The sequence below is a fragment of the Thioalkalivibrio sp. XN279 genome (assembly GCF_011089885.1).
Classification (GTDB): domain Bacteria; phylum Pseudomonadota; class Gammaproteobacteria; order Steroidobacterales; family XN24; genus XN24.
In genome coordinates this window covers 56,500-110,890 of record NZ_JAANBD010000027.1, presented here as the reverse complement: position 1 = coordinate 110,890, position 54,391 = coordinate 56,500, and the positions used below count along the sequence as shown (strand labels likewise).

Genomic DNA, 54,391 nt, shown 5'->3' with positions numbered 1-54,391 from the left:
CTGGCCATCGGGGCTGGGGTCGCCAGCGACCACGTTGCGGATGTCCGCGGCCGCCGGCTCCGCCAGGTCGCGGCCCCAGTTGACGCCTGCCAGGTGGGTGTCGGCCTCGTTGGCGCCGCAGGTGAAATCGGCCGCGGCGAGCGCGGCGTGGTCGGCGTAGACCTGCAGCGCAAGACCGACCGGCCCGACGAAGCCCGGCTCGCATCCGGCAGCTGCGCGGACCTCCTCGGGGGTGGCCATGCGCAGCGGCGACGCCACGCCGGGCAGCTTTTCCGCCTTCACGGCATTCAGTTCGTGGTCGCCGCGAATGACCAGTGCCACCGCGCCGCCGTCCTCGCCCTGGACGATCAGCGTCTTCAGGCACTGTTCGGGGCCGATGCCGAGGAAGGCGGTCAGCTCGGCAATCGTGCGCACGCCCGGTGTGGCGATCCGCTCCATTTCCCGCGTCGCGACGGCGCGCGGCGCGGCCGGCGGCAGCGCGGGTGCAAGCTCGACATTGGCGGCATAAGCGGAGGTGTTGGAAAACGCGATCGCATCCTCGCCCGACTCCGCCAGCACGTGGAACTCGTGCGACAGGTTGCCGCCGATGCTGCCGGTGTCCGCTTCCACCGCGCGGTAGGCGAGGCCCAGCCGGTCGCAGACACGACCGTAGGCTGCGTACATTTTTTCGTAGGTTCGCCCGAGACAGGCCTCGTCGAGGTGGAAGGAGTACGCGTCCTTCATGATGAACTCGCGCGAGCGCATGACGCCGAAGCGCGGGCGGATCTCGTCACGGAACTTGGACTGGATCTGGTACCAGTTGATGGGCAGCTGCTTGTAGCTTTTCAGCTCGCGCCGGGCCAGGTCGGTGATCACCTCTTCATGGGTCGGGCCGAGGCAGAAGTCGCGCTGGTGACGGTCCTTGAGCCGCAGCAGCTCGGGACCAAAGTGGTCCCAGCGGCCCGATTCGCACCACAGCTCGGCCGGCTGCACCATGGGCATGAGCATTTCCTGGGCGCCGGCGCGGTTCATCTCCGCGCGCACGATGGCCTCGACCTTGCGCAGCACCCGCACGCCGAGCGGCAGCCAGGTGTAGAGGCCCGAGGCGAGCTGGCGGATCAGCCCCGCGCGCAGCATCAGCTGGTGGCTGACGATTTCCGCGCCGGCGGGGACTTCCTTTAGAGTGTTGAGCGGGAACTCGGAGAGGCGCATCAGGATGCCTTTGCTGTTACGTACGGATCGGCGGCCGGCAGCCCGGCCACGAAGGCTGCATTCTAAAGGCCGGCCCGGCTGCCGGTACAGTTCGGCGCAGGGCGGCCGGTGAGCATGGCGCCGCTGTCGCCTGACAGGCTCGACCCGGCGGCGTTGGACGGGCGCCGCGTCGCGGTGCTCGGTTTCGGCGCCCAGGGCCGGGCCCAGGCGCTGAACCTGCGTGATTCCGGGATCGATGTCGTGGTGGGTTTGCGGGACGCCTCGCCGCACCGCGCCGAGTGCGCCCGCGAGGGGCTGGAAGTACTGGACCCCGCCGCCGCGGCGCGCGCCTGCGATGTGTGCGCCATGCTGGTTCCCGACGAGGTCCAGCCGCGCCTGTACGCGGAAACGCTGGCGCCCGCGCTCAGGCCGGGCAGCGCGTTGCTGTTCGCGCACGGTTACAACATCCACTACCGCAAGCTGCTGCCGCGCGCCGATCTCGACGTGGTCATGGTGGCGCCGCTGGGCATCGGCGAGCAGGTGCGCCGCCAGTACGAACTCGGGCGCGGCGTGCCGGCATTGCTGGCGGTGCACCAGGACGCCAGCGGGCAGGCCGCGGCCGTGGCGGGCGCCTATGCCACGGCCGACGGGCATGCCCGCGCGGCGGTGTTCCAGACCACGTTCAGCGCCGAGACGGAGACCGATCTCTTCGCCGAGCAGGCCGTGCTGTGCGGCGGGCTCGGCCAGCTCATCACCGCCGCCTTCGAAACCCTCACTGAGGCCGGCTATCCGGAGGAACTGGCTTATTTCTGCTGCCTGCACGAGGTGCAGCTCATCGCCGGCCTGGTGCAGAGCCGCGGCATCGCCGGCATGCGGCGCTCCATCTCCAGTACCGCCGCCTACGGCGACGCCAGCCGCGGTCCGCGCGTGATCGGCGCGCAGAGTCGCCAGGCGATGCGCGAAATGCTGGCGGAGATTCGCGACGGGCGCTTTGCCGCCGAGCTCGGCGCCGAGATGGCGCGTGGCGCACCGACCCTGGCTGCATGGCGCAAAGCGGCCGAGGAACACCCGATCGAGGCGGTCGGGGCGCGCCTGCGCGCGCTCATGCCCTGGCTGGAGCAGGGCTGAGCGCTGGAAATCCGGGGCTCGAAATGAGTAAATGTCGGGTCCATACAGCCCGCGACATCCCATGGACGACTCCCGCCCGCCACGCAAGGGCATCTACATCCTGCCCAACCTGATCACCACCGGCGCCCTGTTCGCCGGCTTCGCCGCCGTGGTCACGGCCATGGACGGCAATTTCGTCACCGCCGCGATCGCCATCTACATCGCCGGCGCGCTGGACGGTATGGACGGGCGGGTAGCGCGCATGACCAGCACCGAGAGCGAGTTCGGCAAGCAGTACGACAGCCTCGCCGACATGGTGTCCTTCGGCCTGGCGCCGGCCCTGGTGTTCTATTCCTGGGGCGCGCGGCAGCTGCAGGAACTCGGCTGGCTGTGGGGCAAGCTGGGCTGGCTGGTGGCTTTCTTCTTTGCCGTGGCGGCAGCGATGCGCCTGGCGCGCTTCAACTCCCGCTCCGGCAGCGCAGACAAGCGCTATTTCGAAGGTCTGCCGAGCCCGTCCGCGGCGGCGCTGGTGGCCGGCCTGGTATGGCTGAGCACCGTGCTGGAAGCCTCGGGTGCCTTCACGATGATCGTCGCGCTGGTGATTACGGCCGGGGCCGGCGGGCTGATGGTGAGCCGTTTCGCCTTCTACAGCGGCAAGGACTTCAACCTCGGCGGACGCATCCCCTTCGGCTACGCCCTGCTCATACCGGCCATTTTCATTCTCATCAGCCTCAATCCGCCCACGGTGCTGTTCCTGCTCTTCCTCGGCTACGCCCTGTCGGCGCCCGCGCTCGCCGCATGGCGCTGGAGCCGGCGCCGGCGCCGCCGGCTGGCGCGGCAGGAGGCGAGTGATGCCGAGGGGCCGGAGTCGGACTGAGGTGGACCCGCGCCGCATCGCCTGCCTGCATGCCATGGGGTTCCCGGCCTGGGCACGGCGGCCGGGCAGCGTCCTGCCGGGTGCGCCCCCGGAACTGCGGGACACGACGCCCGCGACACGGGCGCCGGCGGCCGAGGACGCCGGGTCCGATGCTGAGGTCGGGAGCCTGGAGTGGGACGCGCTCGAAGCCCGGGTCAGCGCCTGCGTCCTGTGCCCGCTGCATGCCGGGCGCAGCCGGACGGTATTCGGTGTCGGCAACCGCAAGGCCGAGTGGCTGGTGATCGGCGAGGCCCCCGGCGCCGAAGAGGATCGCCGCGGCGAGCCTTTTGTCGGCCGGGCGGGCAAGCTGCTGGACGCCATGCTGGCCGCCGCGGGACATGCGCGCAGCCAGGTCTATATCGCCAACGTGGTGAAGTGCCGACCGCCGGAAAACCGTGATCCGCAGCCCGAGGAGGCTGCGTGCTGCGCGCCCTACCTTGACCGGCAGATCGCCTTGCTGCGACCGAAAATCATCCTGGCCGTGGGTCGTGTCGCCGCACAGCGGCTGCTGCAAACCGATGCGCCGGTCGGACGCTTGCGCGGCAAGATCCATCGTCACGAGCCCTCCGGCACGCCGCTGGTGGTGACCTGGCACCCCGCCTACCTGCTGCGCCGCCCCGAGGCGAAGGCAGAGGCCTGGCGGGACCTGGTGCTGGCCATGGCGGCGGCGGAGGGGGCATGAGCGCGGCCGTCGAGCCGGCGGTGCCGCGCATGCGCCGGATGACCGAGGCCGACCTCGAGGCGGTCTGGGACATCGAGCAGCGGGCCTACGTCTATCCTTGGTCGCGCGGGATTTTCATCGATTGCCTGCGGGTGCCCTACGAGTGCGACGTGGTGGAGCAGGACGGCCGCGTGCTCGGCTACACCATCGTGTCCATGGCCGCCGACGAGGCGCATCTCCTCAACCTGTGTCTCGATCCGCAGGCCCAGGGGCAGGGCCTGGGACGCTTCATGCTGGAGCACGTGCTGGAAACGGCGCAGGCGCAGAAGGCACGCGTGATTTACCTCGAGGTCCGCCCCTCCAACAAGCGGGCCATAGAGCTGTACCTGCGCAACGGGTTCCGGCGTATCGGCGTGCGCCCGCGCTATTACCGCAGCGGTGACGGGCGCGAGGATGCGCTGGTGCTGGCGCGCACGCCCTGAGGGCGCTTCCTGCTAGAATGCCGCGCCCTGTCAACCCCGGCGGCCGGACGGCCGCAACTGTCACATGAGCTCACTACCCCCCGAAGTCGCGCGGCGACGCACCTTCGCCATCATTTCGCATCCGGACGCGGGCAAGACCACGCTGACGGAAAAGCTCTTGCTGTTCGGCGGCGCGATCCAGATGGCCGGTTCCGTCAAGGGTCGCAAGGCCGAGCGCCACGCCACCTCCGACTGGATGGCGCTGGAGCAGCAGCGCGGAATCTCGGTGACCTCGTCAGTGATGCAGTTTCCCTACCGGGAGCGGGTCATCAACCTGCTCGACACGCCGGGCCACGCCGACTTCTCCGAGGACACCTACCGCACCCTCACCGCGGTGGACTCCGCGCTGATGGTGATCGACGCCGCCAAGGGCGTGGAGGAGCGCACCATCAAGCTGATGGAGGTGTGCCGGCTGCGCACCACGCCGATCATCAGCTTCATCAACAAGCTCGACCGCGACGGGCGCGAGCCGCTGGAACTGCTGGACGAGATCGAGCGCGTGCTGAAGATCCGCTGTACGCCGGTGACCTGGCCGATCGGCATGGGACGCGACTTCCGCGGCGTCTACCATTTCCTGCAGGACCGCATTTACGTCTATCGCGAGGCCGCGAAGGGCGCGGCGGGTCATACCGACGTCATCGAGGGGCTGGACTCCCCGGCCGCCGAGGCCCTGCTGGGGAGTAGCGCGGACGGTTTCCGCGAGGAGGTCGAGCTGGTGCGCGAGGCCTGCGACGACTTCGATCTCGACGCCTATCTCGGCGGCCTGCAGACACCGGTGTTCTTCGGTTCGGCCATCAGCAACTTCGGCGTGCGCGAACTGCTGGACGGGTTCATCGAGTGGGCGCCGCCGCCCATGCACCGGCCCACCACCACGCGGGAGGTCGACGCGGGCGAGCCTGCGCTCACCGGCTTCGTGTTCAAGATCCAGGCGAACATGGATCCGGCCCATCGCGACCGCATCGCGTTCTTCCGCATCTGTTCCGGGCACTACACGCGGGGCATGAAGCTGCGCCACGTGCGCCTCGGCCGCGACGTGCGTATCGCCGACGCGCTGACCTTCATGGCCTCGGACCGCGAGCGTGCGGAAGAGGCCTGGGCGGGGGACATCCTCGGCCTGCACAACCACGGCACCATCAACATCGGCGACACCTTCACCGAGGGCGAGGAGCTCACCTTCACCGGTATCCCGAACTTCGCCCCGGAATTGTTCCGGCGCGCCGTGCTCGGCGACCCGCTGCGCGCCAAGGCGCTGCACAAGGGGCTCGACCAGCTGTGCGAAGAGGGTGCCACCCAGCTGTTCCGGCCGATGCGCAACAACGACGTCATTCTCGGCGCCGTCGGCCCGCTGCAGTTCGACGTCGTGGCCTGGCGCCTGAAGGAGGAATACGGCGTCGAGTGCCGCTTCGAGAACATCAACGTGGCCACGGCGCGCTGGGTGTACGCCGACGACGCCAGGCGGCTGGAAGAGTTTCGCAACAAGGCGGCGGAGCACCTCGCGGTGGACCACGCCGGGGCGCTGGTCTATGTCGCGCCGTCGCGCGTCAACCTGCAGCTGACCCAGGAGCGCTGGCCGGAAATCCGCTTCATGCCGACGCGGGAGCACTTCGCCGCCTGACGGGGGCCGTCACCCGCGCCGTCCCTGGCCTCAGGTGCGCAGGCGCCGCAGCTCCAGCCGCAACAACGACAGCAGCGCCTCGTCGCCGCCGCGCGGCTCGTAACGCAAGGCCAGGTAGAGGCGCGTGATGCGCTCTGCGGCCGGCGCCAGCGCGGGGCGCTGGGCGGCGATGCGCGCGGCGAAGTCTTGCGGGCCTTCCTGCGGCCGGCGCTCCAGGCTCGCCTTCGCCATGCGGCGGCAGAACTCGCGGTAGAGACGCACCACCTCGGGTTCCGGCGGCGGTCGCAGCCGCCAGGCCAGCCACAGCGTCAGGCTGCCCATGATGAGGGCGACCAGCACCACCAGGCCGACCACCAGGGCACGCCAGTCCGCGTTGGGCAGGCCGAGCCGCGCCAGCAGCGCGAGCTGCCGCTCCGGGCCGTAGCCCAGCACCCAGTCAGTCCACATGCTGTTCAGCGCGTCCCAGCCCTGGCTCAAAGTCCGCACGCCGTACAGCTCGCGCAAGGCAGCGCCTGGGACCCGTTCGCCCGCCGGCAGGGCTTCGCCCAGCCCCTGCTCGACGCGCTCCGGGGCGATGGCGCCGGTTGGGTCGACGCGCACCCAGCCGCGGCCCTCCAGCCAGACCTCGGACCAGGCGTGGGCATCCGACTGGCGCACCACCAGGCGCCCGCCGATAGGGTTGATCTCGCCCCCCTGGTAGCCGGTCACGACGCGGGCCGGAATGCCTGCGGCGCGGGCCATCATGGTGAACGCCGAGGCGTAGTGTTCGCAGAAGCCCCGCCGGGTGCGAAACAGGAACTCGTCCACCGGGTGCGTCGAGGTGAGCGCAGGCGGCTGCAAGGTGTAGACGAAGGGCTCGTTGCGGAAATGCGCCAGCACCGCGTCCACGAATGCCTGGTCCGATCCTGCCGACGCCCGCAGCGACTGCGCCATTTCCGCTGTGCGTGGATTTCGGTCCTGCGGCAATTGCAGGCCGCGGAAGCGGGCCAGCGGCTTGAGCTCAGGTTCCACCAGGGCGTCCGGCCAGGATTCGACGTCGATGGCCTTCACGCTGTCCACCGGCCGCCGCGACACCAGCTGGAACTCGTGCGTGAGGAATGCGTCGCTGTCCGCCCAGTCACCCGGGAAGTCCATGCCCAGCAGCCAGGCCCGGCCGTGCGGCTCGAGCGTGATGCGGTAGCGGTACGAGGCGCCACGCAGTTCCACCTGCTGGCTGAGGCGTGGCAGCCGCTCCAGGTCCGACCAGGTCCAGCCGTCGAAACGCTCCAACACCGGGCCGCGCCAGTAACGCTGGGACGGTGGTGGCAGCGGCCCGTCGAAGCTGGCCCGGAACGCGACTTCGTCCGACTGGATCAGGTTCGAGATCGTGCCAGGCGACATCTCGTCGGACAGGCCAGAAACCCCCGCATCGCCGCGCGAGGGCAGCGCCCAGAACGGCCCGGGGACGCGCGGGAACAGCAGGAACAGCACCAGCGCCACCGGGACCGCGAAGGCCAGCATGCGCAGCACCATGGCGCTCGCGGTGCGCCAGGGCAGCGGCGCGCCCACGCGCACGCCCTGCAACAACGCCAGCGTGATGACCGCGACGCCGAGCGCCAGCCACGGCAGGCTCCAGATGGGCTGGTCGTAGAGCAGCTGCATCATGACGATGAAATAGCCGATGAAGGCGAGCACCTGGATGTCGCGGCGACTGCGGGTCTCGAGCAGCTTCATCGCGCCCATCACGACCAGCAGCGCGCCGCCCGCCTCGAGCCCGTTCAGGGTGCGATAGGTGAACAGCACGCCGACGACGCAGGCGCCGGCGAGGGCGAGGCGCAGCCACGACGGCGGCAGGCGCCAGCCATGCCGCTGCATCGCCAGGCGCCACGCCGCGGCAGCGACGAACACCAGCGTGATCCATGGCGGCAGCCGGGGTACCGCGGGCGCCAGCGCCAGCGCCAGCGCAGCGAGCATCCAGCCGAGACGCAGCGCCGTGGGATCAGCCATCCGCCGGGCCCGCGCCGCCGGGGTAGAGTGCCAGCGCGGCGAGACAGCGATGGCGATGGGCCGGCCCGATCGCCGGCGCGATGACCGTGCCCGGGAGGCGCAGCCCGAAAGCCCCGCCGCCCGCATGCGCATCCAGCACCCAGCGGCACAGCACCGACAGCCGCTCCTCGTCGCTCAGCGGCGGCAGGCTGTGCCAGTCCAGCCACGCGCTGCCGCGGGCGCTGCCGGCAAATTGCTTCACCGGCAGTTCACCGCCCCGTGCAGCCGCCTTCCAGGCGATGCGGCGCGGCGAGTCGCCGCTGCGGAACGCGCGCAGCCCGGCAAAGTCGTCCTCGCCCTGGTGTTCGTTCCAGCGGCCCTCGGCGTCTTCCGGACCACCGCTGGGAGGCGCTGGCGCATGGCGGGCCGGTACCGGATAAACCACGGTCTGGCACTCGGGATGAATCCACGCCCAGGCGCGGAACAGGCCGAAGGGGAATGCGGTGCTGACCCGGATGCGCTCGACCCGCAGCCGCCCGCGCCGCGTGGTGGGCAGCTCGATGTGCACCTCGCCAGTGCGCAGGGGCGCCAGGTCGAGCGCGGCCGAACGCGCCCCTGCACATTCACTCTCGAGATCGTGGCGGGGCCCGGAGCCGGTATTTTCCAGCGTCATTTCGAGGCGGGCGGGGCTGCCGGCGAAGGCCGGGCGCAGATGCAGGCCGCGCGCCACCAGGCCGCTGAGATTCTGGTGGCACCAGTGCATGGTCACCAGGCCGAGCCCGGCGAGCAGGAACGTCAGCATGAAGCCCATGCTGTTGTTGTAGTTCATCGACGCCAGCAACATGCCGAACAGGCTGAGGCCATAGCCTGCGCCCAGCGCCGTGGGCAGGATGTAGATGCGCTGGCGATGCAGGCTTACCGGGTCGGGGTCGGGACCCTGCCGCCGCCGCGCCCAGTTCGCCGCCAGGCGCGCGAGGCGGTTGCGCACGCGGCTGCCGGCGGCGCGGGCCGCCGGTGCCGCTGTCTCAGGGGATGGGGACGGCTGCGACAAGGCGTTCCCCGGGATCGTCGCCCGTCGATTCGCCCTCGGTGCGCAAGCGATGGCCGACCACGGCCGGGGTGACGGCCTGGACGTCTTCCGGGATGACGGCGTGGCGGCCGTCGAGCAGCGCCCAGGCGCGGGCGGCGCGCAACAGGGCGATGGCGGCGCGCGGCGAGAGCCCGGCGCCGTAGCCCGGATGCTCGCGACTCCACGCCACCAGCGCCTGCACGTAGTCGAGCAGCGCTTCCGAGGCGTGCACGCGCGACACTTCTTCGCGCAGCCGCAGCAGCGCCGCCGGCGCTGCCGCGGCCGGCAGGCGGCGCAGCAAGGCACGACGGTCTTCGCCGCGAAGCAACTCCCTTTCCAGCGCCCGCTCGGGATAGCCAAGGCGAATGCGCATGAGGAAACGATCCAGCTGCGACTCCGGCAAGGGAAAGGTGCCCACCTGTTCCGCGGGGTTCTGCGTGGCGACGACGAAGAAGGGTTCCGGCAGGGGGTGGCTGACGCCGTCCACCGTGACCTGGCGTTCCTCCATGGCTTCGAGCAGTGCGCTCTGTGCCTTCGGCGTGGCGCGGTTGACCTCGTCGGCCAGCACCAGTTGTGCGAACACCGGGCCCGGATGGAAGCTGAAACGGCCGCTGTCGCGCTGGTAGACGGAGACGCCGACGATGTCCGCGGGGAGCAGGTCGCTGGTGAACTGGATGCGGTGACAGGACAGGCCCAGGGCATGCGCCAGGCCGTGCGCGAGGGTGGTCTTGCCTACGCCGGGCACGTCCTCGATCAAAAGGTGGCCCCCCGCCAGCAGGCAGGAGATGCACAGCCGCAACTGGTTTTCCTTGCCCAGGATGACACCTTCGAGCAGTTGCAGTGCCTGGCGCAGTTGCTCGAGGTCCGCGGCGGCCTGCTCGCCGGGCATGGCACGTGACTCAGGCGAGCGCACGGACGCGCTCCAGCTGCTGCTCGATCTTGCTGATGGCGCTGCCCAGCTCCTCGGCCCGCTGGCGCTCCTTTTCCACCACCGCCGCCGGGGCGTTGTCGACGAAGGACGGCTTGTCGAGCTTGGCGCGGGTCTTGGCGAGGTCGCTGTCGAGCCTGGCGCGCTGTTTTTCCAGCCGCGCGATCTCGGCCGCGGCATCGATCAGCCCGGCCATGGGCACCAGCAGCCGCATCTCGCCCAGCAGCACCGCGGCGGCCGGGGGCGGCGGCTCGTCGTCCCCGAGCGGTCGCACGGACTCCAGCCGCGCCAGGCCGGTGAGCAGGCTGCGATGGGCGGCGAGCCAGGCCAGGTCGCGTGGGCTCGCGTCCTGCAGCAGGACCGGCAGCGGCTTGCCCGGGGCGATGTTCATCTCGCCGCGCACCTGGCGCAGGCCGAGCACGAAGCCCTGCAGCCATGCCATCTCCGCCTCGGCGGACTCGTCGCGCGGGTAGTCCGCGGCGTCGGGATAGGGCTGCAGCATGATGGTGTCGCCGGTGACACCGGCCAGCGGCGCGGCGCGCTGCCACAGTTCCTCAGTGATGAAGGGCATGAGCGGGTGCAGCAAGCGCAGCAACGCCTCCAGCACCTCGACCAGCGTGCGCCGCGTGCCGCGCTTGCGGGCCGGGTCGGCCGCATCGTCGTTGAGCACCGGCTTCACCAGCTCCAAGTACCAGTCGCAGAACTCGTGCCAGGTGAAGTCGTAGATCGCCTGCGCGGCAAGGTCCAGGCGGTAGCCGTCGAAGGCCTCGAGCGCGGCATGCGCCGCTGCGCCGAGGCGGGAGCGGATCCAGCGATCGGCGATGCCCAGCTCGATGTCGCCGTCCGTGCCGCAGTCCTGGCCCTCGGTGTTCATGAGCACGAAACGCGAGGCGTTCCAGAGCTTGTTGCAGAAGTTGCGATAGCCCTCGACCCGTCCCAGGTCGAGGCGCACGTCACGGCCGGTGGTCGCGAGCGAGGCGAAGGTGAAGCGCAGCGCGTCGGTGCCGAAGGCGGGGATGCCGTCGGGGAATTCCTTGCGCGTGGCTTTTTCGATGCGGGCCTGGAGCTGCGGCTGCATCATGCCGGTTGTGCGCTTCGCCACCAGCGTCTCCAGGTCGACGCCATCGATGAGGTCCAGCGGGTCCAGCACGTTGCCCTTGGACTTCGACATCTTCTGGCCTTCGCCGTCGCGTACCAGGCCGTGGATGTAGACCTCGCGGAAGGGCACGTCGCCCATGAACTTCAGGCCCATCATGATCATCCGGGCGACCCAGAAGAAGATGATGTCGAAGCCGGTCACGAGCACTGAGCCCGGGTACCAGGTCGCCAGGGCCGGCGTCTTGTCGGGCCAGCCGAGCGTGCTGAATGGCCACAGCGCGGAGGAGAACCAGGTGTCGAGGACGTCCTCGTCCTGCGCCAGCGGTACGTCTGCGCCCAGGCCGCTGCGGTGCCGCGCGTCGGCCTCGTCCAGGCCCACGTGCACGCCGCCGTCCGGGTCGTACCACGCCGGGATGCGATGTCCCCACCACAGCTGGCGGCTGATGCACCAGTCCTGGATGTTGCGCATCCACTCGAAGTAGGTCTTGGACCAGTTTTCCGGCACGAAGCGCACGCGGCCGTCTTCCACCGCCTCGATGGCAGGCTCGGCCAGGGGCGCGATCTTCACGTACCACTGGTCCGTCAGGTAGGGCTCCAGCACCGCGCCGCTGCGGTCGCCGCGCGGCACGAACATGCGATGGTCCTGCGTGCGCTCCAGCAGGCCCAGGGCGTCGAGGTCGGCGACGATGCGCTCGCGCGCGGCAAAGCGGTCGAGCCCGCGATAGGCCGCCGGCACGCTGTCGTTGAGCGAGGCGTCGTCGTCGAGCACGTTGATCGTCGCGAGCCCGTGGCGGCGCCCGATCTCGTAGTCGTTGAAGTCATGCGCCGGCGTGATCTTGACGCAGCCGCTGCCGAACTCGGGATCGACATAGTCGTCGGCGATGATCGGGATGCGGCGGCCGGTCAGGGGGAGCTCGATCTCGCGTCCCACCAGCGCCGCGTAACGTTCGTCGTCCGGGTGCACGGCGACGGCGGTGTCGCCCAGCATGGTCTCAGGGCGCGTGGTCGCCACCACGAGGTGGCCGCTGCCGTCGGCCAGCGGATAGCGGAAATGCCACAGCTTGCCCTGTTCGTCTTCACTCACCACCTCGAGGTCGGACAACGCCGTGTGCAGCACCGGGTCCCAGTTGACCAGCCGCTTGCCGCGGTAGATCAGGCCCTCCTCGTACAGGCTGACGAACTCGTGCGTGACCGCCCGGGACAGCTCCGCATCCATGGTGAACTTGTGCCGGCTCCAGTCTACGGAGGCGCCGAGCCGCTTGAGCTGGCGCTCGATGGTGTCGCCGGACTCCTGCTTCCATTGCCACACCCGCGCCACGAAGCGCTCGCGGCCCAGTTCGCGCCGGTGCAGGCCCTCGGCATTCAGCTGCCGTTCCACCACCATCTGCGTGGCGATGCCGGCGTGGTCGGTGCCCGGCTGCCACAGGGTGTTGCGCCCGCGCATGCGCTGCAGGCGGGTGAGCGCATCCATGATGGTGTCCTGGAAGGCATGACCCATGTGCAGCGTGCCGGTGACATTCGGCGGCGGCAGCATGATGCAGTACGGCTCGCCCTCGCCGGAGGGTGCAAAACAGCCGCGCCGCTCCCAGTCGGCGTAGATGCGGGCCTCGATGTCCTCGGGGTTATAGGTCTTCTGCATGAGGAGTTGAATCCGGGTTCAGGAACGCAGGTGATTGCGCAGGGCGCGCTCGACGATGTCGGGCAGTTCGTCGCGCAGCCGCGAGGACACCTGCTCGAACAGGGCGGCCTCGACCTCGCGCACCGCCGAGTGCAGCAGGTCTACCACCACTTCCCAGGCCACCGCCACGAGTTCTGCCTTTAGCGCCGCGAGCTCGTGGTCCGACAACTGCCCGGGCGCCGGCACCGCCACGGCGCGCAGCACCGGGGGCGCGGAAGCAGCTTCGGCCGCCGCCTTTTGGCGCAGCACGGGGCGTGGGTCGGAAGGCTTGTCTTCGCTCATGTGCGCGGTACGCCGATCTGGTGATATTCCAGGGTGTAGCCCCGGTCACGGTAGAAGCGGAAGCGCTCGCGTGCCGCCGCCTTGTCGTCCTCGCCCGCGACGATCTCGGCCACGCGCTCGAAGCGGCTGAAGAACAGCGGCACCTCGCGGTCCAGGTTGACCAGCAGGTCGGCATCGAAGCCCGGCTCCGCGCCCGACCCGATGCGCACCGGTGTGGCTGCCGCCAGGGTGTCGTCGAGCGCGCCGGACTCCAGCGCATGCGGCACGAAGCTGCCGTCGCGGAACGTCCACAACAGCTGGTCGACGCGCTGCGCCTCCTGCGCAGAGGCCGCATGCAGGTAGATCTTGTGCTTCAGGCGCCAGGCTTTCTCGACCAGCCGGCAGGCGAAACGCTCCCGTGCCTGGTCGGCCGTATCCTCGAGGACGTAGAAGTCGACGCGCGTCATCCCGCTCGGGTGCGCGGCCGTCAGGCCACGCCCGCCCGGCTCATCAGGAACTGCGACAGCAGCGGCACCGGGCGGCCGGTGGCGCCCTTGGCCTGGCCGGTCTTCCATGCGGTGCCGGCGATGTCCAGGTGGGCCCAGCTGAGATCGCGGGTGAAGCGGTTGAGGAAGCACGCCGCCGTGACCGCGCCGGCGTCGCGCCCGGCGACGTTGGCAAAGTCGGCGAAGTTGCTCTTCAGCTGCTCGTCGTAATCCGGGCCGATGGGCAGGTGCCAGGCACGGTCCTCGGCATCGATCCCGGCGCGAAGCAACTCGTTGGCGAGCATGTCGTCGCTGCTCATGAGGCCGCTGAGGTGGTGGCCGAGCGCGATCACGCAGGCGCCGGTAAGGGTGGCGATGTCGATCACGGCGGAGGGCTTGTAGCGGCGCGAATAGGTGAGGGCGTCGCACAGGATGAGCCGGCCCTCGGCGTCCGTGTTCAGAATCTCCACGGTCTGGCCGGACATGGTCTTGACGATGTCGCCGGGACGGCTGGCCAGGCCGTCGGGCATGTTCTCCGCCGCGGGCACCAGGCCGACCACGTTGATCGGCAGGTTCAGTCGCGCCACGGTGGCCATGGTGCCGATGACGCTGGCGCCGCCGCACATGTCGAACTTCATCTCGTCCATGGCCGGGGCGGGCTTAATCGAGATGCCGCCGGTGTCGAAAGTGATGGCCTTGCCGACCAGTGCCACCGGCGCCTTCTGCTTCGGGCCGCCGCGCCATTCCAGCACGATCAGCTTGGGCGGCTGGCGGCTGCCCTGGGCTACGGAGAGCAGGGCGTTCATGCCCAGCTTCTTCATCTGCGCCTGCTCCACCACGGAGATTTTCAGGCCCTGGTGCGCGGCGGCCAGTTTCTTCGCTGCTGCGGCGAGATAGGTCGGGGTGCAGACGTTGCCGGGCAGGTTGCCGAGACGCCGCGCGAGGGACTGTCCCTCGGCGACGGCCTGGCCGTGCTTGAAGCCTGTGCTGGCGGCGGACTGCGACTTGCGGTCGGCGACCCACATGGCCAGCTTGCCGAACACGGGCGGCGGCGTGTCCAGGCTGGACTTCAGTTCGTCGAAGCGATACGCCGCTTCTTCCGCGGCCTCGGCGGCATGTCGCGCCAGGGTGTAGGTGTCGGCATCCGCGACGGTTTCACTGGAAAGGAAGCTGAACGCTTCCTTCGCGCCGGTACCGAGCAGGGCCTTCACCGCCGCCCCATGCGCCTTGCGCCAGCCCTTGAGGTCGAGCTTGCCGGCTTCGCCCAGGCCGACCAGCAGCAGGCGCTTCGCGCTCGCGCCGGCGGGCTTGTGCACCAGCAGCGTGGCGCCGGCCTGGCCGCGGAAGTCACCGGACTTGACCAGGCCGCTGACCAGCTTGTCGGACACCGCGTCGATTTCCATGGCGGCCGCGGAGAGCCTGCCGTCCTTGTACACGCCGACGATGGCGCAATCGGTCCTGACGGTCGCCGCCGAGCCGGTCTTCGCCGTGAAATCCATCATTCGCTCTCCTCAGGTTCTGCCGCCGGGAGCGGCGTGACGCGCCTTGGACGCGGTAAGATGCGGAAGTTTAATGGATTAGGGGGCAGGCCGAAACTGCGCGCGCCGTGTCAGGGATCATCAATCGCTACATACTGCGTGAGACCGTGCGCAACTTCCTCGGCGTCACGGTCGTGCTCATGCTGATCCTGCTCGGCGACCAGTTCGCCCGCGGGCTGGCGCGAGCCGCCGCCGACCGTATCCCCCGCGAAACCGTGCTGCAGCTCATGGGGCTGACCACCGTCGAGTATCTCAGCCTGCTCGTGCCGGCCGCTTTTTTCTTCGCCGTGATGCTCGCCCTGGGCCGCCTGTACCGCGACAGCGAGATGGCGGCGCTGAATGCCTGCGGCATCGGCGCCGTCCAGATCCTGCGGCCGCTGCTCTGGGGTGCCGCGCTGGCGGCCAGCGTGCTGGCCTGGCTCAGCTTCGATGTTGCGCCTTGGGCTGCGGCCAAGGCGCAGGACATCCGCCAGGAGGGCCAGCGCCAGGTCCAGCTCACCGCGTTGGAGCCGGGGCGCTTTCGCAGTGCGTCCGCCGGCAGGCTGGTGTTCTATGCGCGTGACCGGGACGCGGACGGGCAACTGACGGGCATTTTCATCCAGCAGCGCGTGGAGGAGACTGTCGAGGTGGTGACGGCGGCGCGTGCCGAGCAGCGCCTGTCACTCGAGCGCGACGAGAACTTCCTCGTGCTCTACGACGGCGTCCGGTACTCGGGGCGGCCGGGCAGCGCCGAGTTCCGCACCGCGCGTTTCGAGGAACACGGCATTCCCCTGCCGGTGCCCCGACGCAGCGACCCGACACGCAAGCGCGAGCAGATGCCCACGCTCAGCCTGCTCGGCACCGGGGCGCCCGAGGACCATGCCGAATTGCACTGGCGCCTGTCGGCGCCGGTGTCCCTGCTCATCCTCACCCTGCTCGCCGTACCCCTGGGTCGCGCGCCGCCGCGCTCGGGCCGCTACGGCAGGCTGGGTTTCGCCGTCCTCGTGTTCATCATCTACAGCAACGCGCTGGGCGTCGGCCGCATGCTGCTGGAGACCGGTCGCGTGCCCGTCTGGCTCGGCCTGTGGTGGGTCCATGTGGCGATCGGCGGCGTCGCCCTGCTGATGCTTTACCTGCAGGACGGCGGGGCCTGGCGGCTGCGCGCACGGCGGCGGGCGGCATGAACATCCTCGACCGCTATATGGCGTTGGCGGCGGGCCGGGCCACGCTGCTCGTGCTCGTCGTGTTGCTCGCGCTGATCGGCTTCATCGGCCTGACCGGCGAGCTGCAGGACGTGGGCAAGGGCACTTTCCAGGCGGTGGACGCCTTCGTCGTCGTCATCGCACACCTGCCGCGCAATGCTTTCGACGTGTTCCCCATCGCCGCCTTGCTGGGCGGGATGATGGGCCTCGGCGCGCTGGCCAAGCACAGCGAGCTGGTGGCGCTGCGTGCCGCCGGGGTCGGGCTGCGCCGCCTGGCCTATTCCATGCTCCTGGCCGGCGCCGTATTCGCCGGCGCGGCCGGCGCGGTCGGGGAGCTGGTGATGCCCGGCGCGGAGCGTTTTGCCGACGCCTACTCGGACGAGCTGAAGCGCGACCGCGACAGCCTCTCCGGCCTGTCTGGCAGCTGGCTGCGCGATGGCGAGCGCATCTTCAACATCCTCCAGCTGGAGAGCCTGGAGCGGCTCGGCGGCGTCTATGTCTATCGCTTTGACGAGGGCGGCCGCCTCGAGTCGGTTGCGCTCGCCCGCCGCGCCCAGGTCGGCGCTGATCGCCAGTGGACGCTGGAAGATGTCGCGGTGACGCGCATCGGGGCGACCATCCTGACCGAGCAGCTGGACACGCTGGTGCTCGAGACCGGCATCGATCCCGGCGTGATGTCGGTCTCCGTCATCGACACCAACAGCATGAGCATACCGATGTTGCGCGAGTACATCCGTTATCTCGAGGCCAACGACCTGCAGGCGGGCCGCTACGAGATGGCGCTGTGGCAGCGCGTCGCCAACGTGGCCGCGGTGCCCGCCATGCTGTTGCTGGCGCTGCCCTTCGTGTTCGGCCCGTTGCGCTCAGGCGGAAACAGCGCGCGCTTTGTCGTCGGCTTCCTGGTCGGTATCGTCTACATCCTGGGCAAGGGCGCGCTGGCCGACGGCGCGCAGGTGTATGGGGCGCCGATCTGGCTGACGGCGTGGTTGCCGGTGGCGGCAATCTTCCTGGCCGCGATGTTCGGCCTGTCACGGGTGCGCTGAACCTGCCCTGGCGCCGGGCGGCGCTAGTCAGTACGCAGGACCAGGCGCGTGCCCGACAGCCGGTCATGCCAGGCGAGACGGTCCCGGTCCACCAGGACCCACAGGAAACCCAGCCCGGCGGGCAACCAAGACAGGATGGCTGCGGCAAAGCGGAGCAGGGCGCGCCCCCATCCCGGGGGGCGCCCGTTCGGACCCTCGATCCGCAGCTTCCAGGCGCGCAGGCCCAGCGTCTCGCCGCGGGTCCAGAAGCCGGCATAGAACACTGCGCAGACCGCCAGCAGGTAGGCGCGGAAGGCCCAGTCGCCGGGCGGCGCGGCGGCGCGATGCAGGGCGACCCAGGTGGCGCCTGCGACCATGAGCAGCGCACACAGCACCAGTCCGTCGTAGAGCATGGCCATGAGCCGGCGCGGCAGGCCCGGGGGCGCTTGCGACAGCTCAGCGTTCATGGGCGAGCGTCTCCATTGCGGCCGCGTCGAAGCGGCGCGTGCCGGGCGCAGGGTCCTGCCCGGCAGCGTCCAGGGCGCGCGCGACGATCTCGACCGGCACGCTGCGATAGCGTGCCAGCGGGCCCAGCAAGATGCGGTCGGCCAGGGGCGCGACGACCTGGCCGACGCGCTCGCCGAGACGGAACTCGCGCCGCGCGCCGCGCAGGAGGCCCGGCTGCATGATGGCGAGGCTGGGGAAAGCCAGGGCCGCGACGCGCGCCTCCGCCTCGCCCTTGGTACGCAGGTAGAAATTGCGTGCCCTCGGGTCGGCGCCGGCCGCAGAGACGAGGCCGAAGAAGCTTGCGCCGGCGGCGTGCGCCGCAGCGGCGAACGCGGCCACGCCGTGCAGGTCCACGGCGCGGAAGGCGGCCCTGCTGCCGGCCTGCCTCATGGTGGTGCCCAGGCAGCAAAAAGCCGCATCGGCCTGCAGGCCCGCCAGGGCCTGCGCCTGGTTGTCCAGCTCGGCATGCACCCAGCGCAAGCGGGCGTGCCGCAACGGCGCCGGACTGCGCGCGACCACTACGACCTGGGCAAGACCGGGGCGTTCGAGCAGGCGTGCCAGCAGGCGACTGCCGACGGCGCCGGTGGCGCCTGCGAGAAGGGCAACTGGGGCATGGCTCATGGCGTTGCGACCTCGGGCGGATCTGCCGCGGGAAGGTGGCGCTCCGTAGGGGATTCGAACCCCTGTTACCGGCGTGAGAGGCCAGCGTCCTAACCACTAGACGAACGGAGCGTCGGGCCGCCTTGCGCACCGGGAGGTGCAGCGAGCGGCGCATTGTAACGGCACCGCCCGCCCGACTCAATGGGCCGGCGCCGGGGCTGCGCCTTGGTGGTAAACTTGCGGGCTTGGTTCATACAGGCGGACACGGATTGGCCAGCGCGGCGACAGGCATGGGCACGCCCCCTCGGGTGATACCCCGGCCGGAACACAACATCTCCAGGTCGAATATCTCGCGCAACGCGCTGAAGGTGATGTATCGCCTGCGCGAGGCCGGATACCAGGCGTTCCTCGTCGGCGGCGGGGTGCGCGACCTGCTGCTCGGGCGCGAGCCGAAGGACTTCGACATCGCCACCGACGCCCACCCGGAGGACGTGCGGCGGCTGTTCCGTAACTGCCGCCTCATCGGTCGGCGCTTTCGGCTCGCCCACGTCTACTTCGGTCGCGACATCGTCGAGGTCGCGACCTTCCGTGCCTCCGGCGACGAGGGCGAAGCGGGGGCGGACGAGGCGCTGGTGGTGCTGGACGATGAAGGCCGCATCCTGCGCGACAATCGCTACGGCAGCATCGACGACGACATCTGGCGCCGTGATTTCACGGCCAATGCGCTGTACTACAACATCGAAGACTTCTCGATCTGGGACTACGCCGGCGGCGTGGACGACATCCGGGCCGGCGTGCTGCGCCTCATCGGCGACCCCGAAGCGCGCTACCGCGAAGATCCCGTGCGACTGCTGCGCGCGGTGCGTTTCGCCGCGAAGCTTGGTTTTCGCGTCGATCCGGAGAGCGAACGGCCGCTGCGCGAACTTGCGGGGCTGCTCGATTCGGTGCCGCCCGCGCGGCTGTTTGAGGAAGTGCTGAAACTGTTCCTGGGTGGGCATGGCGTAGCCTCCTATGAGCTGTTGCGGCACTACGGCCATTTCGCCCAGCTGTTCCCGGCCACGGACCGGCTGCTCGACAGCGAGGAAGGCGACCCGTATCGCGCCCTGCTGCTTGCAGCGCTGAAGAACACCGACCAGCGGGTGGCGGAAGACGAGCCGGTCACGCCGGTCTTTCTGTTCGCCGTGCTGCTCTGGGGACCGGTGCGACTGCGCGCCGCCGCGCTCGAGGCAGCGGGCGAGCCACCCATACAGGCGATGTTGCTCGCCGCGGACGAGGTCGCGGACGGCCAGCAGGGCCGCGTGGCCGTGCCGCGCCGGATCACCACGCCCATGAAGGAGCTGATGGTGATGCAACTGCGGCTGCAGCGGACCCGCGGCCGCCGGGTGCTCGGCATGCTGGGGCAGGGACGTTTCCGCGCCGCTTACGATTTCCTCTGCCTGCGCGCGCAGGTGGGCGACGCGGACCCGGCGCTGGCCGAATTCTGGACCGGGCTGCAGGCGATGGACGAGAACGCCCGTGTCGCCGCGGTGGATTCCGCTGCCCGGCGCGAGGCCGGCGCCACCCCGACGGCCGAGCCGGCCGACGATGGAGCTGAGCCCGCCTCCAGGCCGCGTCGACGCCGCCGGCGGCCGCGCAAGCGCAAGCCCACGGGCGGCGCCGGCTGACCATGCCCCCTGCCGGTTTCATGCCTGCCTACGTCGGCCTGGGCAGCAATCTGGACGACCCTGCGGCGCAGCTGGCCATGGCCCTGGAGGCACTCGCGGCACTGCCGGATACACGGCTGGTCGCGTTGTCCGGCCGCTATCACAACCCGCCCATGGGGCCGCAGGACCAGCCCGATTACCTGAACGCCGTGGCGGGGCTGCTGACGCGCCTGCCGGCGGAGGCGCTGCTGGCAGCGCTGCAGGGCATCGAGGATGCACAGGGGCGCCGCCGCGAGGGTCCACGCTGGGGGCCGCGCACCGTGGACCTGGACCTGCTCGCGTACGGCAACACGCGGATCGAATCCGATGCGCTCACCCTGCCGCACCCCGGGATCTGCAGCCGTCCCTTCGTGCTGGTGCCGCTGGCCGAGGTGGCGCCGGGCCTGCATCTCCCGGACGGGCAGAGCGTGGCCGCACTGGCGGCGGCGGCAGACGCCACGGGCCTGCGCCGGGAGGAGCCCTGATGCCGCGGCAACTGCGCTACCTGGCCATCGAGGGCCCCATCGGTGTCGGCAAGACTTCGCTGGCGCGCCGCCTGGCCGAGACGCTGCAGTTCGACCTGGTGCTCGAGCAGGCGGAGGAGAACCCTTTTCTCGAGCGCTTTTATCGCGATCCCGCGGCGAACGCCCTGCCGACGCAGCTGCATTTCCTGTTCCAGCGCGCGCGCCAGGCACAGGAGATGCGCCAGGCCGACCTGTTTGCGGGCGGGCGCGTGGCCGATTTCCTGCTCGAGAAGGACCGCATCTTCGCGCGGCTGACGTTGCCCGACGAGGAATACCGTCTCTACGAGCAGGTGTACCAGGGGCTGGCCCTGGATGCGCCGACGCCCGATCTCGTGGTCTACCTGCAGGCGCCGGTGGAGGTGCTGGTGGACCGCGTGCAGCGCCGCGGCATCGCCTATGAGCAGCAGGTCCGCCCGGATTACCTGCGCCGGCTGTCGGAGGCCTACATGGATTTCTTCCATCGCTACGATGCCGGGCCGCTGCTGATCGTGAACGCCGCGACCATCGACCCGGTGCGGCGCGAGGCGGACTACCAGGACCTGCTGCAGCGGATCCGCGCCATGGAAGGGGGTCGCCAGTACTACAACCCGACGCCCTTCGGCGTCGCCGGCTGAGCGCCGATTGATGTTGACGGACGAATTGTCCATGCTGGCCGGCGAGCGAACGAGGGGGGTCGCGCCATGACCATGTACAGCCACCTGCAGGACCGCGCGCGCGCCGAGAAACCGGTGACGCTCGACACCCTGCGGCACATGAAAGCGGAAGGCGAGAAAATCGCCTGTCTCACCGCCTACGACGCCAGCTTCGCCGCTGCGGTGGACGCCGCAGGCACCGACCTCGTGCTGGTGGGCGATTCGCTCGGGATGGTCGTGCAGGGTCACGACACGACGGTCCCGGTGACCATGGACGACATGGTCTACCACACCCGTTGCGTGACGCGCGGACTGCGGCGCGGCTTCCTGGTGGCGGACATGCCTTTCGGCAGTTACAGCCTGCCGGAGCCTGCCTTTGCCAACGCCGTGCGGCTGATGCAGGAGGGCGGCGCCGCCATGGTCAAGCTGGAGGGTGGCGAACTGCAGGTCCGCACGGTCGAGTTCCTCGCCTCGCGCGACATCCCCGTGTGCGCCCACATCGGCCTGACGCCGCAGTCGATCCACAAGCTCGGCGGCTTCAAGGTGCAGGGGAGAGAGCAGGCGGCGGCCGAGCAGATGGTGAAGGATGCGCATGCGCTGCAGGAAGCGGGCGCGGACATCGTGCTGCTGGAGTGCGTGCCCTCCGTGCTGGGCCAGGCCATCGCTGCGGCGTTGCGCGTCCCGGTCATCGGCATCGGGGCGGGTCCGGCCGTAGACGGCCAGATCCTGGTGCTCTACGACATTCTCTCCGTGACGCCCGGCAGGAAGCCGCGTTTCGCCAGGGATTTCCTTGCCGGCGCGGACGGGCTGCAGGACGCGCTGGCACGTTACGTCGCCGCGGTGAAGGACGGCAGCTACCCGGCGCCGGAGCACTGCTTCTCGTGAGCGGCCTGCCGGTCGTCAGCGACGGGTGCGGCCTGCGGGCCACGCTGGCGGACTGGCGGCGCGCCGGCGCGCGGGTTGCATTCGTCCCGACCATGGGCAACCTGCACCAGGGACACCTCGACCTGGTGCATGCGGCGGCAGCAGCAGCGGATCGGGTCGTGGTCAGCATCTTCGTCAATCCGCTGCAGTTCGGTCCGGGCGAAGATTTCGCCGCCTATCCGCGCACCCTGGAGGACGACCTGGCCCGGCTGGAAGGCTCGGCTTGCAGCCTGGTGTTCGCGCCCCCCGAGGCGGTGATGTATCCCTCAGGCCGCACGGGCACGACGCGCGTGGAAGTGCCGGGGCTGGCGGACCTTCTTTGCGGCGCCAGCCGGCCGGGGCATTTCGCCGGGGTGACGACGGTGGTGGCGAAGCTGTTCAACCTGGTGCAGCCGGACCTGGCCGCATTCGGGCAGAAGGATTACCAGCAGCTGACCATCGTGCGTCGCATGGTGGCGGACCTGGACTTTCCCGTGGAGATCCTCGGCGTCCCCACGCGGCGCGAGGCCGACGGGCTCGCCATGAGCTCCCGCAACCGCTACCTCGGCGCCGCGGAGCGCCGCGTGGCACCCGCCCTGCACGGCGCCCTGCAGGCCGCGGCCGACGCGCTGCGGCGGGGAGAACGAGACTTTGTTGCATTACAGCAGGCCGGCATGGACAATATTCGGTCAGCCGGAATGTCCCCGGAGTACTTCGAGGTGCGCCGGCAGGATGATCTCGGGACGCCGAACGGCAACGACAGGAACCTCGTCGTGCTGGCGGCGTCCAAGCTGGGGCGGGCACGGTTGATCGACAACCTGCTCGTCGACCTGGATTAGATCCGGTCCCTGCGTGGGAAGGAGGAACCGATGCAGCTGACTTTGCTCAAGGCCAAGCTACACCGGGCCTGCGTGACTCACGCAGAGCTCGACTACGAGGGTTCGTGCGCCATCGACTCGGACCTGCTCGAGCTCGCCGGGATCATGGAGTACGAGCAGATCCAGATCTACAACGTCACGGGCGGCGAGCGCTTCACCACCTACGCCATCCGCGCCGAGGCCGGTTCGCGCGTCATCTCGGTGAACGGGGCCGCCGCGCACAAGGCACGGCCGGGCGACCGGGTGATCATCTGCGCCTACGGCGGCATGAGCGAGCAGGAAGCGCGCCTGCACAAGCCGAAGCTGGTCTACCTCGACGAGGACAACCGCGTCACGCGCACCGGCGACACCATCCCCGTCCAGGCCGCCTGAGCCCCTGCTAGATCGCGATCTGGTTCCTGCCGCCGATCTTGGCGCGGTACAGGGCGTCGTCCGCGCGCGCGATGAGGTGCTCGAGCGTATCCCCGGGCTCGGCCTCCGCGACCCCCGCCGACAGCGTCACCTTGGGGGCGCCGGGATCCTCGTCGGTCGCCTTGAGAACAGACCAGCGCGCGCGCTCGGCACAGGTCCGCGCTGCTTCCTTGTCCGCGCCCGGCAGCAGGATGCAGAACTCGTCGCCGCCGAACCGCGCCACCATGTCGCCGGGGCGGAAATGGTTGCGCAGCGTCTCGGCCACCAGCCGCAAGGCGCGGTCGCCGGCCACGTGCCCGAAGCGATCATTGAATTTCTTGAACTGGTCGACGTCGATCATCACCATCGCGGTCGGCGTCTCGTCCTTCAGGCAGCGCTCCAGCCGGCGCCGGAACATGTTCTCCAGCCAGTGGCGGTTGTGCAGGTCCGTCAGTGCGTCCGTCACGGCGTGCTTTTCGAACTCCCTGAGGATGCCCGCGTTCTCGAGGATGACCTGGTTGTCGGAGCGCACCCGCGAGGACAGGATCACCAGCAGGTTGCGGGCGAAGGCGTGCGACACGTTGATCATGCGCCAGAGGATGTCCTGCTCGATCACCATGAGGTGCGAGTCGCGCGCCGCCACCACCCAGGCGGAGGGATGTTTCTCCTCGATGATGGACATTTCCCCGGCGCACTGGCCCGGTTGCAGGACCGTCAGCGGCTCGCTTTCCAGCGTGCCCAGGCGGACCTCGAGCGCACCCGAGAGGATGACGAACACGCGCGAGTTGGTGGTGGAGGGCGCCAGCAGCACCTCGCCGGCGCGCACGTCGCGGCGACGGGTGCGCGCCAGGAAGGGGCCGACCGAGCGGATGTCCACGCCGTTGAACAACTGCAGGCCGGAAAGGAAGTGCCTGATGTCAGGCGCATCGACGAAGTCCAATCCCTTTGTCCTCCCGCCCGGGCGCTCGGGCTTTGCCCGCCATTCTGTGTGCAAAGCGGCGCGAACTCAACGCTCCCCTGCCGCGGCATGGCGCTCCAGGGCCCATGCCACGTGTTCGCGCAGCAGCGGCGAGGGATCGTGCCGGCGGCATTCCAGTGCCTGCCGCGCGGCGGCGTCGGGCGCCGCATTGCCCAGGGCCACGGCAATGTTCCGCAGCCAGCGCTGGTAGCCGATACGTCGGATCGCCGAACCCTCCATGCGCGCCAGGAACTCTTCCTCCGACCAGCCGAACAGCTCCGCCAGTACCGGCGCGTCGAGTCCGGCGCGGACCTTGAAGTCGGGCGAGGCGGCAGCCTGCGCATAGCGGTTCCAGGGGCAGACCAGCTGGCAGTCGTCGCAGCCGTAGATGCGGTTGCCCATCGCGGCGCGAAATTCCTCGGGGATGGCCCCGTCGTGCTCGATGGTGAGGTAAGAGATACAGCGGCGCGCATCCAGCTCGTAGGGCGCGACGATGGCCGCGGTCGGGCAGGCGTCGATGCAGGCGGTGCAGCTGCCGCAGTGGGCGCCGGGCGGTGCATCGGCCGGGAGCGGCAAGTCGGTGTAGATCTCGCCGAGAAAGAACCAGCTGCCGGCGTCGCGCGCGAGCAGGTTGGTGTGCTTGCCGATCCATCCCAGCCCGGCGTCGCGCGCCAGGGCTTTTTCCAGCACCGGGGCGCTGTCGGTGAACACGCGGTAGCCGAAGGGGCCGACCGCCGCAGTCATGCGGTCCGCGAGTTGTTGCAGCCGTTTGCGCAACACCTTGTGGTAGTCCCGGCCGAGGGCGTAACGCGAGACGTAGGCCAGGCCCGGGTCTGACAGCACCTGCTCCGGCGGCGTTGCGTCCGGCGGCAGGTAGTCCATGCGGACGGAGATCACGGTCACGGTGCCCGGCAGCAGCTCTGCCGGGCGGCTGCGGCGTGTGCCGTGGCGCGCCATCCACGCCATGCCGCCATGGCGCCCGAGCGCCAGCCAGCGCTTCAGCCAGGCCTCGTCGTCGGGCAGCGGCGCACGCGCGACGCCGACCGCGCCGAAGCCGAGCTCGCGGCCCCAGTCCTTGACCTGCCGGACCAGACTCTCCATGCGCGGCAGTATAATCCGGCGCATGTCAGCCATGCCCCGGGAACTGTGGACCGCCGCGCAGGTGCGCGAGCTCGATCGCCGTGCCATCGAGACGCATGGCATTGCGGGGCGGGAACTCATGGAACGCGCGGGCCGCGCGGCATTGGATGCGCTGCTGCAGCGCTGGCCGGCGGCACGGGATGTGGCTGTGCTGTGCGGTGGCGGCAACAACGCGGGGGACGGCTACGTGCTGGCGCGCCGCGCCATGCAATGCGGCCTGGCCGCACGGGTGGTCGGGTTGGCGGCGCCGGAGACGCTGCGGGGCGACGCCGCGGCGGCCTGCGCGGACTACCTGGCGGCTGGCGGCGTCATCGAGCCCTGGGCGGGTGACGGACCTCTGCCCGGCGACGGGCCGCTGGTGGACGGCCTGCTCGGCACCGGGCTCGACCGGACGCTGGAAGGTCGCTATGCGCAGGTCGTGGAGGCGGTGAACGCCGACGGGCGTCCGGTGCTGGCGCTGGATATCCCGACCGGCCTGCATGCGGACACCGGGCGCATACTCGGCGTGGCCGTGCGCGCGACGGTCACGGTCTGTTTCATCGGTCTCAAGCTGGGATTGTTCACCGGGCGCGGCCGCGCCTGCGCCGGCGAGGTGCTGTTTGCCGATCTCGACGTGCCGCAGCGACTCGAGGCGGGGCTGGAGCCAGCCGCGCGCCGGCTCGAACCCGCCTGCCTCGGCGAGTGGCTCAGGCCGCGGGAGCGCGACGCCCACAAGGGCCGGTTCGGCCACGTGCTGGTCGTCGGGGGCGACCATGGCATGGGCGGGGCCGCGCTGCTCGCCGGCCGCGCCGCGCTGCGCAGCGGCGCCGGCCTGGTCAGCGTGGCCACGCGGCCCGCTCACGCCGCAGCCATGTTCGCTGCCCAGCCCGAGCTGATGTGCCGGGGCGTGGAGGGACCGCGCGAGCTCGAACCGCTGCTGGAGCGTGCCACCGTGCTCGTCGCCGGGCCGGGCCTGGGTCGCTCGGGATGGGCGCAGGAGCTGCTGGCCGTCGCGCTGGACAGCGGCCTGCCCTGCATTCTCGACGCCGACGCACTGAACCTGCTCTCCGAGCATCCGCGCCGCATCTCCCGCGGGGTCCTGACGCCGCACCCCGGCGAGGCCGCGCGGCTGCTGGACAGCACTGCCGCCGAGGTCGAGGCCGACCGGCCCGCGGCGTTGCGTGCCCTGCAGTCGCGTTTCGGCGGCGTCGTGTTGCTGAAAGGCGCCGGTACGCTGGTGGCTGGTGCCGGACCCGTGCCCTGGCTGTGCGGCGCCGGCAATCCCGGCATGGCGAGCGGCGGCATGGGCGATGTGCTCAGCGGGCTCATCGGCGGGCTCGCGGCGCAGCTCCAGGACCTGGAGCGCGCCGCCTGCGCCGGGGTCCTGGTGCATGCCCTGGCCGCCGATGACGCCGCCGCACACGGCGAGCGCGGACTCGCGGCCGGTGACCTGCTGCAACATGTCCGGCCCTGGGTCAACCCGCGTGCTGCGCATCCACCTGCCTGACGCCGCCGCCACCGAGGCGCTGGGGAGCCGGCTGGCGGCACGGCTGGCCGACGCCTGTCGGCAGGCGCCCCTGGTGGTGCACCTCGAGGGGCCGCTGGGGGCGGGGAAGACCACCCTGGTGCGCGGGCTGTTGCGCGGCCTCGGCCATACGGGACGGGTGCGCAGCCCGACGTTCACGTTACTTGAGCCTTATGAGCTCCCGCGTTGCGAGGTGGCTCACCTCGACCTGTACCGACTTGCCGACCCAGCGGAGCTGGACTACCTGGGGCTGCCGGACATGCTCCACCCCGGCGCCCTGGTGCTGGTGGAGTGGGCCGGGAAGGGTGGCGACCGGCTTCCGGGCGCAGATATAAGGGTCGCGCTCGAGTACGAAGGGGAGGGTCGTTGCGCTCGCTGCGAGGCAGGCTCATCCCGGGGAGAGCCCGTGCTCGCGGCCCTGGAGCCTGCTCCCGCTGCGCCGGTCCCGCCAAAGAATCACCCCTAAGTTTCCTTCGCAGCAGCCTGTTTCTAAAGAAAGTTATTGCCTTCGGCGCCCGGCTGTGGTTAAAGTTGGTTCCCGAAATCCAACCAAACTGTTGGAAATGTCGAGGAATATTCTAAAAGGCTTGCTGCTGGCGACGCTGTTCCTGGCCACGGTCGCAAGAGCCGAGGTGCTGGTGCAGGACGTGCGCCTGTGGGCGGGGCCGAACGCCACCCGCGTCGTCCTCGACCTGTCGGCCCCGGTCGGGCACAAGCTGTTCACCCTGGATCACCCTGCGCGCGTGGTCGTGGACCTGAAGCCGGCGCGCCTTGGCGCCGGGCTGGGCCAGATGCCCGGCGGCACCGGGCTGGTGCAGGCGGTGCGAGGCGCGAACAAGGCCGACGGCGAGGCGCGGATCGTGCTGGACCTCGCGTCGAGCGCGAAGCCGCGGAGCTTCCTCGTCCGGCCCGAAGGGCGTTACGGGCACCGGCTGATCATCGAGCTCGACAACCAGCAATCGCAGCTGCGGACGCCGGTCGTGCGTGCGAATGAAGGCGAGCGCGACCTGGTGATCGCCATCGACCCCGGCCACGGCGGCGAGGATCCGGGCGCCATCGGCCCGCGCGGAACCTATGAGAAAGACGTGGTGCTGGCGGTGTCACGCAAGCTCGCCGAGCGCATCAACCGTGAGCCCGGCATGCGCGCGGTGATGACGCGCGAGGGCGATTACTTCCTCAGCCTCCGGCAGCGCGTCGAACGGGCGCGCCTGCTCGGGGCCGACCTGTTCGTTTCGGTGCACGCCGACGCTTTCAAGAACCCGAAGGCCCACGGGTCGTCGGTGTACGTGCTCTCCAGCAAGGGCGCCACCGATGAGGCGGCGCGCTGGCTGGCTGCGCGTGAGAACGCGGCCGACCTCGTCGGCGGTGTCAGCCTGGACGACAAGGACGACCTGCTGGCCTCGGTGCTGCTCGACCTGTCGCAGAACGCGTCCATCGGCGCGAGCCTGGAGGTCGGCGAGTTCGTGCTCGAGCGTCTCGGCGCGGTGAACCGTCTGCACAAGGCTTCCGTGCAGCAGGCCGGCTTCGCCGTGCTCAAGGCACCGGACATCCCCTCGATCCTGGTGGAGACCGCGTTCATCTCCAACCATGACGAGGAGAAGCGCCTGCGCGACAAGCGCTACCAGGAGCAGCTCGCGGCCGCGCTGGTGAGCGGCATCCGCGAATACTTTTACCGCAATCCGCCGCCCGGCACCTGGGTCGCGCACAACCGTCAGCGCGCGCCGGGGCCGCGCGAGGTCGTGATCGCGCGTGGCGATACGCTGTCTGCGATCGCCACCCGCTACAACACCAGCGTGCCGGCGCTGCGACGCCACAACGGTTTGCGCGGGGACAACATCCGCGTCGGACAGGTGCTGACCATCCCCGGCGGGTAGCCGCCGCGCGCTCGGTGGGGACTGTCGCGCTGCGGGGTTTCCCGTATCCTAGTGGGCCCATGCCCATCCGCCAGCTTCCCCCCCAGTTGATCGACCAGATCGCCGCCGGCGAGGTGGTAGAGCGCCCGGCGTCCGTCATCAAGGAGCTGGTCGAGAACAGCCTCGACGCCGGCGCCGGGCGCGTGGAGCTTGAGATCGAGGGTGGCGGGCTGCGACGCTGCCTGGTGCGCGACGACGGCAACGGCATCCCGCGCGACGAGCTCGCGCTTGCCTTGTCGCGCCATGCCACCAGCAAGATCACCAGCCTCGAAGACCTCGAGCGTGTCGGTACGCTGGGCTTTCGCGGCGAGGCGCTGCCGAGCATCGCGTCGGTGTCGCGCCTGACCATGACGTCGCGGGCCGCGGGGGCGGAGGCCGCCTGGACGGTGGAAGTGGACGGGGGCAGCCTCGCGGCGCCTGCGCCCGCCGCGCACCCGAGCGGCACGACGATCGTGGTACGCGACCTGTTCTACAACACCCCGGCGCGGCGGCGTTTCATGCGTAGCGAGCGCACCGAGGCCGGCCACGTGGAGCGCGTCGCGCGCCGCCTGGCGCTGTCGCGTTTCGATGCCGGTTTCAGCCTGCGGCGCGACGGCCGGGCGCTCTTCGAGCTGCGCCCGGCGCCGGACGCTGCTGCGCGTGCGCGGCGCGTCGCCGAGCTGTGCGGGGAAACCTTCGCGGCGCACATGATGGAAGTCGAGTACGGCGCGGCAGGGCTGAGATTGTCCGGATGGCTCGGCCTGCCGACTTTTTCCCGCTCGCAGCCCGACCTGCAGTATTTCTTCGTCAACGGACGCATGATCCGCGACCGGCTGGTCACGCATGCGCTGCGCCAGGCCTACGCCGACGTCCTGTTCCACGGGCGTCACCCGGCTTACGTCCTGTACCTGGAAATGGATCCCGCGCTGGTCGACGTCAACGCGCACCCGACCAAGCACGAGGTGCGCTTTCGGGATGCGCGCAGCATGCATGGCTTCATTTACAAGGTGGTGGAAAGTGCCCTGGCGGGCACGCGCCCCGCGGCCGGGGTGGGCGCGCCGCCGCCGGCGACCCCCCGGTTCAGCGCCCCGGGCGCCGAGGCTTCCGGCTGGCAACGGCCGCACCAGGGCGCCATGCCGCTGGCGGTGCGCGATGCGCCGGAGCCGACGCAGCCGGACGCGGGCGCACATCCACGTGCCGCGACCGTGCCGGTTGCCGGCGCTGCCCCCGCGCCGCAAGACGACAGCCCGGCGCTCGGTTACGCCGTCGGCCAGCTCGGCGGGGTGTACATCCTGGCGCAGAACCGCGCCGGCCTAGTCGTGGTCGACATGCATGCGGCGCATGAGCGGGTGTTGTACGAGCGCCTCAAGAACGCCCTCTCCGGCGACGCGGCCGCGGGGCAGCCCCTGCTGGTGCCGCTGAGCGTGCGGGTGTCGCCCCAGGAGGCTGAGCTGGCGGAAGCCATGCAGGAAGCGCTGGCGGCCGTCGGGCTGGTCATCGACCGGCGCGGTCCCGACGTCGTCGTCGTCCGGCAGCTGCCGGCCCTGCTGGCCAATGCCGACGCCGAGTCGCTGCTGCGCGACCTGCTGTCGGACCTCGCGGAGCAGGGCAGCAGCCGGCGGGTCGAGGAGCGCATGAACGAGGTGCTCGCCACCATGGCCTGCCACGGCTCGGTGCGCGCCAATCGCCAGCTGACGCTGGCCGAGATGAACGCCCTGCTCAGGGACATGGAGCGGACCGAACGCGCCGACCAGTGCAACCACGGCCGCCCCACCTGGACCCAGCTCAGCATGGCGGAGCTCGACAAGCTGTTCCTGCGCGGGCGCTGAGGATCGACTTGGAGCTCGAGCCGGCCATCCTGCTCATGGGGCCTACGGCATCGGGCAAGACCGGGCTTGCCCTGGAGCTGGCACGCGCGCTGCCGGTGGAGATCGTGAGCGTCGATTCGGCGCTGGTCTACCGCGGTATGGATATCGGCACCGCCAAGCCTGCGGCGGCCTTGCGCGCCGAGATTCCCCATCACCTGGTCGATCTGCTCGACCCCGCAGAGGCTTATTCGGCGGGGCGCTTCCGCCGCGACGCGCTCGAGGCCATGCGTGACATTCGGGCCCGCGGGCGCGTGCCGCTGCTGGTCGGCGGCACCATGCTGTATTTCCGCGCGTTGCAGCGGGGCCTGGCGGAGTTGCCCCAGGCGGACCCGGTGGTGCGCGCCGAGCTCGACCGCGACGCTGCCGCTCGCGGCTGGCCGGCGCTGCATGCCGAGTTGCACCGGGTCGACCCGATGGCGGCGGCGCGCATCCAGCCCGCCGACGCGCAACGTATCCAGCGTGCGCTCGAGGTGTGGCGGCTGACCGGCCGGCCGCTCTCCGAGCTCCAGGCCGCCGGCGACTGCCCGCTGGAGGGCTGGCGACTGTTGAAACTCGGGCTCGCCCCGACCAGCCGGACTGCGCTGCACGAGGCCATCGCAGCGCGTTTCGCGGCAATGATGGCCGCCGGCTTCCTGCAGGAGGTGGAGCAGCTGCATGCACGCGGCGACCTGCACCCGGGTCTGCCCTCGATTCGTGCCGTCGGCTACCGCCAGCTTTGGGCGGCCGTGGCGGGCGAGAGCGAAGTGGATGACGCTGTGGCGGCCGCCGTCACGGCAACGCGCCGGCTGGCGAAGCGGCAGATGACCTGGTTACGGGCGGAGACGGGCCTGCACTGGCTGCAGGGGCCGGCGGAGGCGCTTGGGCTGGCCGCCGGGTGGGTCTCGCCCGGCAGCGGCGAGTCGGCACCGGTATGATAAGATTTCGCGCTGGGTGCACGGGCTCGGGCCTGTCCGTGCATCGCCGGCGGAGGGAACTCCCGGAATAATGACTGGCCCGCCACGGAGAGTTCATTCAATGGCCAGAGGACAGTCGCTGCAGGATCCATTCCTCAACGCCCTGCGCAGGGAAAAAGTGCCGGTTTCCATCTACCTGGTGAACGGCATCAAGCTGCAGGGGCAGATCGAGTCTTTCGACCAGTTCGTCGTGTTGCTCAGGAACAGCGTGAGCCAGATGGTCTACAAGCATGCCATCTCCACTGTCGTGCCCTCGCGCAACGTGCGCATCACCAGCGGCGACGACGAGCTGGACGAAGTCGCTGGCGACTAAGGCTTAGCGCGGGAGAATCGGTTGTTCGAACGTCCGGGGCACGGCGAGCGTGCCATCCTGGTACAGATCGGATTCGGCGGCCGTGCTTCCGCGGAGGAACTCGAGGAACTCGAGCGCCTGGCGGTTTCGGCCGGCGCCACCGTCGTGGCGCGGCTGACTGCCACGAGGGCCGCCCCGGATCCACGCTATTTCATCGGCTCCGGCAAGGCCGAGGAGCTGGCTGCGCTCATCCGCGAGACGGGTGCGGACCTGGTGCTGTTCAACCATGCCTTGTCGCCCAGCCAGGAGCGCAACCTGGAGAAGGCGCTGAGTTGCCGCGTGCTCGACCGCACCGGCCTGATTCTCGACATCTTCGCCCAGCGGGCGCGCAGTTTCGAAGGCAAGCTCCAGGTGGAGCTGGCGCAGCTGCGCCATCTGTCCACGCGCCTGGTGCGGGGCTGGACCCACCTGGAGCGGCAGAAGGGCGGCATCGGCCTGCGCGGGCCGGGCGAGACCCAGCTCGAGACCGACCGCCGCCTGCTCGCCAACCGCATCCGCATGCTCACCCGCCGCCTGGAGAAGGTGGACAAGCAGCGCGAGCAGGGGCGGCGCACGCGCGCCAAGGCCGAGGTGCCGACGATCGCGCTGGTGGGCTATACCAACGCCGGCAAGTCGACGCTGTTCAACCGCCTGACGGAGGCGGAGGTCTATGCGGCTGACAAGCTGTTCGCCACGCTGGATCCGACGCTGCGGGGCCTGCAGCTCGGGCCCGGTCTCGAACTCGTGCTGGCCGATACCGTGGGCTTTGTGCGCGACCTGCCGCACGAGCTGGTGGCGGCGTTCCGCTCCACGCTGAAAGAAACGCGGGACGCGGCCCTGCTGCTGCACGTGGTGGACAGTGCAGACCCGTTGCGCGACGAGCGCGTCGAGCACGTCAACCGGGTGCTGGCCGAAATCGGCGCCGAGGACCTGCCGCAATTACTGGTTTACAACAAGATCGACGAGGCGGGCGAGATCCCCGGCCTCACCCGCGACGAGGACGGACGCGTACGCTCGGTGCGCGTGTCGGCACGCACCGGCGCCGGCATCAACCTGCTGATCGAGACGCTGAGGGATTATTTCGGCGAGGGCCGGGTCAGCGGCACGGTCCATCTCGATGCATCGGAAGGCGGCATGCGGGCGAAACTCTATGGCGCGGAGATGGTGCGGAGGGAGACCGGGGACGAGGCCGGCGGGTGGGACATCGAGCTGGAGGCCCCGAAGGTGGCGCTGGAACGATTCTGCCGGGATACTGGTCTGAGTCGTAGCCGTATCCGGTCCCGTCCTTGTGAGGGCTCCGGCGCATCCCTACAATCGCGGACAGTGGCCTGAGCGCGGCGCTCTGCGCGCGTCACAATCAACGAAGGAACATCATGGCTTGGAACGAACCTGGCAAGGGCGGTAATCCCTGGAACGCGGGCGGTGGCAAAGAAGGGCCGCCGGACCTGGACAAGGTCGTACGCGACCTGCAGCGGAAGCTCTCGGGGGTGTTCGGCGGCAAAGGCCGCTCCGGTGGTTCCGGCGGCGGTGCGGCAGGCGCCGGCATCGGCCTGGTGGCTGCGGCCGCGATCGTGCTGTGGCTGTTGTCGGGCTTTTACCAGGTGGACGAGGCGGAGCGCGGCGTGGTGCTGCAGTTCGGCGCCTACCAGAAGACCACCCTGCCGGGCCTGCACTGGCATCTCCCGTATCCTTTCCAGCGCGTCGAGACGGTGAACGTCTCCCAGGTGGATTCTTTCAACCACTCCACGCGCATGCTGACCTCGGACGAGAACATCGTCAGCGTCGACCTGCGGGTGCAGTTCCGGCGCACCGACGCCCAGGCCTTCCTGTTCAATGTGCGTAACCCCGAGGAGACGCTCGGCGAGGTGACCGAGACCGCCATTCGCGAGGTGGTGGGTAAGAGCACGCTCGATTTCGTGCTCACCGAGGGCCGCGCCGAGGTCGCTGCCCGCGCGCGCGAGATCATCCAGTCCACGCTGGACGCCTACGGCGCCGGCATCGAGATCACCTCGGTGAACCTCGAGGACGCCAACTTCCCCTCCCAGGTCGAGGCGGCCGTGCAGGACGCCATCAAGGCGCGCGAGGATCGCGATCGCCTGGCCCTGGAGGCGGAAGCGTATGCCAATGACGTCGTGCCGCGGGCCCGTGGTAACGCCGCCAGGCTGCTGGAAAGCGCCGAGGCCTACCGCGCCCAGGTGATCGCGGAGGCGGAAGGTGAAAGCGACCGCTTCATCGCGCTGCTGACGGAGTACCAGCGCGCGCCCGCAGTGACGCGCCAGCGCCTTTACTACGAGACGCTGGAGCAGGTGCTCGGCAACTCGGCCAAGGTGCTCATCGACGCCGAGGGCAGCGGGACGCTGATGTACCTGCCCATCGAAGAGTTGCTGAAGCGCTCGGGTGGCAGTGCCACCCGCCTGGTGGACCCGGCCGACCAGGGCCAGCCGAATACGCTGCGCCAGACGGAAACGTCGCCCACGCCGACAACCGACCTGCGCTCGAGGGGGACTCGCTGATGGGTGCCAAGACCACTACCCTGATCCTGGCCGTCGCGGCGGCCGCGCTGCTGCTGTCGATGTCCGTATTCACGGTCGATGAGCGCGAGTACGCCATCAAGCTGCGTTTCGGCGAAATCGTGCGAATGGACTTCGAGCCGGGGCTGCATTTCAAGATGCCCTTCGTCAACACCGTGCGTAAGTTCGATAACCGCGTGTTGACCCGCAACAACCCCAACGAGCCCTTCCTGACGGCGGAGAAGAAGAACCTGCGGGTGGACTTCTACGTCAAGTGGCGCATCGTGGACGTGGGCCAGTATTTCCGCGCCACGGCCGGTGACGAGCGCCTGGCCACCAGCCGCTTGCTGGAAATCATGAAGGACGGGCTGCGCGCGCAGTTTGCGCGCCAGACGGTGCAGGAGGTCGTGACGGCCGATCGCTCCGATGTCGTCAACGAGCTCATGGACACCGCGGGTGTGACCGCGCGCGAGCTGGGCATCGAGATCGTGGACGTGCGCGTCAAGACGCTCGACCTGCCGCCGGATGTGAGCGAGAGCGTGTTCAACCGCATGCGCCAGGAGCGCGCCCGCGTCGCGGCCCAGCTGCGCGCCGAGGGCGCCGAGACGGCGGAGCGCATCCGTTCGGACGCCGACCGCCAGCGCACCATCATCATCGCCGAGGCGCAGCGCGACTCGCAGCGTATCCGCGGTGCCGGCGACGCCCGTGCGGCCGACATCTACGCCGAGGCCTTCAATCGCGACCAGGGCTTCTTCCAGTTCTGGCGCAGCATGCAGGCCTACCGCACGGCGGTCGGGCGCGGCGACGACATGCTGGTGATCGCGCCGGACGGCGAGTTCTTCCGCTTCCTCAAGGATCCGGCCGGCGGCGCAGGGCCCTGAGGAGCGCCCTGGCGCCATGAACTGGACCGACCTGTTGTCGGCCGTCGCGCTGGTCATGGTGATCGAGGGCTTGCTGCCCTTCGCCAACCCGCGCGGATCGCGCCGCGCCATGGCCATGCTGGCGCAGATGCCGGACGACAAGCTGCGTCTCGCGGGCCTCGCCAGCATCGTGGCGGGCGTGGTGCTGCTGTATTTCGTGCGTTCCTGAACTGAACGAGGGGAGGGCTCCGCCCGTGGGCAAGAACGTGGTGGTTATCGGCACCCAGTGGGGTGACGAGGGCAAGGGCAAGATCGTCGACCTCCTGACCGACCGGGTTGCCGCAGTGGTTCGCTTCCAGGGCGGCCACAACGCCGGACATACGCTGGTCATCGAGGGACGCAAGACCATCGTGCGCCTGTTGCCGTCCGGCATCCTGCGCGAGGGCGTGGCCTGCCTCATCGGCAACGGCGTCGTGGTTTCGCCTGAGGCATTGCTGGGCGAGCTCGACGAACTCACGGCAAACGGCGTGCCGGTGGCGGAGCGGCTGCGCATCAGCCCGGCCTGCCCGCTGATCATTCCCTCCCACGTGGCGCTGGATGCAGCCCGGGAGCATGCCAAGGGCGCGGCCAAGATCGGCACCACCGGTCGCGGCATCGGTCCGGCCTACGAGGACAAGGTGGCGCGCCGCGCGCTGCGTGTCTCCGACCTGGCGCACCGCGAGCGCTTCGCCGCCAAGCTGGGCGAGGTGCTGGACTTCCACAATTTCGTTTTGCAGCGCTATTTCCAGCGCGACCCGGTGGATTTCCAGGAGACCCTGGAGACCCTGCTGGTGCAGGGGGAACGGATCCTGCCGATGATGGCGGACGTCGCCAGCCTGCTCGAAGACTATCGGCGCGCCGGCAGCAACGTGCTGTTCGAGGGCGCACAGGGCGCCCTGCTGGACATCGACCAGGGCACTTATCCCTACGTCACCTCCTCGAACACGACCGCCGGCGGCGCCTGCACCGGCGCCGGGGTGGGGCCGCGCGCCATCGACCACGTGCTTGGCATCGTCAAGGCCTATACCACGCGCGTGGGCGCCGGGCCGTTCCCGACGGAGCTGTTCGACGAGATGGGCGAGCATCTCGCCCGCGTCGGGCACGAGTTCGGCTCGGTCACCGGCCGCGCCCGGCGCTGCGGCTGGTTCGACGCCGTGGCGCTGCGGCGGTCCATCGCCCTCAACAGCGTCTCCGGGCTGTGCATTACCAAGCTCGACGTGCTGGACGCCATCGACACCATCCGCATCTGCGTGGGTTACGAGGTGGGCGGCAAGCTGGTGGAGACGCCGCCGCTGGCCGCCGACCAGTATGCGGAGATCGTGCCCGTGTACGAGGACGTGCCGGGGTGGAAAAGCTCCACGGTCGGCCTGACCCGGTACGAGGAGTTGCCCGAAAACGCGCGCGCATACCTCGACCGCCTGCAAGAGGTGGTGGGCGTGCCGATCGAAATCATTTCCACCGGGCCCGACCGGGCCGAGACCATCGTCCTGCGCAACCCCTTCGACTGAGGCGGGCGGACCGCCAGTGTCCTCACTTCTTCTCGAGGTCGATCTTGTTGCGCACTTCGGCGACGCCGCCGGTGTTAGCTGCGATCACTTCTGCCAGCTCCTTCTCGGCCTCGGAGGCGACTGCGCCGCCAAGCGTGACCACGCCGTCTTCGCTACTGACCGAAATCGCAAGCCCTGAAGTGTTGTCGCTGGCCAGCAGGCGCGCCTTCACGCGTGTCGTCAAGGCAGCGTCCCGCGCCGTGTCCTGCATTTGTTCGAGCACGCCGGGTTCCCCGCCGTCGACGACCAGGCCGTTGCGCACCGTGCGGACGCCCTCGACAGACCGGGCGAGCTCTGTGGCAAGTTCCTTGCGGGCTTCGCTTTCCACCGCGCCTTCGAGATAGGCCACGCCGTCCTTGACATCGGTGTCGATTTCGAACGCGCTGAGGGTGTCGCTTGCAGCGAGCTTGGTTTCGAGCGCCAGGTGGATGCGTACGTCCGCTGCAGTATCGCGCACCGTTTCCGCAATTTGTTCGGTGGACTTCCCGGCTTCATCGGCGCCTACATCGGCCGCCGACGTCGAGGTGATCGCGGGCAACGGTGCCAGGAACAACCCCACCATCAGCCATGCGGCCACTTTGGGATTACTGGTTTCACGTGCGCTGTGCAACAGATTCATGGTTGGCGTTTCCTTTGGTTGTTGGTGGCCGAAAGCGCCGTTCTCCGGCGCGCTGTGCTGTGGTTCGCAATGCAGTTCACACGCGGGGCCCGGAGCGTGGCCCGACCAGGCGGGCCAACAGCGACACCGCCAGTAGAGCGAGAAATATGAAGAACAGGATTTGCGCTATCCACGCAGCGGAGCCGGCAATGCCGCCGAATCCCAGGAACCCCGCGATGAGGGCGATGATGAAAAATGCGAGTGCCCAGCCAAGCATCAGATTCTCCCTATTCGATTCCAAGCCAAAGTCGGTGTTCATCCGTCACGGCGATCCCGTCACGGTGATCCGTCACCTGGAAATGATGCAATCACTGTGCCAACGTCTTTCCGGGGTTGCCCCGGCTCTACATAGCCCTGTCACCGGGAATTCACGGTACGAGCGCAGAAGAATTTTCCCGCGGGTAGGAAACTATTTCCGCGGCGGCCGTCCTGCAGGCGGCGGGATGTCGCGCATCTGCCGCAACGCCTCGCCGCTGACGCCAAGCTTGATGGCATCCCCTTGCTCGCCGGGGGAAACGAGCCTCCATGGCACGGCCACGGTACGGCACGCGGCGCCTTCCGCGGGCGCGGTGTTAACCAGCAGGTAGCAGATGGTGGCCGGGGCCGGGTCGTCCAGGAGGAGATCACTGACCGTGCCGAGTGGCCGGCCGTGCCGGTCCACGACGGGCATGCCGAATAGAGTACTTGCGCGCATTCCGCTTACCGCTCGCTCGATGATTGAATTACCTGCTTGTGTGCAGGAAACGTGCCGGACGGCTACGAAGAGCGGTACTTTTTCAGCTTGGAATAGAGAGTCCTCCGGCTGATGCCGAGTGCCTCGGCCGCGGCTTTGCGGTCATCCCCGAAGTGAGACACCGTGGCGAGGATGGTGCGCCGTTCGACCTCGGCCAGTGGCTGCCCGACACGGACGCGCAGGTAGTCCCCCTGGTTCGGGTCGGGGTCGATGATGCGGGCGGGGAGGTCGTCGGGGCGAATGCTGTCGTCCGCCAGCACGAAGGCCCGGGCCATGGTGTTCTTGAGTTCACGCACATTGCCCGGCCACTCATGCAGGCGCAGCAGTTCCAACGCCTCGTCGGAAAGGCTTTTCGCCGTGCCATTGGCCGCATTCATTGCGGCGAGGAATGTGTCTGCCAGCAGCCCGATGTCTTCGCCGCGTTCGCGCAGCGCAGGGATCCGGATCGGGAATTGAGCCAGGCGATAATACAGGTCCTCCCGCAACGTTCCGTCGTGGACGGCCTCGTCCGGATCGCGGTTGGTCGCCGCTACCACCCGCGTGTCGATCGGGATTTCCTGCTCGCCCCCAACCCGCCGAATCCCGGCGGATTCCAGCACCCGCAAGAGCTTGACCTGGAGCGGGGGCGACATTTCCGTGATCTCGTCGAGGAACAGGGTGCCGCCCTCGGCACGCTCGAAGAAACCGACGTGCTTGCTGCTGGCGCCGGTAAAGCTGCCTTTCTCATGGCCGAAGAGCTCGCTCTCGAGAATGTCCGGGCTGATGGCCCCGCAGTTCACGGGCACCAGCGGCCCCTCCCGCCGCTTGCTGAAGCCGTGGATGGCCTGTGCCGCAAGTTCCTTGCCGACGCCGCTCTCGCCGCACAACAGCACCGTCATGTCAGTCGGACCCACCTTGCGCAGCAGTCGGAACAGGCGCTGCATCGGGCGCGATTCCCCTTGCATCCCATGGCGCTCGGCCAGCAGGATGTCCTCCGTGGCGGACGGGTCGGGCTGCGTCACCGCGGCCTTGATCCTGCCGAGCGCCTGGTGCAGCCGCGCCGGATCGATGGGCTTCGCCAGGTAGTCGGCGGCCCCCAGGTGCATGCCGCGTACGGCGCTGGAGAGCCGGGGGTCGTCAGTCATCAAGAGCAGCTTGACGATCCGGCCGAGCTGGCCCGATGCAAGGAACTCCATCGTGTCGGGCTCGAGGATGTCGTAGTCGACGAGCGCCATGTCTGGCGGATCCCGCAGCAGCGCCCCGCGCAGGTCCTTCAGGGTGGTCGCGACCTGGACCGCATACCCTGCTTCCCGGAACGTATCGGAAAGGGGGACCACGGTCTCGGCATCGTCACAATAGATCAGGGCCTGCAGCATCGGGCCTCAGCGCTCCTTGCCTGGCCCCTGATTTTAGCCGATCGGGCGCGAACTACGACCCGGCGCCGAACAGGTACGGATCCCCTTCCGCCGCGGCGAGTATTTCGCGCGCCTTGTGTGCCTGCTTGCGGTCCGTCGCGTGAACCACGACCGGGAAGTCGCCAGCGCGCGCATCGTCGCGTGCCGCCGCCGCCAGCCAGCCCTTGGTCGGGCGGATCGAGAGCAGCCCGCCCAGCAACAATCCGGCCACCACGCCGAATGCGACCGCGACAAACAGCATCAGCCCGGGCATCGCCAGCACCAGCGGCAGGCGCGCGTACCAGGCGAACAGCCAGCAGAGTGCGCCGACCAGGAGTCCGGCCGCGCCAAGCAACGCGTGCCAGCGAATCAGTGCCGTGCGCGTGGCGCGCTTCTCAGCGCTCCGCGCGACCCGCATGTGGCCCTGGCCTTCCAGGATCTCGACTTGAGCGGGTGCGATGTCTTGCGCCGCGAGCTCCCGCACGGCGCGTTCGGCGGCGGCCCTGGAGCGGAAGCGCGCGCCAACGTCGACCGGGGCGGGATCAATGGCAACTTTGTCTTTCATGTCGAGCATGTGAACTCCTCTTGCAGCATCTCCTAGCGTTTACGAAGCAAGTAGCGTGAAGCAAGTAGCGTGCCACCCTGGCGCCGGGAAATCAGACGGAACTCTCGCGGCTCACATGCAACGAATATAGGTACATGCAAGAAAAATCGGGGGCTTCATGCAGCCCATCAGCAGAGAGACACTGGAAAAAATGAACGAGCAGAAGAAGGAAGACTTCGTGCTCATTAACGTGCTTCCCCGCGAGGCGTTCCGGGACGCGCACATCAGGACGTCCATCAATATCCCGCACGAGGATGACGATTTCGCCAAGGACGTCGAGAAGGTCGCCGGCGGCAAGGACCGGAAGGTCGTCCTATACTGTGCGAGCAAGGATTGCGATGCGTCGCCCACAGCGGCGCGGAAACTCGACCAGGCCGGTTTCGAGAAAGTCTATGACTACGAAGGGGGCACCAGGGACTGGCTGCAGAATCACTAGATGATCGCTGACGACCACGACATCCAGCGATTCGAGGACCTTCTGCAGCAGTTCGATCATGCCATGCTGGTGAGCGTGGCACGCGACGGCACACTGCATGCCCGGCCGATGGCCATCGCGGAGAGCGATGGCGCGGTGCTGCGCTTTGCGACCAGTAACCGCTCCGCCAAGACGGCTGAGGTCGCGATGGACCCGAGGGTCTCCGTCGTCATGCAGGGCAACGGCACTTACCTGGCCGTTTCGGGCACGGCCTCCGTCAGCGAAGAGCCCGCGCGCATCCGGCAACTGTGGCAGCCCGCATGGCGGCCATGGTTCCCCGAGGGCCCCGACGATCCCAGCCTGGTGCTGCTCGAGGTCGATCCCGAGCGTGCGGAGTACTGGGACCGCAAGGGCGCGCGCCGGCTCGAATACCTGTGGGAGGCCGGCAAGGCGCTGGCGACCGGCCGCCGCGTATCCGAGGAGGCGCTCTCCGGGCACGGGAAGTTCTTCTTCGGCTGATCCCGAGCCGTGCCTTACGCCGAGCCGGAAGCTCTATATTTCAAGGAGATATTTATGAATTATGAATTCGCCGACAGGAATAGAATCCTGCGCACCGCATGCCTCGTCACGTTGCTGGCAGCACCGCTGGCGGCGTGTTCTGATCGCCCGGACACACCGGAGGGTGCGCAGCCGGACGTGCAGCAGATGGTGCGCGACAAGGAAGCCGAGCGCAGGCCGGGAAGCGAGCAGCCCGAGGTGACGGCGAACGACGTCGACTACGACGATGAGTACGGCAAGCCGCGCGAATCCTGGACGGGCGGTACGACCGCGGGCGACGGTGAGATCGAAGGCTCCGCGGAGAACGATGCACGCGCCGAGCGCATGCTCAGGGAAGAACTCGCGGGGCGCGATGGGTTCCGCGCCATTGAAATCGATGTACAGGATGGTATCGCGCATCTCCGGGGTGAGGTGGAATCCATCGTCGAGTACCGCGAGGCCGAGACCCTGGCTATGGCCATGGAAGACGTCGTCGAGGTCAGGAACGACCTGGAGATCGCTGCGCGTAGCGATTAGCCGTCACAGCGATGCGTGGGGCAGCAGCGTGAGGGATGTGCCCGCGGCTTAATCCCTATGGATTATCGCGGCGACTGCCGGTTAGCCTCACGCGATGATTGCGCGTCAACGTGAACATGCGCCGCTGCGCTACCTGGCGGCGCCGGCAGGAACGGTATGCCTGGCGCTGCTTGCAGCCGCGGCGGCTGCCGCGGCAGGCGCGCCGGCAATCGCCCGAAGAGTCCTCGGCGACGTACAGGAACAAGTCGAGCCCGAGACCTGGCTGCTTGTCGTGCCTCCCGAAGACGAGATGGAAGCGGCGCTGGATCGCCTGCTCGAGGCCTACGACGGCGAGGATTGAGTGAGCATGAAGTCGTGTGGCGCGGGCTGTTGATTGCCGTACTTGCCGTATTGGGCGCCGGAGCTTGGAGTGGCGAGGCGCCTGCCCAACTGAAAGCGCAGGCGCCGACAAGCATCGTTTTCGATGGCTTGGAACACGCCGGAGTCATTGATGCGTGACGCTGACGTGTCAGTGTATGTGCTCACTATCCGCCCGGATCGCTGATTCGTTCAGCGCAATCCCGGTCAGGGAGTCGTGGCGAAGTATTTGGTGCCGAGGAGAGGACTTGAACCTCCACGGGGTTACCCCCACTGGCACCTGAAGCCAGCGCGTCTACCAATTCCGCCACCTCGGCACGAGGGAAAAGCAGGGAACCCTGCTGAGCGGGACGCGAAGAATACGGCCGCCGTGTATCCTTGTCAACGCGGCCGGGCCAGATTCCGGGCGCCACTCTCCATGAATTCCAGGAAGCACATATGAAACGTACCGGACGGCGTGGTGGCACGCCGACTCGACCCCGCAATGACAAGCCGGACAGCGAGCGTTACCGCGTCGCCATCCCCTCCCGCGAGGAGGTCTTGAAGGCGCTGGAACAGGCCGGCCGGCCGCTGGAGCCGAAGGCGCTGCACGAGGCGCTGGGCATCGCGGACGACGAGGTGCGCAGCGCGCTCGGCAACCGGCTGCGCGCCATGATCCGCGACGGCCAGATCATCGCCAACCGGCGCGGGCATTACTGCCTGGTGGGCCATATCGGCCTGGTGACCGGCATCGTCACGGGCCATCGCGACGGCTACGGCTTCGTCACGCCCGACGCGGGCGGCGAGGACATCTACCTCTCGCCGCGCGAGATGCGCGAAGCCATGCATGGCGACAAGGTTGCAGTGCGCATCGCCCGCACCGATGCGCGCGGCCGTGCCGAGGGCAAGCTGGTCGAGGTATTGGCGCGCAACACGTCCGAGATCGTGGGGCGCTACGTGCGCGAGAGCGGCATCGGCTTCGTGGTGCCCGACAACCGCCGCTTCAGCCAGAGCATCGCCGTGCCGCCGCGTGACGCCAAGGGCGCGAAGCCCGGCGACATCGTGGTGGTTGAATTGACCGATGCGCCGAGCCGCGACACTCAACCGGTCGGCCGGGTAGTGGAGAACCTCGGCGAGGCCGGCGGCCCCGGGATGGAAACCGAGATCGCCATGCGTGCCCATGGCCTGCCGTTCCGCTGGCCGGAGGAGGCGCTGGCCGAGGCCGAGGCCTGGGGCGACCGGGTGCGGCCGTCCGCCAAGCGCGGGCGGCTCGACCTGCGCGACGTGCCGCTGGTCACCATCGACGGTGCCGATGCCAAGGATTTCGACGACGCCGTGTGGTGCGAGCGGGTGGGCAAGGGCTGGCGCCTTCTCGTCGCCATTGCCGACGTGTCGCACCACGTCCCGGCAGACGGCCCGCTGGACACGGAGGCGCGCGAGCGCGGCACCTCGGTGTACTTCCCGCGCAAGGTGATCCCCATGCTGCCGGAGAGCCTGTCCAACGGACTGTGCTCCCTCAACCCCGGCGTGGACCGGCTGTGCATGGTGTGCGAGATGGAGGTTGGCCCCACCGGCACGGTCCGGTCCGCGAAGTTCCACGAGGGGCTGATGCGTTCGCACGCACGCCTCACTTATGACGAGGTCGCAGGCATCCTGGTCGAGGGTGATCCGGGGCTGCGGCGCCGCCACGAGAAGCTGCTGCCTCATCTCGAGGCGCTGCACGAGCTGTGGCGGGCGCTGGCGAAGGCCAGGGCGCGGCGCGGTGCGGTGGACTTCGACCTGCCCGAGGTGGTGCTGCGCTTCGATCCCAAGGGACACATCGCACGCATCGAGCCGCGCCATCGCAACGACGCCCACCGCATCATCGAGGAGTGCATGATCGCGGCCAACGTCGAGGCGGCGAGTTTCCTCGAGAAGCACAAGATCCCGACGCTCTACCGGGTGCATGCCCCGCCCGAGGAGGACCGGCTCACGGCCCTGCGGGAGTTCCTCGGGGCTTTCGGCCTCAAGCTGCCGACCCGCGAGCGCCTGGAACCGAAGCACCTCTCGGAGCTGGTGGCGGAGGTGGCCGGGCGTCCCGACGCGGACCTGATCGAGACGGTGATCCTGCGCTCCATGAGCCAGGCGGTGTACCGGCCGGAGAACATCGGTCACTTCGGCCTGGCACTGGAGCGCTACGCCCACTTCACCTCGCCGATCCGGCGTTACCCGGACCTGCTCGTCCACCGCGCCATCCGTCACCTGCTGCGCAACGGCAAGGCCGAGGGCTTCGAGCACGGGGGGCGCGAGATGGAAGGCTTCGGCCGCCATTGCTCCATGACCGAGCGGCGCGCCGACGAGGCCACGCGCGACGCCATGGACTGGCTGAAGTGCGAGTTCATGCAGGACCGCATCGGCGAGGAGTTCGACGCCATCGTCACCGGCGTGGTGGAGTTCGGCTTGTTCGTGCAGATCCCCGAATACCAGATCGACGGCCTGGTGCATGTCAGTTCCCTGGGCGGCGACTACTACCAGCGCGACCCCGTGCACCAGCGGCTGGTGGGCGAGCATACCGGGCGGGTGTTCCGGCTCAGTGACCGGCTGCCGGTGCGGCTCATCCGCGTCAGCATGGAGGATCGCAAGATCGACTTCGAGCTGGTGGAGGCGGCGCCCCCCGAGCGCGAGCCGAAAAAGGGCACACGCAAGCGCGGCGGACGAGGCGGGGGCGAGAAGAGCGGTCGCAGGGGCGGGCGCCGGTGAGCACGCGGGAACTGGCCTGGGGGCTGCATCCGGTGCGCGAGGTGTTGCAGCGCGCACCGGAGCGGGTGCTCGAGCTGTGGGCCCTGGGCGGGCGTGCAGACGCGCGCATGGCCGAGGTGCTCGCGCTGGCCGAGGCGCAGGGTGTTCGCTGCCAGTTCGTGCCGCGTGAGACTCTCGACGGCATGGCCGGCGGCGGCGTGCACCAGGGGGTGGTGGCGCGGCTGGCCCCTGCGGCGCCCCTGGACGAGAACGACCTGTATGAACTGCTGGACCGGTTGCAGGAGCCGCCGTTCCTGCTGGTCCTGGACGGTGTGCAGGACCCGCATAACCTCGGCGCCTGCCTGCGCACCGCCGACGCCGCCGGGGCGCACGCGGTGATCGTGCCCAAGGATCGCGCCGCCGGGCTGACGCCGGCCGCGCGCAAGGCCGCGGCCGGGGCGGCCGAAACCGTGCCACTGGTCCAGGTCGTGAACCTTGCCCGCTGCCTGCGGGCCCTGAAGGAGAGGGGGATCTGGGTCGCCGGCGCAGAGGCCGGCGGCCAGCCTGCATTCGAGGCCGACCTGTCCGGCCCGTTGGCCCTGGTGCTCGGCGCCGAGGGCGCCGGCCTGCGCCGCCTGACCCGGGAGCATTGCGACCTGCTGCTGAGCCTGCCGATGAAGGGCGCGGTAGAGAGCCTCAACGTATCCGTGGCGGCCGGCATCCTGCTCTACCTGGCGCTTGCGCGCAGGGGGGATTAACCGTTATCCTGCCGGGCTTCGCGCTGGCATTGGGCCGGCGCGATTTCCCTGCCGCACCGCCATGCCGGGCGGGCGGCTGCACCAATCCGAAGGGAGACAACATGCGGCACTACGAGATCGTGTTCCTGGTCCATCCGGACCAGAGCGAGCAGGTCCCTGCCATGATCGAACGCTATCGCGGGATGATCGAGGCCGACGGGGGCACTATTCACCGCCAGGAAGACTGGGGCCGGCGCCAGCTCGCCTTTCCCATACTCAAGGTCCACAAGGCCCACTACGTGCTGCTCAACATCGAGTGCAGCAAGGCCACGCTGGACGAACTCACCGGCGCCTTCCGCTTCAACGACGCCGTCCTGCGTCACATGGTCATTGCCCGTGACGAGGCCGTCACCGAGCCTTCGCCCATGGCGAAGCCGGAGGAGGAGCGCGGCGAGGGCCGTCGCCGCAGCCGTGACGACGATGACGACAACGATGATGACGACGACGACGATGATGATCGTGGTCGCGCGTCGGATGACTGAGGAGTAGCAGGACATGGCACGTTTCATGCGCAGGAGAAAGTTCTGCCGCTTCACGGCAGACGATGTGAAGGAGATCGACTACAAGGATCTCGCCACGCTCAAGGCCTACGTGACGGAGACCGGGAAGATCGTTCCGAGCCGCATCACGGGGACGCGTTCGAACTACCAGCGCCAGCTCGCGGTCGCCATCAAGCGCGCCCGTTACCTGGCGCTGCTGCCCTACACCGACCGTCACTGACGGTCGGTGCCGCCCGGGCGGCGCAGAGCAGCGCAGAGCAGCGCCCGGGAGGTGCGGGGATGGCGGAATTTGCCCGCTGGATAACTGAGCGTGATTACCGCGCCGCCCTCATGGCGGCCGGCCTCGCCCTGTTACCGATGCTTGCGCCGTTGAGCTGCGCGGTCTTGTCGCTGGCGGCATTGCAGCGCGGGGCGGGCGCCGGCTGGCGGGCTGCAGCGGGTGCGGCGGCGCTGCTCGTGCTGGTCGGCTGGGCGTCGGGCGCGCACCCCTTGGCGGGCGTGATCTCGGCGGTGATGATCTGGGCGCCGACGCTCGCGGTGACGCAGTTGCTGATCAGCAGCGGTTCCCTGTCTGCGGCGGCGCGCCTGGCGACCATTGGCGCCCTGTTGCTGGCCGGTGGCTGGGCGCTTGCGGCGCCGGTGCAGGGCGAGCCGTGGCTGGGGCTGGTGAACGAACTGGTCACGCCGCTGGCGACCCAGACCGGGACGGACCCGGTGCTGCTGTCCGAGCGCCTGCTGGCGCTGATGCCCGGCATCATCGCAGCCTCGCTGCTGGTGGTGTCGCTGGGCGGGATGTTCCTCGCCATGTGGCTGCATGCGGCCCTGAAGACGCCGGGCGCCTTCGGCGAGGCCTTCCGCACGCTGCAGCTCGGGCCCGGCGTGGGCGGAGTAGGGGCCGTGGCGATGCTCGTGGGGCTGGCCGGCGGACCCGCCGGTGCCGCGGCAGTGGCGATGCCTGCCGGCGCGGCGCTGATGCTCCAGGGCATCGCAGTGATGCACGGCATGGTAAAAATCCGCGGCCTGCACCGCGGCTGGCTGATTGGCGGATGGGTGGCCCTGGTGCTGCTTTCGCCCTGGGCAATGATGGCGTTTGCGTTTTACGGCTTGCTGGACACCTTCCTGGACTTACGCCGCAGGGCGGCCGGCAGGAATTGATCACACAGGCTCCGGGGCAGGGTTCCGGAGGAGATAGAGGACGAGGACGATGGAAGTAATTCTGCTGGACAAGGTCGAGAACCTCGGCGGCATCGGCGACAAGGTCAAGGTGAAGCCGGGCTACGCGCGTAACTACCTGCTGCCGCAAGGCAAGGCGGCACGGGCGACGCCGGAGAACATCGCCGAATTCGAGGCGCGCCGCGCCGAGCTGGAAGCGAAAGCAGCCGCGGTGATCGCGGACGCCAAGGCCCGGGCCGAGAAGATCGAGGGTCTCGCGCTGACCATCCGCGCCAAGGCCGGTTCGGAGGGCAAGCTGTTCGGTTCCGTGGGCCCGGTGGACATCGCCGAGGCGGCCGAGGCTGCCGGCGTGACCATCGAGCGCAGCGAGATCCGCCTGGCGGAGGGCCCGCTGCGTGCCGTGGGTACGCACGAGGTCGAAGTGCACCTGCATTCAGAGGTCTCGGTGCCCATCACGGTGACGGTGGAAGCCGAGGAATGATCGGGCGGCCGTGCTGCCTGGCAGCACGGCCTGCCTGTGCTAATGTGGCAAGCTCGCGTTCGCGGGCAAGGTCGTAGTCCATTGGCAGGTATTCCTGAATCGGTATATCCGGGCCGCAACACCGAGGCGTTGCGCACCCCGCCGCACTCAGTGGAAGCCGAGCAGTCGGTGCTCGGCGGCCTGATGCTGGACAACAGCGCCTGGGACACCATCGCGGACGCGGTTTCGGCCGGCGATTTCTACCGCCGCGATCACAAGCTCATCTTCACTGCCATCGGTGAACTCGCCGAACGCGGCGAGCCGTCGGACGCCGTGACTGTCTCCGAGTTGCTCGACCGCAAGGGCGAGCTGGACGATGCGGGCGGGCTGGCCTATCTCGGGCAGCTGGCGCGCGAGACCCCGAGCGCCGCCAATATCAAGGCCTACGCCGCCATCGTGCGCGAGCGCGCCATGTTGCGCGAGCTCATCCGCATCGGCGGCGAGATCGCCTCCAGTGCCTACCAGCCGGAGGGCCGGGACGCCGGCGCGCTGGTCGACGAGGCCGAGCGCAAGGTGTTCGAGATCGCCGAGCAGGGCAAGCGGCGCGGCGCGGGTTTCCAGCCGCTGAAACGCATCCTCGGCACCACCATCGACCGGCTCGACGAGCTGCAGAAGAACGAGGGCGACGTCACCGGTCTCGGCACCGGCTTCAAGGACCTCGACACCATGACCGCCGGCCTCCAGCCGGGTGACCTGGTCATCATCGCGGGCCGTCCCTCCATGGGTAAAACCAGCTTCGCCATGAACATGGCCGAGCATGCCGCCATCGGGCTCGAGAAGTCCGTGGCCATTTTCAGCATGGAGATGTCGGCCGAGCAGCTGTCGTTCCGCATGATCTCCTCGCTGGGCCGGGTGAACCAGTCGAACCTGCGGCGCGGCCGGTTCTCGGACGAGGACTGGAGCCGGATCAATTCCGCCGTGTCCGTGATGTCCCGGGCCAGGGTGTTCATCGACGACACACCGGCCCTGAACCCGACCGAGCTGCGGGCGCGCTCGCGACGGCTGAAGCGCGAGCATGGCCTCGATCTCATCGTGGTCGATTACCTGCAGCTGATGCAGGTCAGCGGCACGGCAGAGAACCGGGCCACCGAGATCTCTGAGATCTCGCGTTCGCTCAAGGCGCTGGCGCGCGAACTCGAGGTGCCGGTGATCACCTTGTCGCAGCTCAATCGCAGCGTCGAGCAGCGCACTGACAAGCGGCCGGTGATGTCGGACCTGCGCGAGTCCGGCGCCATCGAGCAGGACGCCGACCTGATCGCTTTCATCTACCGCGAGGAGGTCTACAACAAGGACTCCACCCGCAAGGGCATCGCGGACATCATCGTCGCCAAGCAGCGGAACGGCCCGATCGGCGATGTGCAGCTGACCTTCCTCGGCGAATACACGAAGTTCGAGAATTACCTGCCCGATGCCTACGGCAGCGCCTCCTTCGGCTGAGCGGGACCCGGGCGAGCAGCCCCCGCGCCGCGCCGCTCGCGCCACCGTGTCGAGCGCTGCGCTGCGCCACAACCTGCGACGGGCACGCGAACTGGCCCGCGGGGCCCGCGTCATGGCCGTGATCAAGGCCAATGGCTACGGGCACGGCCTGGTCGGCACAGCCCGCGCCTTGCGGGACGCGGACGCCTTTGCCGTGGCGCGCATGGAGGAGGCGGTGGCGCTGCGCGAGGCAGCACTCGACAATCCCATCGTCCTGCTCGAGGGCGTGCTGGATGCGCAACAGCTGCCGCTGGCCTCGGCGCTGGGCCTCGAACTGGTGGTGCACTCGCCGGAACAGCTGGAGATGCTCGAGTCGACGACGCTGTCGCGGCCGGTGCAGGCCTGGCTCAAGCTGGACACCGGCATGAACCGGCTCGGCGTATCGCCCGAGATGGGACGCGAGGCCCTGCGCCGCCTGGAGAGAAGCGACAACGTGCTGCCCGGCGTGCGCCTGATGACGCACCTGGCGTGCGCCGACGAGCGCGACGAGGCGGTCACTGCGCAGCAGCTGGCCCGTTTCGACGCGGCTCTCGGCGACCTGCCGGGCGAGCGCAGCATTGCCAACTCGGCGGGTCTGCTGTGGCGGCCGGACGCCCATGCGGAGTGGGTCCGGCCCGGCATCATGCTGTACGGCGTGTCGCCGTTCGCCGACAACACTGGCGAGGACCTCGGCCTGCGGCCGGCGATGGAACTCCTCAGCACCGTGATCGCCCTGCGCACGGTGCGGCGCGGGGAGCGCGTCGGCTACGGCGGCGTCTGGACCGCGCGGGAGGACGCCCGCGTGGCCATCGCCGCGATCGGCTACGGCGACGGCTACAGTCGTCACCTGGGAAGCGGGGCCCCGGTGCTGGTGCGCAACCAGCGGGCGCCGCTTGCCGGTCGCATCTCCATGGACATGATCGCGGTCGACGTGACGCGCGTCCCCGAAGTCCGGGTCGGTGACGAGGTGACGCTCTGGGGCGCCGGCCTGCCGGTAGAGGAGCTGGCGCGGCTTGCCGGCACGATCCCCTACGAGCTGCTGTGCGGGGTGACGCAACGCGTCGGCGTCACCATGAGCTGACGGTGACGGGACACCGGGACTCAGCCCGCGAAGAAACCCATCTTGATGCCGGCCACTTCGAGCACGTCGTTGTCATTGAGCCGGCGCGCGCCGGCGCCGAGTGGCTCCCCGTTCACCATTGGCGTGCCCTTGCTCTCGCCCCGGTTCATGCTGATCGCGGAGTAGCTGTCGCCGCGCCGCGTCACGGCGATGACCTGTACTCCAGGCCTGCCGAGGGTGGTGATCGGCTTCTTCAGTTCCAGTTCGCGCCCGGCGAACGCGCCGGTGAGAATCTGCAGGCGGGCGGGGGGCGCCTGCAGCAGGCTGGTGGCTACCTCGGCATCCGCTCGCTCAGTGGAAACCGGTTCCGGCGGCGGACGGTCCATCCTGAGCTCGCGCGGCGACAGCACCAGGGTCTTTTCGATGGACTCGGCACCGTCCTCCAGCTCGCTGTCGACGAACTTCAGCTGGTGGTGCCCGATGGTGATGACGTCGCCGTGCGACAGAGCATGCTTCTTGATGAGCCGCCCGTTGACGTAAGTCCCGTTGGTGCTGTTCAAATCCTCGAGGAAGGAGTCGTTGAGGATGTTGATGACGAGCGAGTGATGCCCGCTCACGGCGGGGTTGTCGATGCGGATGTCGTTGTCCGCGAGACGGCCGACGGTATAGCGCTCCTTGCTGAGGTTGTACTCCGCAAGGGTCTGTCCGTTCAGGCTGAGAATCATCCGGGCCATATCTGCTCCGACCAGCGTCCGGGCGTCAACCGAACCAACCCTTGAGGCGGCTGACGATGCCGCGCGACTCGGCGAACGACTCGACCACCTGCGCCAGGCACACTGATATGTTGTCCCGGCCGCCGTTGGTGTTCGCCAGCTGCACCAGCTGTTCGCCGCCGGTGCTGAGGTTAGCACTAAAGGTGCTGAGCGTTAAATGGATGTCTTCCTCCTCGACCATGTCGGACAAGCCGTCGGAGCAGAGCATGTAGATGTCGTCTTTCTTGACCGTTTCTTCCTGGATCTCCACCTCGACGTTGGGCTCCACGCCGAGGGCCCGCGTGACGTAGTTGCGGTTGGCCGAGCGCATGGCCTCTTCATGCGAGAAATAGCCGCGATCGACCAGTTCCTGCATCAGCGAATGGTCGAGGGTCAGCTGTTCGAAGCGGCTCTTGCGCAGCCGGTAGACACGGGAGTCGCCGACGTGCGCGATCGAGGCGCGGTTGTCGTGGAACAGGCAGGCCGCGATGGTGGTGCCCATGCCGCGGCACTGCGGCTGGGTCTGGGCGGTCTGCCAGATGATCTTGTTGGCGCGGATGATGGCGTTGCGGAGCACGATGCTCTGGCGCATGAGGCCGCTGGTTTCGTCGATGTCGCTGCGTGTTTCCCGCTGCACGCCGGCGCGCACCATGTCGGCGACCGTCTTGATGGCGAGTTCGGCCGCAACCTCGCCGGCATTGTAGCCGCCCATGCCGTCTGCAAGGACCACGAGCCCGAGCTCCATGTCCCCGAACACGGCATCCTCGTTGTGATCCCGCACCTGGCCGGTGTGCGTGAACTCGAAGTAGCGGATTTTTTCCTTGAGGCTCATCAGTTGGTCTTGTCCGTAATGGTCCCGGTGCGCGCACTGCTGCCGTGCCATCACGGCCTGTCGGGCCGGTCTCTCCGCGCCCGACCGGTAATTGAACAGCTTAATACACCCTTTCCACAAGTCCGAGGAAAGCATCACATTAATCAGGCCCGGATGCGCCGCGCTTGCGGCCGGCATCCCGTGCCATATACCTTGTCTGACTGCCGCCGGCACCGGAGATCGCATGGCCAAGCCGAAGACATTGTTCGTCTGCAGCGAATGCGGAGGTTCCAGCCCGAAGTGGGTCGGACAGTGTCCCGACTGTGGACGCTGGAACACGCTCGAGGAGAGTCTCGACACCGCGCGGCCGCGCGCCGTCGGCTGGGCGGGCGAGGCGCCCCGGCTGGTGTCCGAAGTCGAGGCGGAGTCAGAGTCGCGCTGGCCCACGGGCATCGGCGAGCTGGACCGCGTGCTGGGTGGCGGGCTGGTGCCCGGCTCGGTCACCCTGATCGGCGGCGATCCCGGCATCGGCAAGTCCACCCTGCTGCTGCAGGCCGCGGTGCGCCTGGCCGGCGCCATGCCGACCCTGTACGTCACCGGCGAGGAGTCGCTGCGCCAGGTGGGGATGCGCGCGCGTCGCATCGGCATGGAAGAAGGCGCCCTCAAGCTGCTGGCGGAAACCAATATCGAGCGCATCCTGGCCCAGGCCGACACAGTGCGCCCGCGGGTGCTGGTGGTGGACTCGATCCAGACCATGCACACCGACGCGCTGCAGTCGGCCCCCGGCGCGGTGGCCCAGCTGCGCGAGAGTTCGGCGCGCCTGGTGCGTTATGCCAAGCAGGGCGGACCGGCAGTGTTCCTGGTCGGCCACGTCACCAAGGACGGCGCCATCGCCGGCCCGCGCGTGCTGGAGCACATGGTAGACGCGGTGTTGTATTTCGAGAGCGACGTGGGCAGCCGCTTCCGCATCATCCGCGCGGTCAAGAACCGCTTCGGCGCCGCCAACGAGATCGGCGTGTTCGCCATGACCGGCCAGGGCTTGCGCGAGGTGCTCAACCCGTCCTCGATCTTTCTCTCCGGTCACGACGCCGCCGTCTCGGGCAGCGCCGTCATGGTGGCGCGCGAGGGCAGCCGGCCGCTGCTGGTCGAGGTCCAGGCGCTGGTCGACGAGAGCCATGGCGGGCACCCCCGGCGCGTCTCGGTGGGGCTGGATTCCAACCGCCTGGCGCTGCTGCTCGCCGTGATGCACCGGCACGCGGGCATCGCGATGTACGACCAGGACGTGTTCGTCAACGTCGTGGGCGGGGTGCGCATCGTCGAGACCGCGGCGGACCTGCCGATGTTGCTGGCGGCGCTGGGCAGCCTGCGCGACCGGCCGCTGGAGCGCGGGCTGGTCTCCTTCGGGGAGGTCGGGCTGGCGGGCGAGATCCGGCCGGTGCCCTACGGCGAAGAGCGCCTGCGCGAAGCCGCCAAGCACGGCTTCCGGCGTGCCGTGGTGCCCGCGGCGAATGCGCCGCGCGCACGCCTGGAAGGTCTCGAAGTGGTGCCCGTGAAACGCCTCGGCGAGGCCATCGAGGCGGCCTTCGGCTAGCCGTCCGAACCGGCCGGCTTCCCCGGCGGGCGCACCCGCACGGCGCGCACGGCGTTGTCCGCAGTCTGCACGATCTCCAGCCCGTAGCCCGCCAGCTGCAGCGTGGCGCCAGCCTCGGGGATCGTCTCCAGTCGCTCGACTATCAGCCCGTTGAGTGTCTTCGGCCCGTCGGTGGGCAAGCGCCACGCCATCATGCGGTTGAGCTCGCGCACGTTCGCACCGCCGCTGACCATGTAGCTGCCATCCGGCTCGGCCTCGACATCGCGGTAGATGTCGGCCGGGTCCGTGGTGAATTCGCCCACGATCTCCTCGAGGATGTCGTCCAGGGTCACCAGCCCCTGGATGTCGCCGTATTCGTCCACCACCAGCGCGAGGCGCCGCTTGGCGCGCTGGAAATTCACCAGCTGCGTGTGCAGCGGCGTTCCCTCCGGGACGAAATAGGGCTCCAGCGCCTTGGCCTCCAGGTCTGCGCGGCTGAGCTCGCCGTCGGCCAGGCGACCGAGGATGGCGCGCAGGTGAATGATGCCGACGACCTGGTCGAGGTCGCCCCTGTACACCGGCATGCGCGTATGGCGGCTTTCCGCCAGTTGCTCCAGCAGGTCGTCCCAGTCGTCTTCGAGGTCAAGGCCATCGATGTCGTTGCGCGGCACCATGATGTCGTCGACGGTGACGTCCTGCAGCTCGAGCACGCTGATGAGCATGCGCTGGTGGCGCTTGGGGATCAGTGCACCCGCCTCGCTGACCACGGTGCGCAGCTCCTCGTGGGACAGCGCATGGCCCTGCACGTGCTCGGTGCTGACGCCCAGCAGCCGCAACACGCCGTTGGCCAGCAGGTTGACTGCCCACACCAGTGGATAGGTGACCTTGAGCAGCGGGTAGTAGATCAGA

At 69.1% G+C, this 54,391-nt stretch carries 57 protein-coding genes and 2 tRNA genes (2 of these 59 running past the window's edge); 37 read left to right on the top strand and 22 right to left on the bottom strand.

Annotated features, from left to right (window positions below; genetic code table 11):
* A protein-coding gene (locus G8346_RS07475) for a proline--tRNA ligase (protein ID WP_166049799.1) crosses the window boundary here: on the bottom strand, positions 1-1,191 show its 5' portion. 540 nt of this gene lie to the left of the window's left edge; 1,191 of the gene's 1,731 nt are visible here — the first part of the coding sequence; the start codon lies at positions 1,189-1,191; the stop codon falls past the left edge of the window.
* 114 nt (positions 1,192-1,305) lie between these two features.
* Here G8346_RS07475 and ilvC point away from each other — a divergent pair, with 114 nt between their 5' ends.
* The 5 genes from ilvC to G8346_RS07450 all read left to right on the top strand — a co-directional run bounded on the left by ilvC (position 1,306) and on the right by G8346_RS07450 (position 5,990).
* The gene (ilvC, locus tag G8346_RS07470; RefSeq protein ID WP_166050607.1) at positions 1,306-2,298 is read left to right on the top strand and encodes a ketol-acid reductoisomerase; all 993 of its coding nucleotides are present in this window, start codon (positions 1,306-1,308) and stop codon (positions 2,296-2,298) included.
* A gap of 61 nt (positions 2,299-2,359) precedes the next feature.
* Entirely contained in the window at positions 2,360-3,154 is a 795-nt protein-coding gene (locus G8346_RS07465) for a phosphatidylcholine/phosphatidylserine synthase (RefSeq protein ID WP_166049797.1), read from the top strand.
* Positions 3,129-3,875, top strand: a complete 747-nt coding sequence (locus tag G8346_RS07460; RefSeq protein ID WP_370520562.1) for a uracil-DNA glycosylase — start codon at positions 3,129-3,131, stop codon at positions 3,873-3,875. The genes G8346_RS07465 and G8346_RS07460 overlap by 26 nt, the downstream gene beginning before the upstream one ends.
* Entirely contained in the window at positions 3,872-4,336 is a 465-nt protein-coding gene (gene rimI / locus G8346_RS07455) for a ribosomal protein S18-alanine N-acetyltransferase (RefSeq protein WP_166049794.1), read from the top strand. The genes G8346_RS07460 and rimI overlap by 4 nt, the downstream gene beginning before the upstream one ends.
* 64 nt (positions 4,337-4,400) lie before the next feature.
* The gene (locus G8346_RS07450; RefSeq protein ID WP_166049792.1) at positions 4,401-5,990 is read left to right on the top strand and encodes a peptide chain release factor 3; all 1,590 of its coding nucleotides are present in this window, start codon (positions 4,401-4,403) and stop codon (positions 5,988-5,990) included.
* Between the two features lie 30 nt (positions 5,991-6,020).
* On the opposite strand, the gene G8346_RS07445 is transcribed toward G8346_RS07450, so the two are convergent.
* From G8346_RS07445 to G8346_RS07415, 7 genes are read right to left on the bottom strand one after another with little or no spacing between them, the layout of a single operon-like run.
* A complete protein-coding gene (locus tag G8346_RS07445) occupies positions 6,021-7,976 on the bottom strand; it encodes a DUF3488 and transglutaminase-like domain-containing protein (protein WP_166049790.1) in 1,956 nt (651 codons plus the stop codon).
* Positions 7,969-8,943, bottom strand: coding sequence for a DUF58 domain-containing protein (locus G8346_RS07440; RefSeq protein ID WP_166049788.1), 975 nt, complete (start codon positions 8,941-8,943; stop codon positions 7,969-7,971). The genes G8346_RS07445 and G8346_RS07440 overlap by 8 nt, the downstream gene beginning before the upstream one ends.
* A gap of 37 nt (positions 8,944-8,980) precedes the next feature.
* Complete coding sequence (locus G8346_RS07435) at positions 8,981-9,913, bottom strand: MoxR family ATPase (protein ID WP_166049786.1); 933 nt, start codon at positions 9,911-9,913, stop codon at positions 8,981-8,983.
* Between the two features lie 10 nt (positions 9,914-9,923).
* Positions 9,924-12,689, bottom strand: a complete 2,766-nt coding sequence (locus G8346_RS07430; protein ID WP_166049783.1) for a valine--tRNA ligase — start codon at positions 12,687-12,689, stop codon at positions 9,924-9,926.
* 18 nt (positions 12,690-12,707) lie between these two features.
* Positions 12,708-13,010: a hypothetical protein gene (locus tag G8346_RS07425; protein WP_166049781.1), complete on the bottom strand. Its 303-nt coding sequence runs from the start codon at positions 13,008-13,010 to the stop codon at positions 12,708-12,710.
* Positions 13,007-13,456 (bottom strand): DNA polymerase III subunit chi, encoded by a 450-nt coding sequence (locus G8346_RS07420; RefSeq protein WP_166049779.1) that lies wholly within the window; start codon positions 13,454-13,456, stop codon positions 13,007-13,009. Before G8346_RS07420 ends, G8346_RS07425 begins: the two co-directional genes overlap by 4 nt.
* A gap of 20 nt (positions 13,457-13,476) precedes the next feature.
* Positions 13,477-14,973, bottom strand: coding sequence for a leucyl aminopeptidase (locus G8346_RS07415; protein ID WP_166050603.1), 1,497 nt, complete (start codon positions 14,971-14,973; stop codon positions 13,477-13,479).
* Between the two features lie 107 nt (positions 14,974-15,080).
* Between G8346_RS07415 and lptF the strand changes: the two genes are divergently transcribed.
* Together lptF and lptG are read left to right on the top strand one after the other, a co-directional pair.
* Entirely contained in the window at positions 15,081-16,175 is a 1,095-nt protein-coding gene (gene lptF / locus G8346_RS07410) for an LPS export ABC transporter permease LptF (RefSeq protein WP_166049777.1), read from the top strand.
* Positions 16,172-17,236: an LPS export ABC transporter permease LptG gene (gene lptG, locus G8346_RS07405; protein ID WP_166049775.1), complete on the top strand. Its 1,065-nt coding sequence runs from the start codon at positions 16,172-16,174 to the stop codon at positions 17,234-17,236. Before lptF ends, lptG begins: the two co-directional genes overlap by 4 nt.
* 23 nt (positions 17,237-17,259) lie before the next feature.
* On the opposite strand, the gene G8346_RS07400 is transcribed toward lptG, so the two are convergent.
* The 3 genes from G8346_RS07400 to G8346_RS07390 form a co-directional block, all read right to left on the bottom strand.
* Entirely contained in the window at positions 17,260-17,682 is a 423-nt protein-coding gene (locus G8346_RS07400; RefSeq protein ID WP_166049773.1) for an RDD family protein, read from the bottom strand.
* Positions 17,672-18,343 (bottom strand): NAD(P)H-binding protein, encoded by a 672-nt coding sequence (locus tag G8346_RS07395; RefSeq protein ID WP_166049771.1) that lies wholly within the window; start codon positions 18,341-18,343, stop codon positions 17,672-17,674. The genes G8346_RS07400 and G8346_RS07395 overlap by 11 nt, the downstream gene beginning before the upstream one ends.
* A gap of 36 nt (positions 18,344-18,379) precedes the next feature.
* Positions 18,380-18,454, bottom strand: a tRNA-Glu gene (locus G8346_RS07390).
* Positions 18,455-18,612: 158 nt separating this feature from the next.
* On the opposite strand from G8346_RS07390, the gene pcnB reads away from it, so the two are divergent.
* The 6 genes from pcnB to panD all read left to right on the top strand — a co-directional run bounded on the left by pcnB (position 18,613) and on the right by panD (position 23,313).
* A complete protein-coding gene (gene pcnB, locus G8346_RS07385) occupies positions 18,613-19,986 on the top strand; it encodes a polynucleotide adenylyltransferase PcnB (RefSeq protein ID WP_166049769.1) in 1,374 nt (457 codons plus the stop codon).
* A 20-nt stretch (positions 19,987-20,006) separates the two neighbouring features.
* The gene (folK, locus tag G8346_RS07380; RefSeq protein ID WP_166049768.1) at positions 20,007-20,489 is read left to right on the top strand and encodes a 2-amino-4-hydroxy-6-hydroxymethyldihydropteridine diphosphokinase; all 483 of its coding nucleotides are present in this window, start codon (positions 20,007-20,009) and stop codon (positions 20,487-20,489) included.
* Positions 20,489-21,142, top strand: a complete 654-nt coding sequence (locus tag G8346_RS07375) for a deoxynucleoside kinase (protein ID WP_166049765.1) — start codon at positions 20,489-20,491, stop codon at positions 21,140-21,142. Before folK ends, G8346_RS07375 begins: the two co-directional genes overlap by 1 nt.
* 66 nt (positions 21,143-21,208) lie before the next feature.
* Positions 21,209-22,045 (top strand): 3-methyl-2-oxobutanoate hydroxymethyltransferase, encoded by an 837-nt coding sequence (gene panB / locus G8346_RS07370; RefSeq protein WP_370520559.1) that lies wholly within the window; start codon positions 21,209-21,211, stop codon positions 22,043-22,045.
* 5 nt (positions 22,046-22,050) lie between these two features.
* Positions 22,051-22,902, top strand: a complete 852-nt coding sequence (gene panC, locus G8346_RS07365; protein WP_166050599.1) for a pantoate--beta-alanine ligase — start codon at positions 22,051-22,053, stop codon at positions 22,900-22,902.
* Between the two features lie 30 nt (positions 22,903-22,932).
* Positions 22,933-23,313 carry an aspartate 1-decarboxylase gene (panD, locus tag G8346_RS07360; RefSeq protein WP_166049763.1) on the top strand — a complete coding sequence of 127 codons (381 nt, stop codon included), beginning with the start codon at positions 22,933-22,935 and terminating at the stop codon, positions 23,311-23,313.
* A 7-nt stretch (positions 23,314-23,320) separates the two neighbouring features.
* Here panD and G8346_RS07355 read toward each other — a convergent pair whose 3' ends face one another.
* Positions 23,321-24,271 carry a diguanylate cyclase gene (locus tag G8346_RS07355; RefSeq protein WP_166049761.1) on the bottom strand — a complete coding sequence of 317 codons (951 nt, stop codon included), beginning with the start codon at positions 24,269-24,271 and terminating at the stop codon, positions 23,321-23,323.
* A 66-nt stretch (positions 24,272-24,337) separates the two neighbouring features.
* On the bottom strand, positions 24,338-25,390 hold the full coding sequence (queG, locus tag G8346_RS07350) for a tRNA epoxyqueuosine(34) reductase QueG (protein ID WP_240901364.1): 1,053 nt from the start codon (positions 25,388-25,390) through the stop codon (positions 24,338-24,340).
* Between the two features lie 22 nt (positions 25,391-25,412).
* Here queG and G8346_RS07345 point away from each other — a divergent pair, with 22 nt between their 5' ends.
* The 11 genes from G8346_RS07345 to G8346_RS07295 all read left to right on the top strand — a co-directional run bounded on the left by G8346_RS07345 (position 25,413) and on the right by G8346_RS07295 (position 36,894).
* Positions 25,413-26,915: an NAD(P)H-hydrate dehydratase gene (locus G8346_RS07345; RefSeq protein ID WP_166049756.1), complete on the top strand. Its 1,503-nt coding sequence runs from the start codon at positions 25,413-25,415 to the stop codon at positions 26,913-26,915.
* Entirely contained in the window at positions 26,893-27,399 is a 507-nt protein-coding gene (gene tsaE, locus G8346_RS07340) for a tRNA (adenosine(37)-N6)-threonylcarbamoyltransferase complex ATPase subunit type 1 TsaE (protein WP_370520558.1), read from the top strand. Before G8346_RS07345 ends, tsaE begins: the two co-directional genes overlap by 23 nt.
* Positions 27,400-27,520: 121 nt before the next feature.
* The gene (locus G8346_RS07335) at positions 27,521-28,807 is read left to right on the top strand and encodes an N-acetylmuramoyl-L-alanine amidase (RefSeq protein ID WP_240901363.1); all 1,287 of its coding nucleotides are present in this window, start codon (positions 27,521-27,523) and stop codon (positions 28,805-28,807) included.
* A 59-nt stretch (positions 28,808-28,866) separates the two neighbouring features.
* Complete coding sequence (gene mutL, locus G8346_RS07330; protein WP_166049750.1) at positions 28,867-30,654, top strand: DNA mismatch repair endonuclease MutL; 1,788 nt, start codon at positions 28,867-28,869, stop codon at positions 30,652-30,654.
* 35 nt (positions 30,655-30,689) lie between these two features.
* The gene (gene miaA, locus G8346_RS07325) at positions 30,690-31,607 is read left to right on the top strand and encodes a tRNA (adenosine(37)-N6)-dimethylallyltransferase MiaA (RefSeq protein WP_166050597.1); all 918 of its coding nucleotides are present in this window, start codon (positions 30,690-30,692) and stop codon (positions 31,605-31,607) included.
* A 100-nt stretch (positions 31,608-31,707) separates the two neighbouring features.
* Positions 31,708-31,959 (top strand): RNA chaperone Hfq, encoded by a 252-nt coding sequence (gene hfq / locus G8346_RS07320; RefSeq protein WP_166049748.1) that lies wholly within the window; start codon positions 31,708-31,710, stop codon positions 31,957-31,959.
* Positions 31,960-31,980: 21 nt separating this feature from the next.
* A complete protein-coding gene (gene hflX, locus G8346_RS07315) occupies positions 31,981-33,309 on the top strand; it encodes a ribosome rescue GTPase HflX (RefSeq protein ID WP_166049746.1) in 1,329 nt (442 codons plus the stop codon).
* A gap of 41 nt (positions 33,310-33,350) precedes the next feature.
* Complete coding sequence (hflK, locus tag G8346_RS07310) at positions 33,351-34,490, top strand: FtsH protease activity modulator HflK (RefSeq protein ID WP_166049744.1); 1,140 nt, start codon at positions 33,351-33,353, stop codon at positions 34,488-34,490.
* A complete protein-coding gene (gene hflC, locus G8346_RS07305; RefSeq protein WP_240901362.1) occupies positions 34,490-35,368 on the top strand; it encodes a protease modulator HflC in 879 nt (292 codons plus the stop codon). Before hflK ends, hflC begins: the two co-directional genes overlap by 1 nt.
* A 16-nt stretch (positions 35,369-35,384) precedes the next feature.
* Positions 35,385-35,576: a DUF2065 domain-containing protein gene (locus G8346_RS07300; RefSeq protein WP_166049742.1), complete on the top strand. Its 192-nt coding sequence runs from the start codon at positions 35,385-35,387 to the stop codon at positions 35,574-35,576.
* 25 nt (positions 35,577-35,601) lie between these two features.
* Positions 35,602-36,894 carry an adenylosuccinate synthase gene (locus tag G8346_RS07295; RefSeq protein WP_166049740.1) on the top strand — a complete coding sequence of 431 codons (1,293 nt, stop codon included), beginning with the start codon at positions 35,602-35,604 and terminating at the stop codon, positions 36,892-36,894.
* 22 nt (positions 36,895-36,916) lie between these two features.
* On the opposite strand, the gene G8346_RS07290 is transcribed toward G8346_RS07295, so the two are convergent.
* The 5 genes from G8346_RS07290 to G8346_RS07270 form a co-directional block, all read right to left on the bottom strand.
* Positions 36,917-37,552, bottom strand: coding sequence for a BON domain-containing protein (locus tag G8346_RS07290; protein WP_166049738.1), 636 nt, complete (start codon positions 37,550-37,552; stop codon positions 36,917-36,919).
* 76 nt (positions 37,553-37,628) lie between these two features.
* Positions 37,629-37,808: a DUF1328 domain-containing protein gene (locus G8346_RS07285; RefSeq protein WP_166050593.1), complete on the bottom strand. Its 180-nt coding sequence runs from the start codon at positions 37,806-37,808 to the stop codon at positions 37,629-37,631.
* Positions 37,809-38,000: 192 nt separating this feature from the next.
* Positions 38,001-38,285, bottom strand: coding sequence for a PRC-barrel domain-containing protein (locus tag G8346_RS07280; protein WP_166049736.1), 285 nt, complete (start codon positions 38,283-38,285; stop codon positions 38,001-38,003).
* A 62-nt stretch (positions 38,286-38,347) separates the two neighbouring features.
* The gene (locus tag G8346_RS07275; RefSeq protein WP_166049734.1) at positions 38,348-39,679 is read right to left on the bottom strand and encodes a sigma-54 dependent transcriptional regulator; all 1,332 of its coding nucleotides are present in this window, start codon (positions 39,677-39,679) and stop codon (positions 38,348-38,350) included.
* A 52-nt stretch (positions 39,680-39,731) separates the two neighbouring features.
* Positions 39,732-40,271: a hypothetical protein gene (locus G8346_RS07270; protein WP_166049732.1), complete on the bottom strand. Its 540-nt coding sequence runs from the start codon at positions 40,269-40,271 to the stop codon at positions 39,732-39,734.
* Positions 40,272-40,419: 148 nt separating this feature from the next.
* Between G8346_RS07270 and G8346_RS07265 the strand changes: the two genes are divergently transcribed.
* The 4 genes from G8346_RS07265 (at position 40,420) to G8346_RS07250 (ending at position 42,130) form a co-directional block, all read left to right on the top strand.
* A complete protein-coding gene (locus G8346_RS07265) occupies positions 40,420-40,737 on the top strand; it encodes a rhodanese-like domain-containing protein (RefSeq protein ID WP_166049730.1) in 318 nt (105 codons plus the stop codon).
* On the top strand, positions 40,738-41,235 hold the full coding sequence (locus G8346_RS07260) for a pyridoxamine 5'-phosphate oxidase family protein (protein ID WP_166049728.1): 498 nt from the start codon (positions 40,738-40,740) through the stop codon (positions 41,233-41,235).
* A 54-nt stretch (positions 41,236-41,289) separates the two neighbouring features.
* A complete protein-coding gene (locus G8346_RS07255) occupies positions 41,290-41,790 on the top strand; it encodes a BON domain-containing protein (RefSeq protein ID WP_166049726.1) in 501 nt (166 codons plus the stop codon).
* 94 nt (positions 41,791-41,884) lie between these two features.
* The gene (locus tag G8346_RS07250) at positions 41,885-42,130 is read left to right on the top strand and encodes a hypothetical protein (RefSeq protein ID WP_166049724.1); all 246 of its coding nucleotides are present in this window, start codon (positions 41,885-41,887) and stop codon (positions 42,128-42,130) included.
* 247 nt (positions 42,131-42,377) lie between these two features.
* Here the strand turns inward: G8346_RS07250 and G8346_RS07245 are convergent.
* A tRNA-Leu gene (locus G8346_RS07245) sits at positions 42,378-42,464 on the bottom strand.
* Between the two features lie 121 nt (positions 42,465-42,585).
* Here G8346_RS07245 and rnr point away from each other — a divergent pair.
* The 8 genes from rnr (at position 42,586) to alr (ending at position 50,370) form a co-directional block, all read left to right on the top strand.
* Positions 42,586-44,865 carry a ribonuclease R gene (gene rnr, locus G8346_RS07240; RefSeq protein WP_166049722.1) on the top strand — a complete coding sequence of 760 codons (2,280 nt, stop codon included), beginning with the start codon at positions 42,586-42,588 and terminating at the stop codon, positions 44,863-44,865.
* Entirely contained in the window at positions 44,862-45,602 is a 741-nt protein-coding gene (gene rlmB / locus G8346_RS07235; RefSeq protein ID WP_166049720.1) for a 23S rRNA (guanosine(2251)-2'-O)-methyltransferase RlmB, read from the top strand. The genes rnr and rlmB overlap by 4 nt, the downstream gene beginning before the upstream one ends.
* A 101-nt stretch (positions 45,603-45,703) precedes the next feature.
* Complete coding sequence (gene rpsF / locus G8346_RS07230) at positions 45,704-46,123, top strand: 30S ribosomal protein S6 (protein WP_166049718.1); 420 nt, start codon at positions 45,704-45,706, stop codon at positions 46,121-46,123.
* Positions 46,124-46,136: 13 nt separating this feature from the next.
* Positions 46,137-46,361, top strand: coding sequence for a 30S ribosomal protein S18 (gene rpsR, locus G8346_RS07225; protein WP_166049717.1), 225 nt, complete (start codon positions 46,137-46,139; stop codon positions 46,359-46,361).
* Between the two features lie 59 nt (positions 46,362-46,420).
* A complete protein-coding gene (locus G8346_RS07220; RefSeq protein ID WP_166049714.1) occupies positions 46,421-47,296 on the top strand; it encodes a hypothetical protein in 876 nt (291 codons plus the stop codon).
* 49 nt (positions 47,297-47,345) lie between these two features.
* A complete protein-coding gene (rplI, locus tag G8346_RS07215; protein WP_166049712.1) occupies positions 47,346-47,795 on the top strand; it encodes a 50S ribosomal protein L9 in 450 nt (149 codons plus the stop codon).
* 90 nt (positions 47,796-47,885) lie between these two features.
* Positions 47,886-49,271 carry a replicative DNA helicase gene (gene dnaB, locus G8346_RS07210; protein ID WP_370520583.1) on the top strand — a complete coding sequence of 462 codons (1,386 nt, stop codon included), beginning with the start codon at positions 47,886-47,888 and terminating at the stop codon, positions 49,269-49,271.
* Positions 49,243-50,370, top strand: a complete 1,128-nt coding sequence (gene alr / locus G8346_RS07205) for an alanine racemase (RefSeq protein ID WP_166049708.1) — start codon at positions 49,243-49,245, stop codon at positions 50,368-50,370. The genes dnaB and alr overlap by 29 nt, the downstream gene beginning before the upstream one ends.
* Positions 50,371-50,390: 20 nt before the next feature.
* Here alr and G8346_RS07200 read toward each other — a convergent pair whose 3' ends face one another.
* Together G8346_RS07200 and G8346_RS07195 are read right to left on the bottom strand one after the other, a co-directional pair.
* The gene (locus tag G8346_RS07200; RefSeq protein WP_166049706.1) at positions 50,391-51,083 is read right to left on the bottom strand and encodes an FHA domain-containing protein; all 693 of its coding nucleotides are present in this window, start codon (positions 51,081-51,083) and stop codon (positions 50,391-50,393) included.
* A 25-nt stretch (positions 51,084-51,108) separates the two neighbouring features.
* Positions 51,109-51,933, bottom strand: coding sequence for a Stp1/IreP family PP2C-type Ser/Thr phosphatase (locus tag G8346_RS07195; protein WP_166049704.1), 825 nt, complete (start codon positions 51,931-51,933; stop codon positions 51,109-51,111).
* 223 nt (positions 51,934-52,156) lie between these two features.
* Between G8346_RS07195 and radA the strand changes: the two genes are divergently transcribed.
* Positions 52,157-53,503: a DNA repair protein RadA gene (radA, locus tag G8346_RS07190; protein ID WP_166049702.1), complete on the top strand. Its 1,347-nt coding sequence runs from the start codon at positions 52,157-52,159 to the stop codon at positions 53,501-53,503.
* Here radA and G8346_RS07185 read toward each other — a convergent pair.
* A protein-coding gene (locus G8346_RS07185; protein ID WP_166049700.1) for an HlyC/CorC family transporter crosses the window boundary here: on the bottom strand, positions 53,500-54,391 show its 3' portion. Its footprint extends 386 nt past the window's final position; 892 of the gene's 1,278 nt are visible here — the last part of the coding sequence; its start codon lies beyond the right edge, outside the window; the stop codon is at positions 53,500-53,502. The genes radA and G8346_RS07185 overlap by 4 nt on opposite strands.

Excerpts from the sequence above, each read along its gene's own strand:
- ilvC (WP_166050607.1), top strand. The coding sequence starts at position 1,306 with ATGGCGCCGCTGTCGCCTGACAGGCTCGACCCGGCGGCGTTGGACGGG.
- G8346_RS07465 (WP_166049797.1), top strand. The coding sequence starts at position 2,360 with ATGGACGACTCCCGCCCGCCACGCAAGGGCATCTACATCCTGCCCAAC.
- G8346_RS07460 (WP_370520562.1), top strand. The coding sequence starts at position 3,129 with ATGCCGAGGGGCCGGAGTCGGACTGAGGTGGACCCGCGCCGCATCGCC.
- rimI (WP_166049794.1), top strand. The coding sequence starts at position 3,872 with ATGAGCGCGGCCGTCGAGCCGGCGGTGCCGCGCATGCGCCGGATGACC.
- G8346_RS07450 (WP_166049792.1), top strand. The coding sequence starts at position 4,401 with ATGAGCTCACTACCCCCCGAAGTCGCGCGGCGACGCACCTTCGCCATC.
- G8346_RS07445 (WP_166049790.1), bottom strand. The coding sequence starts at position 7,976 with ATGGCTGATCCCACGGCGCTGCGTCTCGGCTGGATGCTCGCTGCGCTG.
- G8346_RS07435 (WP_166049786.1), bottom strand. The coding sequence starts at position 9,913 with ATGCCCGGCGAGCAGGCCGCCGCGGACCTCGAGCAACTGCGCCAGGCA.
- G8346_RS07430 (WP_166049783.1), bottom strand. The coding sequence starts at position 12,689 with ATGCAGAAGACCTATAACCCCGAGGACATCGAGGCCCGCATCTACGCC.
- G8346_RS07425 (WP_166049781.1), bottom strand. The coding sequence starts at position 13,010 with ATGAGCGAAGACAAGCCTTCCGACCCACGCCCCGTGCTGCGCCAAAAG.
- G8346_RS07420 (WP_166049779.1), bottom strand. The coding sequence starts at position 13,456 with ATGACGCGCGTCGACTTCTACGTCCTCGAGGATACGGCCGACCAGGCA.
- G8346_RS07415 (WP_166050603.1), bottom strand. The coding sequence starts at position 14,973 with ATGGATTTCACGGCGAAGACCGGCTCGGCGGCGACCGTCAGGACCGAT.
- lptG (WP_166049775.1), top strand. The coding sequence starts at position 16,172 with ATGAACATCCTCGACCGCTATATGGCGTTGGCGGCGGGCCGGGCCACG.
- G8346_RS07400 (WP_166049773.1), bottom strand. The coding sequence starts at position 17,682 with ATGAACGCTGAGCTGTCGCAAGCGCCCCCGGGCCTGCCGCGCCGGCTC.
- G8346_RS07395 (WP_166049771.1), bottom strand. The coding sequence starts at position 18,343 with ATGAGCCATGCCCCAGTTGCCCTTCTCGCAGGCGCCACCGGCGCCGTC.
- pcnB (WP_166049769.1), top strand. The coding sequence starts at position 18,613 with ATGGGCACGCCCCCTCGGGTGATACCCCGGCCGGAACACAACATCTCC.
- folK (WP_166049768.1), top strand. The coding sequence starts at position 20,007 with ATGCCTGCCTACGTCGGCCTGGGCAGCAATCTGGACGACCCTGCGGCG.
- G8346_RS07375 (WP_166049765.1), top strand. The coding sequence starts at position 20,489 with ATGCCGCGGCAACTGCGCTACCTGGCCATCGAGGGCCCCATCGGTGTC.
- panB (WP_370520559.1), top strand. The coding sequence starts at position 21,209 with ATGACCATGTACAGCCACCTGCAGGACCGCGCGCGCGCCGAGAAACCG.
- panD (WP_166049763.1), top strand. The coding sequence starts at position 22,933 with ATGCAGCTGACTTTGCTCAAGGCCAAGCTACACCGGGCCTGCGTGACT.
- queG (WP_240901364.1), bottom strand. The coding sequence starts at position 25,390 with ATGGAGAGTCTGGTCCGGCAGGTCAAGGACTGGGGCCGCGAGCTCGGC.
- G8346_RS07345 (WP_166049756.1), top strand. The coding sequence starts at position 25,413 with ATGTCAGCCATGCCCCGGGAACTGTGGACCGCCGCGCAGGTGCGCGAG.
- mutL (WP_166049750.1), top strand. The coding sequence starts at position 28,867 with ATGCCCATCCGCCAGCTTCCCCCCCAGTTGATCGACCAGATCGCCGCC.
- miaA (WP_166050597.1), top strand. The coding sequence starts at position 30,690 with ATGGGGCCTACGGCATCGGGCAAGACCGGGCTTGCCCTGGAGCTGGCA.
- hfq (WP_166049748.1), top strand. The coding sequence starts at position 31,708 with ATGGCCAGAGGACAGTCGCTGCAGGATCCATTCCTCAACGCCCTGCGC.
- hflK (WP_166049744.1), top strand. The coding sequence starts at position 33,351 with ATGGCTTGGAACGAACCTGGCAAGGGCGGTAATCCCTGGAACGCGGGC.
- hflC (WP_240901362.1), top strand. The coding sequence starts at position 34,490 with ATGGGTGCCAAGACCACTACCCTGATCCTGGCCGTCGCGGCGGCCGCG.
- G8346_RS07300 (WP_166049742.1), top strand. The coding sequence starts at position 35,385 with ATGAACTGGACCGACCTGTTGTCGGCCGTCGCGCTGGTCATGGTGATC.
- G8346_RS07290 (WP_166049738.1), bottom strand. The coding sequence starts at position 37,552 with ATGAATCTGTTGCACAGCGCACGTGAAACCAGTAATCCCAAAGTGGCC.
- G8346_RS07285 (WP_166050593.1), bottom strand. The coding sequence starts at position 37,808 with ATGCTTGGCTGGGCACTCGCATTTTTCATCATCGCCCTCATCGCGGGG.
- G8346_RS07280 (WP_166049736.1), bottom strand. The coding sequence starts at position 38,285 with ATGCGCGCAAGTACTCTATTCGGCATGCCCGTCGTGGACCGGCACGGC.
- G8346_RS07275 (WP_166049734.1), bottom strand. The coding sequence starts at position 39,679 with ATGCTGCAGGCCCTGATCTATTGTGACGATGCCGAGACCGTGGTCCCC.
- G8346_RS07270 (WP_166049732.1), bottom strand. The coding sequence starts at position 40,271 with ATGCTCGACATGAAAGACAAAGTTGCCATTGATCCCGCCCCGGTCGAC.
- G8346_RS07265 (WP_166049730.1), top strand. The coding sequence starts at position 40,420 with ATGCAGCCCATCAGCAGAGAGACACTGGAAAAAATGAACGAGCAGAAG.
- G8346_RS07260 (WP_166049728.1), top strand. The coding sequence starts at position 40,738 with ATGATCGCTGACGACCACGACATCCAGCGATTCGAGGACCTTCTGCAG.
- G8346_RS07255 (WP_166049726.1), top strand. The coding sequence starts at position 41,290 with ATGAATTATGAATTCGCCGACAGGAATAGAATCCTGCGCACCGCATGC.
- G8346_RS07250 (WP_166049724.1), top strand. The coding sequence starts at position 41,885 with ATGATTGCGCGTCAACGTGAACATGCGCCGCTGCGCTACCTGGCGGCG.
- rnr (WP_166049722.1), top strand. The coding sequence starts at position 42,586 with ATGAAACGTACCGGACGGCGTGGTGGCACGCCGACTCGACCCCGCAAT.
- rpsF (WP_166049718.1), top strand. The coding sequence starts at position 45,704 with ATGCGGCACTACGAGATCGTGTTCCTGGTCCATCCGGACCAGAGCGAG.
- rpsR (WP_166049717.1), top strand. The coding sequence starts at position 46,137 with ATGGCACGTTTCATGCGCAGGAGAAAGTTCTGCCGCTTCACGGCAGAC.
- G8346_RS07220 (WP_166049714.1), top strand. The coding sequence starts at position 46,421 with ATGGCGGAATTTGCCCGCTGGATAACTGAGCGTGATTACCGCGCCGCC.
- rplI (WP_166049712.1), top strand. The coding sequence starts at position 47,346 with ATGGAAGTAATTCTGCTGGACAAGGTCGAGAACCTCGGCGGCATCGGC.
- alr (WP_166049708.1), top strand. The coding sequence starts at position 49,243 with ATGCCTACGGCAGCGCCTCCTTCGGCTGAGCGGGACCCGGGCGAGCAG.
- G8346_RS07200 (WP_166049706.1), bottom strand. The coding sequence starts at position 51,083 with ATGGCCCGGATGATTCTCAGCCTGAACGGACAGACCCTTGCGGAGTAC.
- G8346_RS07195 (WP_166049704.1), bottom strand. The coding sequence starts at position 51,933 with ATGAGCCTCAAGGAAAAAATCCGCTACTTCGAGTTCACGCACACCGGC.
- radA (WP_166049702.1), top strand. The coding sequence starts at position 52,157 with ATGGCCAAGCCGAAGACATTGTTCGTCTGCAGCGAATGCGGAGGTTCC.